The sequence below is a fragment of the Gallibacterium genomosp. 3 genome (genome assembly GCF_001678475.1).
GTDB classification, from domain to species: Bacteria; Pseudomonadota; Gammaproteobacteria; order Enterobacterales; family Pasteurellaceae; genus Gallibacterium; species Gallibacterium faecale.
The window spans coordinates 1-57,671 of the sequence record NZ_JTJR01000008.1; the positions used below are offsets into that span (position 1 = coordinate 1).

43 protein-coding genes and 1 tRNA gene (1 of these 44 running past the window's edge) are annotated in these 57,671 nt (G+C 36.9%); 31 read left to right on the plus strand and 13 right to left on the minus strand.

Going from position 1 to position 57,671, the window contains the following annotated elements:
* Positions 1-520 precede the first annotated feature (520 nt).
* The 9 genes from glgB to QV06_RS01675 all read left to right on the plus strand — a co-directional run bounded on the left by glgB (position 521) and on the right by QV06_RS01675 (position 18,094).
* Positions 521-5,059 (plus strand): 1,4-alpha-glucan branching protein GlgB, encoded by a 4,539-nt coding sequence (glgB, locus tag QV06_RS12135; protein WP_082985014.1) that lies wholly within the window; start codon positions 521-523, stop codon positions 5,057-5,059.
* Between the two features lie 10 nt (positions 5,060-5,069).
* On the plus strand, positions 5,070-7,049 hold the full coding sequence (glgX, locus tag QV06_RS01640) for a glycogen debranching protein GlgX (RefSeq protein WP_065236651.1): 1,980 nt from the start codon (positions 5,070-5,072) through the stop codon (positions 7,047-7,049).
* 27 nt (positions 7,050-7,076) lie between these two features.
* A complete protein-coding gene (glgC, locus tag QV06_RS01645; RefSeq protein WP_065236652.1) occupies positions 7,077-8,396 on the plus strand; it encodes a glucose-1-phosphate adenylyltransferase in 1,320 nt (439 codons plus the stop codon).
* 110 nt (positions 8,397-8,506) lie between these two features.
* The gene (gene glgA / locus QV06_RS01650; RefSeq protein WP_065236653.1) at positions 8,507-9,934 is read left to right on the plus strand and encodes a glycogen synthase GlgA; all 1,428 of its coding nucleotides are present in this window, start codon (positions 8,507-8,509) and stop codon (positions 9,932-9,934) included.
* A 236-nt stretch (positions 9,935-10,170) separates the two neighbouring features.
* Positions 10,171-12,678 (plus strand): glycogen/starch/alpha-glucan phosphorylase, encoded by a 2,508-nt coding sequence (locus tag QV06_RS01655; protein WP_065236654.1) that lies wholly within the window; start codon positions 10,171-10,173, stop codon positions 12,676-12,678.
* Between the two features lie 307 nt (positions 12,679-12,985).
* Positions 12,986-13,516, plus strand: coding sequence for a fimbrial protein (locus QV06_RS01660; protein ID WP_065236655.1), 531 nt, complete (start codon positions 12,986-12,988; stop codon positions 13,514-13,516).
* A 109-nt stretch (positions 13,517-13,625) separates the two neighbouring features.
* The gene (locus tag QV06_RS01665; protein WP_065236656.1) at positions 13,626-14,345 is read left to right on the plus strand and encodes a fimbria/pilus periplasmic chaperone; all 720 of its coding nucleotides are present in this window, start codon (positions 13,626-13,628) and stop codon (positions 14,343-14,345) included.
* Positions 14,346-14,450: 105 nt separating this feature from the next.
* On the plus strand, positions 14,451-16,964 hold the full coding sequence (locus QV06_RS01670) for a fimbria/pilus outer membrane usher protein (protein ID WP_065236657.1): 2,514 nt from the start codon (positions 14,451-14,453) through the stop codon (positions 16,962-16,964).
* Between the two features lie 5 nt (positions 16,965-16,969).
* Entirely contained in the window at positions 16,970-18,094 is a 1,125-nt protein-coding gene (locus tag QV06_RS01675; protein ID WP_082985015.1) for a fimbrial protein, read from the plus strand.
* 51 nt (positions 18,095-18,145) lie between these two features.
* Here the strand turns inward: QV06_RS01675 and QV06_RS01680 are convergent, their stop codons facing one another.
* Positions 18,146-19,510 (minus strand): L-cystine transporter, encoded by a 1,365-nt coding sequence (locus QV06_RS01680; RefSeq protein WP_065236659.1) that lies wholly within the window; start codon positions 19,508-19,510, stop codon positions 18,146-18,148.
* A gap of 150 nt (positions 19,511-19,660) precedes the next feature.
* Between QV06_RS01680 and QV06_RS01685 the strand changes: the two genes are divergently transcribed.
* The 5 genes from QV06_RS01685 (at position 19,661) to QV06_RS01705 (ending at position 24,940) form a co-directional block, all read left to right on the plus strand.
* On the plus strand, positions 19,661-20,332 hold the full coding sequence (locus QV06_RS01685; RefSeq protein ID WP_065236660.1) for a TIGR01621 family pseudouridine synthase: 672 nt from the start codon (positions 19,661-19,663) through the stop codon (positions 20,330-20,332).
* Between the two features lie 244 nt (positions 20,333-20,576).
* A complete protein-coding gene (gene pheS, locus QV06_RS01690; RefSeq protein WP_065236661.1) occupies positions 20,577-21,560 on the plus strand; it encodes a phenylalanine--tRNA ligase subunit alpha in 984 nt (327 codons plus the stop codon).
* A gap of 21 nt (positions 21,561-21,581) precedes the next feature.
* Positions 21,582-23,975, plus strand: a complete 2,394-nt coding sequence (gene pheT / locus QV06_RS01695; protein WP_065236662.1) for a phenylalanine--tRNA ligase subunit beta — start codon at positions 21,582-21,584, stop codon at positions 23,973-23,975.
* A 3-nt stretch (positions 23,976-23,978) separates the two neighbouring features.
* A complete protein-coding gene (locus tag QV06_RS01700) occupies positions 23,979-24,275 on the plus strand; it encodes an integration host factor subunit alpha (RefSeq protein WP_065234638.1) in 297 nt (98 codons plus the stop codon).
* 179 nt (positions 24,276-24,454) lie between these two features.
* Positions 24,455-24,940 carry a C40 family peptidase gene (locus QV06_RS01705; protein WP_245174223.1) on the plus strand — a complete coding sequence of 162 codons (486 nt, stop codon included), beginning with the start codon at positions 24,455-24,457 and terminating at the stop codon, positions 24,938-24,940.
* Between the two features lie 208 nt (positions 24,941-25,148).
* On the opposite strand, the gene ppnN is transcribed toward QV06_RS01705, so the two are convergent.
* From ppnN to QV06_RS01720, 3 genes are read right to left on the minus strand one after another with little or no spacing between them, the layout of a single operon-like run.
* Positions 25,149-26,519 carry a nucleotide 5'-monophosphate nucleosidase PpnN gene (gene ppnN / locus QV06_RS01710; RefSeq protein WP_065236664.1) on the minus strand — a complete coding sequence of 457 codons (1,371 nt, stop codon included), beginning with the start codon at positions 26,517-26,519 and terminating at the stop codon, positions 25,149-25,151.
* A 14-nt stretch (positions 26,520-26,533) separates the two neighbouring features.
* Positions 26,534-27,382 (minus strand): NADPH-dependent 7-cyano-7-deazaguanine reductase QueF, encoded by an 849-nt coding sequence (queF, locus tag QV06_RS01715; RefSeq protein WP_065236665.1) that lies wholly within the window; start codon positions 27,380-27,382, stop codon positions 26,534-26,536.
* 24 nt (positions 27,383-27,406) lie between these two features.
* The gene (locus QV06_RS01720) at positions 27,407-28,201 is read right to left on the minus strand and encodes a DUF2310 family Zn-ribbon-containing protein (protein ID WP_065236666.1); all 795 of its coding nucleotides are present in this window, start codon (positions 28,199-28,201) and stop codon (positions 27,407-27,409) included.
* Between the two features lie 87 nt (positions 28,202-28,288).
* Here QV06_RS01720 and QV06_RS01725 point away from each other — a divergent pair, with 87 nt between their 5' ends.
* The 5 genes from QV06_RS01725 (at position 28,289) to QV06_RS01745 (ending at position 33,636) form a co-directional block, all read left to right on the plus strand.
* On the plus strand, positions 28,289-28,609 hold the full coding sequence (locus tag QV06_RS01725) for a YqcC family protein (protein WP_082985016.1): 321 nt from the start codon (positions 28,289-28,291) through the stop codon (positions 28,607-28,609).
* Positions 28,602-29,333, plus strand: coding sequence for a tRNA pseudouridine(65) synthase TruC (gene truC / locus QV06_RS01730; protein WP_065236668.1), 732 nt, complete (start codon positions 28,602-28,604; stop codon positions 29,331-29,333). The genes QV06_RS01725 and truC overlap by 8 nt, the downstream gene beginning before the upstream one ends.
* A 171-nt stretch (positions 29,334-29,504) precedes the next feature.
* The gene (locus QV06_RS01735; protein WP_065235146.1) at positions 29,505-30,464 is read left to right on the plus strand and encodes a TAXI family TRAP transporter solute-binding subunit; all 960 of its coding nucleotides are present in this window, start codon (positions 29,505-29,507) and stop codon (positions 30,462-30,464) included.
* A gap of 88 nt (positions 30,465-30,552) precedes the next feature.
* Complete coding sequence (locus QV06_RS01740) at positions 30,553-33,204, plus strand: TRAP transporter permease (protein ID WP_065236669.1); 2,652 nt, start codon at positions 30,553-30,555, stop codon at positions 33,202-33,204.
* A 3-nt stretch (positions 33,205-33,207) separates the two neighbouring features.
* On the plus strand, positions 33,208-33,636 hold the full coding sequence (locus QV06_RS01745) for a universal stress protein (protein WP_065236670.1): 429 nt from the start codon (positions 33,208-33,210) through the stop codon (positions 33,634-33,636).
* Between the two features lie 56 nt (positions 33,637-33,692).
* Here the strand turns inward: QV06_RS01745 and folX are convergent, their stop codons facing one another.
* Positions 33,693-34,061, minus strand: coding sequence for a dihydroneopterin triphosphate 2'-epimerase (gene folX / locus QV06_RS01750; RefSeq protein WP_065235022.1), 369 nt, complete (start codon positions 34,059-34,061; stop codon positions 33,693-33,695).
* Positions 34,062-34,132: 71 nt separating this feature from the next.
* On the opposite strand from folX, the gene QV06_RS01755 reads away from it, so the two are divergent.
* Entirely contained in the window at positions 34,133-35,179 is a 1,047-nt protein-coding gene (locus QV06_RS01755; protein WP_065236671.1) for an AI-2E family transporter, read from the plus strand.
* 61 nt (positions 35,180-35,240) lie between these two features.
* Here the strand turns inward: QV06_RS01755 and QV06_RS01760 are convergent, their stop codons facing one another.
* The gene (locus QV06_RS01760; protein WP_065236672.1) at positions 35,241-36,149 is read right to left on the minus strand and encodes a lysine exporter LysO family protein; all 909 of its coding nucleotides are present in this window, start codon (positions 36,147-36,149) and stop codon (positions 35,241-35,243) included.
* 154 nt (positions 36,150-36,303) lie between these two features.
* On the opposite strand from QV06_RS01760, the gene QV06_RS01765 reads away from it, so the two are divergent.
* The 6 genes from QV06_RS01765 (at position 36,304) to gloB (ending at position 45,970) form a co-directional block, all read left to right on the plus strand.
* Positions 36,304-37,881 (plus strand): DUF2813 domain-containing protein, encoded by a 1,578-nt coding sequence (locus tag QV06_RS01765; protein WP_065236673.1) that lies wholly within the window; start codon positions 36,304-36,306, stop codon positions 37,879-37,881.
* Positions 37,882-37,988: 107 nt separating this feature from the next.
* Complete coding sequence (locus QV06_RS01770; RefSeq protein ID WP_065236674.1) at positions 37,989-39,296, plus strand: NCS2 family permease; 1,308 nt, start codon at positions 37,989-37,991, stop codon at positions 39,294-39,296.
* Between the two features lie 9 nt (positions 39,297-39,305).
* Positions 39,306-39,662: a DsrE/DsrF/TusD sulfur relay family protein gene (locus QV06_RS01775; protein ID WP_065236675.1), complete on the plus strand. Its 357-nt coding sequence runs from the start codon at positions 39,306-39,308 to the stop codon at positions 39,660-39,662.
* A gap of 62 nt (positions 39,663-39,724) precedes the next feature.
* Positions 39,725-43,324, plus strand: a complete 3,600-nt coding sequence (gene recB, locus QV06_RS01780; protein WP_065236676.1) for an exodeoxyribonuclease V subunit beta — start codon at positions 39,725-39,727, stop codon at positions 43,322-43,324.
* Positions 43,324-45,270, plus strand: a complete 1,947-nt coding sequence (recD, locus tag QV06_RS01785; RefSeq protein ID WP_065236677.1) for an exodeoxyribonuclease V subunit alpha — start codon at positions 43,324-43,326, stop codon at positions 45,268-45,270. Before recB ends, recD begins: the two co-directional genes overlap by 1 nt.
* 1 nt (position 45,271) lies before the next feature.
* Positions 45,272-45,970 (plus strand): hydroxyacylglutathione hydrolase, encoded by a 699-nt coding sequence (gene gloB, locus QV06_RS01790; RefSeq protein ID WP_065236678.1) that lies wholly within the window; start codon positions 45,272-45,274, stop codon positions 45,968-45,970.
* Between the two features lie 44 nt (positions 45,971-46,014).
* Here gloB and QV06_RS01795 read toward each other — a convergent pair whose 3' ends face one another.
* Positions 46,015-46,914 carry a hypothetical protein gene (locus QV06_RS01795; protein WP_065236679.1) on the minus strand — a complete coding sequence of 300 codons (900 nt, stop codon included), beginning with the start codon at positions 46,912-46,914 and terminating at the stop codon, positions 46,015-46,017.
* Positions 46,915-47,300: 386 nt separating this feature from the next.
* Positions 47,301-48,263 (minus strand): 50S ribosomal protein L3 N(5)-glutamine methyltransferase, encoded by a 963-nt coding sequence (gene prmB / locus QV06_RS01800; RefSeq protein ID WP_065236680.1) that lies wholly within the window; start codon positions 48,261-48,263, stop codon positions 47,301-47,303.
* Between the two features lie 107 nt (positions 48,264-48,370).
* Here prmB and smrB point away from each other — a divergent pair, with 107 nt between their 5' ends.
* From smrB to QV06_RS01820, 4 genes are all read left to right on the plus strand, one after another.
* Positions 48,371-48,898 carry an endonuclease SmrB gene (gene smrB, locus QV06_RS01805; protein ID WP_065236681.1) on the plus strand — a complete coding sequence of 176 codons (528 nt, stop codon included), beginning with the start codon at positions 48,371-48,373 and terminating at the stop codon, positions 48,896-48,898.
* A 1-nt stretch (position 48,899) separates the two neighbouring features.
* A complete protein-coding gene (locus QV06_RS01810; protein ID WP_065236682.1) occupies positions 48,900-49,523 on the plus strand; it encodes a DUF1007 family protein in 624 nt (207 codons plus the stop codon).
* Positions 49,514-50,518, plus strand: a complete 1,005-nt coding sequence (locus QV06_RS01815) for a nickel/cobalt transporter (RefSeq protein ID WP_065236683.1) — start codon at positions 49,514-49,516, stop codon at positions 50,516-50,518. Before QV06_RS01810 ends, QV06_RS01815 begins: the two co-directional genes overlap by 10 nt.
* Positions 50,519-50,671: 153 nt before the next feature.
* Positions 50,672-51,511, plus strand: coding sequence for an alpha/beta hydrolase family protein (locus QV06_RS01820; protein WP_065236684.1), 840 nt, complete (start codon positions 50,672-50,674; stop codon positions 51,509-51,511).
* A 17-nt stretch (positions 51,512-51,528) separates the two neighbouring features.
* Here the strand turns inward: QV06_RS01820 and QV06_RS01825 are convergent.
* The 3 genes from QV06_RS01825 to asnS form a co-directional block, all read right to left on the minus strand.
* Positions 51,529-51,605 (minus strand) — tRNA-Val (locus QV06_RS01825).
* A 182-nt stretch (positions 51,606-51,787) separates the two neighbouring features.
* Positions 51,788-52,393, minus strand: coding sequence for a glutathione S-transferase (locus tag QV06_RS01830; protein WP_065236685.1), 606 nt, complete (start codon positions 52,391-52,393; stop codon positions 51,788-51,790).
* Between the two features lie 105 nt (positions 52,394-52,498).
* Positions 52,499-53,902 (minus strand): asparagine--tRNA ligase, encoded by a 1,404-nt coding sequence (gene asnS, locus QV06_RS01835; RefSeq protein WP_065235039.1) that lies wholly within the window; start codon positions 53,900-53,902, stop codon positions 52,499-52,501.
* 259 nt (positions 53,903-54,161) lie between these two features.
* Here asnS and QV06_RS01840 point away from each other — a divergent pair, with 259 nt between their 5' ends.
* On the plus strand, positions 54,162-55,367 hold the full coding sequence (locus QV06_RS01840; protein WP_082985018.1) for an ROK family protein: 1,206 nt from the start codon (positions 54,162-54,164) through the stop codon (positions 55,365-55,367).
* A gap of 313 nt (positions 55,368-55,680) precedes the next feature.
* On the opposite strand, the gene QV06_RS01845 is transcribed toward QV06_RS01840, so the two are convergent.
* On the minus strand, positions 55,681-56,721 hold the full coding sequence (locus tag QV06_RS01845; protein ID WP_065236687.1) for a Gfo/Idh/MocA family oxidoreductase: 1,041 nt from the start codon (positions 56,719-56,721) through the stop codon (positions 55,681-55,683).
* Positions 56,722-56,742: 21 nt separating this feature from the next.
* Positions 56,743-57,671, minus strand: the 3' portion of a protein-coding gene (locus tag QV06_RS01850) for an MATE family efflux transporter (RefSeq protein WP_065236688.1). The gene runs 460 nt beyond the window's last position; the window shows 929 of its 1,389 coding nt (coding positions 461-1,389); its start codon lies off the right edge, out of view; it ends in the stop codon at positions 56,743-56,745.

Consider the following 57,671-nt stretch of genomic DNA (forward strand, 5'->3'; position numbering starts at 1 on the left):
AAAAATCTCTGTTTTTTGCCACCCGGAAAATCTTATTGGAGTGAGGATCAGCAAGTGTGTGAGGGTAGGCTTTCTTTTGCTTCGTTTTCTTTGCCTAAACAATGACAAAAAGCGATAGCATTTTGAACGTTGTTTGCAACGGCCCGTTAGGGTGAGCAAGCTTGCTTGCGAATAAAATGAAGTCGCCCTTTAGGGCGAAACCTAAATGCTAATTAAGCAAAAATATCTAAAAATATTAAATAGGCTTTGTCATCAAACTGAAATAATGAAATTATTCAGTGAAAGCAAAAAATTTTACTGCGTATTACAGCAAACCTTATTAAGAAATTAATGAGTTGTTACAAAAAATAAAAAATATTGTGGAGGAGATCATATCTTCACTATCTTGTGATAGGTTTTCTACTAAAAAAAGAGTATAAATAGAGTATTCGTTAAGTAGGAAAGAGATGTTCCGCAAACGATTGGCAAGGCTCTCCTACTTGTGGTTAACGAGATTGTTGTACTTATTGTGGAGAATCTCATGGATTCGATAGTGAACTCCCCTCAGCATGGACAGTTGTCCGAAAGATCTCAATTAGAGAGACAAGCAGAAGCACTAGGTATTGCCCCTTTTTATTATAGTTTAGAGGGGGAAAAAATTCAGGTTGATGATGTTGTATTACAAACATTAATCAACTGGCTTAGCCTTAATCCTCAAACTTCAACATCACTTTTCAATAATGTTTTTGTATTACAAGCAGAAAATGTTTCTCGGTTAATATGGCAACAGCTAAATTTCCAAGAAGATGAATATCCACAACAACTTCTCAATGAACAACAACAAATTATTGAAAATAGTTGGCGTATTGAAACAGAGCAGTATCTAGAATTTATGCCATTACCGATGGGCTATTATCAGTTAATTACCAATTATGCTAAATATCGGTTATTGGTCGCGCCAGCTAAAACTTATCAAGCACCTTGCTTGAGTGGTGAACAAAAAGTTAGTGGCTTAAATTTACAATTATATAGTTTACGTTCACAGCGGAATTGGGGAATTGGCGATCTTGGTGATTTACAACAAATTGCCACGGAGTATGCTCGAGATGGAATTGATTTTATTGGAATCAATCCGTTACATTCATTATTTCCAGCCCATCCAGAGTGGGCAAGTCCGTATAGCCCATCATCACGTCGTTGGTTAAATCCAATCTATTTAGCCGTAGATTTATTGCCGGAAATGGAAGAGTCTACAGCATTGGCATGGCGACAATCACCAGAAGTAGAAAAATTATTGCAGCAAGTGCGGGATACTGGTTGGGTGGATTATTCACAAGTCTGGCAATTAAAGCTTGATGGTTTACGTATAGCTTATCAAGTATTTAAGAAAGCAGGACGATTAGCCTATCGACGTAAAGCCTTTGCTAAATTTGTTGCTGAACAGGGTGAACCACTATATTTACATGGATTATTTGAAGTATTAGATCGCACTTTTGCTCATGATAACGAAGATGAAGAAGATTTAGCTGGTTGGTTAGCATGGGAACTTGAGTATCAAAATCCTAATAGTGAAGCTGTTCAGCAATTTGCTAAACAACATAGCAAACAAATTGAGTTTTATATGTGGCTGCAATGGTTGATGCGAGATCAATTAGAGGCGGTACAACATATTTGTGCACAAGTTGGCGTGAAATTAGGGCTTTATGGCGATTTAGCTGTTGGTGTGGCACGAGGTGGTTCAGATACGTGGTGTCACCGAGCAGTATTTTGTATGAAAGCCTCTGTGGGAGCTCCTCCTGATGAATTGGGACCGGCTGGACAAAATTGGCAGCTTCCACCGCTATATCCACAATATTTACGTGCAGAAGGGTATGAAACATTAATCAAATTGTGGCGTGCCAATATGCAAAATTATGGTGTATTGCGGATTGACCACGTGATGGCGTTATATCGTTTATGGTGGATTACGCAAGGTGCTAATGCAGCACAAGGTGCTTATGTTTATTATCCGATTGCAGAATTAATTGCGATTTTAGCGATTGAAAGTCAACGTTCTCAATGCGTAATTATTGGTGAGGATTTAGGCATTGTTCCGCCAGAAGTGAGAGAGTGGTTAGATCGTTATGGTATCTATTCTTATGCAGTCATGTATTTCAATAAGACCTATGATGGTTATTTATTACCGGAACATTATAAAAAGAATGCGATTGCGGTAGTGAGTACCCATGATGTTGCGCCATTACAAGGATTTTGGAAAGCAACTGATTTAGCAACAATGTATCAATTAGGGGTGTTACAAGAGGCTCAATACCAACGTGCTTTACAACAACGTACAGACGACAAATTGCGTTTTGTACAAACATTAAAACAAGCGAAATTATTAGCGTCATTACCACAAGATTTACAGCTTACAGAGGAATTAATCATTGCAATTCATCAATTAGGAGCAGTAAGTCGTAGTCAGTTATTTGTCATTCAACCAGAAAATTTATTAAGTATTGAATCTTCATTTAATATTCCGGGGATTGCCAGAGCTTATCCAAATTGGCGTTATCGCTTACCTGTTTCATTACTTGATCACGACGTGTGTCAGAAACTGCATCAATCTTATCGACAAATTATTTCAGCCCGTCAAAACCTTGATGTCAATGCAATCGCAGAGTGTTATCAAGACTATCTTAAACTTATTCTATTAGGGGAAAATATGATTACCGTCGATTATAAACAAATCGATCAGTTATTTAATGCCGTACATAGCGATCCGTTCTCTTTCTTAGGTGCACATTTAACAGAGCAAGGACTTGTTATTCGTGCTTTATTACCAAATGCAAAACAGGTTGCTATTTATAATCGGCAAAAGAATCACTGTTTAGCAGAAATGCAGTTAGTTGATGAACGTGGATTTTTTATTGCTTTATTACCTCGTGCTACAGCAGATTTACATTACTTGTTCAAAATTGATTATGAAAATAGTCCAGAAGCAATTTATCAAGAAGATCCTTATCGATTCCCATCTTGTTTATTTGAGTTAGATAATTGGCTATTGAAAGAGGGAACACATCAACGTCCTTATGAAGCATTGGGGGCACATTTAACTGAGAATAGCTATATCCCAGGAGTAAATTTTAGTGTTTGGGCACCAAATGCACGGCGGGTTTCTGTGGTTGGTGATTTCAACCAATGGGATGGACGTCGTCATGTGATGCGCTTCCATCGTGAAAGTGGCATTTGGGAAATTTTTATCCCACATATTAATGAGGGAAGTTTATATAAATTTGAAATTCTCGATGCAAATGGGGTAGTACGTTTGAAATCAGACCCCTATGCCTTTGGTACACAACTTCGCCCAGAAACTGCTTCTGTTGTCACAAAATTGCCACCAAAACAACCGTATAATCCAGAACATGCGAAAGCAAATGCGGTAGATGCGCCAATTAGCATTTATGAAGTGCATTTAGGATCATGGCGTCGTAATTTAGCTAACAATTACTGGTTGAGCTATGAAGAAGTGGCAGATGAATTAATTAGTTATGTAAAAGAGATGGGATTCACCCATATTGAATTATTGCCATTATCGGAGTTCCCATTTGATGGTTCTTGGGGATATCAACCTTTAGGACTGTATGCACCAACTCGTCGTTTTGGTGATGCAAAAGGATTATGTTATTTCCTCGAAAAAGCGCACCAAGCGGGTATTTATGTATTGTTAGATTGGGTAGTAGGGCATTTCCCAACAGATGAATATGGGTTGAGTAAATTTGATGGTACGGCATTGTATGAACACGCTGACCCTCGAGAAGGTTATCATCAAGATTGGAACACTTTAATTTATAACTTTGGACGGAATGAGGTACGTAATTATTTAACAGGTAATGCCTTATATTGGGTAGAACGCTACGGATTTGATGGTTTACGTGTCGATGCAGTGGCTTCAATGATTTATCGTGATTATAGCCGTTCAGATGGCGAATGGATTCCGAATCAATATGGTGGTCGAGAAAATTTAGAGGCAATTAATTTCTTACAACGTACTAATGCGTTACTACAAAATGAACAACGCGGAGTGTTGTCAGTCGCAGAAGAAAGTACTTCTTTCACTGGTGTTAGTCATGCAACGGAACAAGGCGGATTAGGATTCCAATTTAAATGGAATATGGGGTGGATGAATGATACGTTACGTTATATGAAACTCGATCCGATTTATCGTAAGTATCATCACAACTTACTTACCTTTGGCATGATGTACCAATATAGTGAGAATTTTGTTTTGCCGTTATCGCATGATGAAGTAGTACATGGAAAAGGTTCATTACTAACCAAAATGCCAGGAGATTGCTGGCAAAAATTTGCAAATTTACGCGCTTATTACGGTTATATGTGGGGCTTCCCGGGTAAAAAATTATTGTTTATGGGAAATGAATTTGCTCAAGGTAGAGAATGGAATTACCAAGAAAGTTTGGATTGGTTCTTATTAAATGAAGAACATGGCGGTTGGCATAATGGTGTACAAAGTTGGGTGAGGGATTTAAACCATATTTATCAACGTTATCCTGCATTATGGCAACAAGATCAACATCCAAATGGGTTTGAATGGTTAGTGGTGGATGATGCTGATCAATCTGTTTTGGTATTTGCTCGTTATGCGAAGAGTGGTGAAACCATTGTTGTGGTATGTAACTTTACTCCAGAGGTTCGTCATAATTATCGTTTTGGTGTGAATAAGGCAGGATTTTATCGTGAGATTTTAAACTCAGATGATCCAAGCTATAAAGGTAGTGGTGTGCATAATTCAGGTGGTATTTGGAGTGAAAAAATTGCGAGCCATAACAAGAAACATTCTTTAAGTGTACAAGTTCCACCACTTGGTGCAGTTTATTTTGTACTAGAAAATGAAATTCCTGATGAAGAGGACGATCTTGCCAGGAGTGAACCAGAAGTAGAAGCAAAAACAGTAAAAAAAGCAACTAAAAAAACAACAGCTGCAAGTGCGAAAAAGGTAAGTAAATCGCCAAAAGCGAAGACAACAACAGCAACTGCTAAAAAACGGACAACAACGAAAAAAGCGACCAAAAAAGAATAGGGATGTTTAGATGACGCTAACACGGGAAACATTTATTGGTTACGAATATCCGATGGGATATTGCATTACGGAATATCAAGGATATAAAGGTGTTAATTTTGTTCTTGCTGCACCTCATGCAACGGATGTTTGGCTCTGTTTATTTGATGAAGCTGGTCAAGAACAGCGTTATGCCATGTATCGTCATCATGATTGTTTTACCCTGTTTGTCACCGGCGTTGGTGTGGGACAAAAATATGGTTTTCGGGTTGATGGTGGTAAAGAACAACCTAATTGTTACAACGTGACGAAATTATTAATTGATCCTTATAGTCGTTTAGTAGTGGATCTACCCAATTTAAGCAGTGAACAGCAAGTTGCTCTGTTTTTATGGCATAACTTCCAAGATAATGGGTATTTAGCACCAAAAAGTGTGATTGTAGATGCTACATTTGATTGGGAAGGGGATAAGCCGTTACGTACACCTTGGTCGAAAACTATTCTCTATGAGCTTCATATAAAAGGATTTTCTCAATTAAACCCTCAGATTCCAGAAAAAGTAAGAGGGACATTTGCTGGATTGGCAGAAGAGGTAAATGTAGCTTATTTGCAAAGTTTAGGCGTAACAGCAGTGGAGTTATTGCCAATAACGTTGCATTTAGATGAACCTCGCTTACAACAAATGGGGAAAAAGAATTATTGGGGCTACAATGTTTTAGCACATTGTGCACCAGATCAAAGATTTTCTACCTTAAACGAGGTATTATTGGAATTGAAATCTTTGGTAAAGCGGTTACATCGTGCCGGCATTGAAGTGATTTTAGATGTTGTATTTAACCATACTGCGGAAAATGATTTAGCTGGGCCAACGCTTTGCCAAAGAGGGATTGATAACCAACTCTATTATTGGCATGACCAACATCAACATTATTTAAATTGGACAGGATGTGGTAACAGTTTAAATCTTTCTGAACCACGGGTATTACAATGGGTAATGGATTGTTTGCGTTATTGGGTGGAAGAGTTTCATATTGACGGTTTCCGTTTTGATCTAGCACCGTTATTGGGAAGGACACCAGAATTCAAGCAACATTCACCTCTTTTTGCAGCGATGGCACAAGATCCTGTTCTTGCGCCTTGCAAAATGATTGCAGAACCCTGGGATATTGGCGAAAGTGGTTATCAATTAAGTGGATTTCCTCACTTTTTTAGTGAGTGGAATGATCGTTTTCGCAGTGATATGCGTCAATTTTGGTTGAATGATAGCCAAGAATTGGGGGCTTTAGCGTTACGTTTTGCAGGTAGTGCTGATTTATTTCAATTCAAAGGCAGATCAGCACGCAGCTCAATTAATTTTATCACTGCACACGATGGATTTAATTTACAGGATTTAGTGAGTTATAACCAAAAGCATAATCATAATAATGGTGAAAATAACCGTGATGGTGACAATCATAATTTTTCGTTTAATCATGGTGAAGAAGGCGCGACCAATGATCCTGAAATTAAGCGACAACGCTTGATAAGTAAAAAAGCATTGTTAGCAACACAATTATTGGCTTTAGGAACACCAATGTTATTGGCGGGTGATGAAATCGGTCACAGCCAACAAGGCAATAATAATTGCTATTGCCAAGATAATGAATTGACCTGGCTGAATTGGCAAGATGCTGATCATTCATTGCAACAGTATGTAGCAGGGCTTATTACCTTACGCAAAGAGATGGCGTCAGTTGGGATTTATGATGACTGGTGGAATATGGAAAATGCACAATGGTTTCGTGCAGATGGTCACCCAATGCAGACGCAAGACTGGCATCAAGGACGCAGTCTAATGTTGTTATTACAGGGAAAGTATCTTGTACTTTTTAATGCTAATCGTGCAGCGCAATCTTTCCAATTACCTACGGGAAGATGGGTGAAACGGTTTGGCGAAGGGCTTGAGCTACAACAATCAATGGCGATTGTTGCACAACTCGGTATCGTAATCTTAACGCAGTCACTGCCTTAACAATATATAACATCACAGGAGAATATTATGAGCGCAGCAACCACAACTAAATCTATTCCAACTCGGGAAAGTATCGCAAATGATACGTTGGTACTTATCTTAGCAGGTGGTAGAGGTTCTCGTTTACATGAAATGACGGATCGTCGTGCTAAACCAGCAGTCTATTTTGGTGGTGCACATCGTATTATCGATTTTGCTTTATCAAACTGTTTAAATTCAGGATTATTAAAAATTGGGGTGATTACCCAATATGAAGCCCATTCATTATTACGTCATTTACAACATGGATGGTCTTTCTTGCCACGTGAACGTGGTCATTTTGTGGATATGCTCCCAGCGCGCCAACAATTAAATGATTCTACTTGGTATCGTGGTACTGCGGATGCGGTATGGCAAAACGTACCAATTATGAAAGAGCATTACCGTCCTAAATATGTATTGATTCTTGCTGGTGACCATATTTATAAAATGGACTATATGCGTATGATCGAAGATCATATTGAATTTGGTGGTAAAGCTACTGTGGGTTGTATTGAAGTGCCAAAAGAAGACGCGAAAGCTTTTGGTGTTATGGCAGTGAACGATAAACTCAAAGTGGAAGCATTTGTTGAAAAACCAGCCGATCCACCAACAATACCAGACAAACCAAATTCATCTTTAGCATCAATGGGAATTTATGTATTTGATGCAGATTATCTGTATGAAATTTTAGAAAGAGAAGCAAGTTGTGAAGATACCTCTCATGATTTTGGAAAAGATATTATTCCTGCGATGGTAGCGGAAGGATTACTCTATGCCCACCCATTTGAACGTTCAAGTAAAGGTAGAAATACACAAGGGCTTATCTATTGGCGTGATGTGGGAACATTAGAAAGCTATTGGTCAGCGAATATTGATCTTGTCAGCGAAAAACCACAATTAAATATGTTTGATAAAAATTGGCCAATCCGTACTGTGCCAAAACAAACATTACCAACAAAATTCTTCTATAAACATCCACATAAACAAACTATTGATAACTCATTAATTGGTGGTAGTGGTGTGATCATTGATGCTGAAATTAGTAATTCTGTACTCTTTGATCATGTGCGTGTTGAGGAAGGGTCAAAAATAGAATATGCGGTAATTCTGCCTCAAGTGAAAATTGGTAAAAACTGTGTATTACGCCGTTGTATTATTGATCGTAATTGCCGTATTCCAGATGGTATGCAAATTGGGGTGGATTTAGACGTTGATCGTCAACGCTTTAGAATTAGTAGCCAAGGTAATATTGTATTAGTTACTGAACCAATGTTAGAAAAATTATTGGCAAAACAACAAGTAGAAGAAGCGTCAGCAGCGGAATAGTTGCTCTTTTTCTACCATAATTATCATCAATAATGTCCACTTTTTCGAGAGGATTAAACACGGAAAAGTGGATATTTCATCACAAAGAAAGTTAAGGATCTTAATTAATAATGAAAGTACTTCATATCTGTTCGGAACTTTATCCACTCATCAAAACAGGCGGACTGGCAGATGTTATGGGGGCATTACCTTTTGCCCAAAAAGCAGAAGGAATGGATGTTCGCGTCGTGCTGCCTATGTATCCCGCAGTTGCTGAAAAATTGCAACATGAACATTCACTGCATCTTTTTACGTTTGCTGGTCATATCGAAATTCGTCATGCTGAATATCAAGGTATTGGCATTTACTTGATTAATGCACCTCATTTATTCAATCGTAACGGCAATCCTTACCATAACGAATATTATCAAGATTATGCAGACAACTATTTACGTTTTGCGATCCTTGGCTGGACAGGCGCAGCATTAGCTGCAGGCGCTGATACTTGGTGGGGGATAGCTGATGTATTACATATGCATGATTGGCAAGCTGGTCTGGCTGGTGCTTATGCAGTTGCTTGGAATCTTCCTGTCAAAAAAATCTTTACTATTCACAATTTAGCGTATGCTGGTTGCTTTGATGCGCGTCATATGGCGGAATTGCAGTTACCACATCATTTTTTCCACGTTGACGGCTTAGAGTTTTATGGTCAAATTTCTTATCTGAAAGCAGGGCTTTATTATGCAGATGAAATTACCGCAGTAAGCCCAACTTATGCCCGAGAAATTACCGATCCAAGTATGGCTTATGGATTTGATGGCTTACTCCAAACACGTGCAGCGCAACAACGTTTACACGGTATTTTAAATGGTGTTGATGATCAAGTTTGGAATCCTGCCACAGATACCAATATCGCCAAAACTTATAAAGTAGGTAAGATGCAAGGCAAGAAAAAAGATAAAGAGGATTTACAAGCAGAATTTGGTTTAGCACAGAATCCGGATGCACCACTATTAGTGATGGTTACTCGATTAGTGGAACAAAAAGGAGCAGATTTAGTCGTTGCCGCAGCAGAAGCTATGGTCAGAAAAGGAATTCAATTAGCAGTATTAGGATCAGGCGCTCCACATCTTGAAGAGAGCTTACGTTATCTTGCAGCAACTTATCCACAACAAATTGGTGTTAAAATTGCCTATAACGAAGCGTTATCACACCGTATGGTAGCAGGTGGTGATGTGATTTTAGTCCCTAGTCGTTTTGAACCTTGTGGTTTGACGCAATTATATGGTTTGAAATATGGAACTTTACCATTAGTGCGTTCAACTGGCGGTTTGGCAGATACTGTGGTTGATACTACGCCAGAAACCCAAAAAGAGAAAACGGCAACTGGTTTTGTCTTTTTACACGCAGATGTCAATGGCTTCTTGTATGCCGTAGATAAGATGTTAGAAGTTTGGGCAAAACCTCGTCAATGGAACCTAATTAGATCGACAGCAATGCAACAAGATTTTAGTTGGCAAAAAGCTGCAAAAAGTTATCTTGCCTTATATAGCAAATAATTTAACCATTATTGCGCATAATAGTGTGTATAAGTGATTTTATACACGCTATTTCTTTTATAAAAATAGTAATTAAAATCAGTAGGTTATAACTGGAGAAAAACTTCTAATTTATTTTAAATAATGAATATTTATACAATTTTCGTTTAAATAACATTCATTTTTCATTGAAAAAATCAACAAAATAACATAGGATACCCGCCGCAAAACTTGCCATTTTCCTATTGGAGATCACAATGCCATCAAATAAAATTAAATTTACCTATAATGCTCCAGCCAGAGATGTTGAATCCCTCAAAGCAACTATCGTTTCAAAATTGATTTACAATCTATGCTGCGAACCCTCAGAAGCAAAATTAACTAATTGGTTAAATGCAGCGCTTTATACAGTACGTGATTTAAGTGCACAATCTCGTTTACATACTCGCCGTGCGATCAAACATGAAAAATCACGTCGTGTCTATTATCTTTCTATGGAATTCTTAATGGGGCGTGCTTTCAGTAACGCACTGATTGCGGAAAATGTCTATGAAGCAATGAAACAAGCCTTTACTGAATTAGGCTTAGATTTTGATGCAATTCTAAACCAAGAAGAAGATCCGGGTTTAGGAAATGGTGGTTTAGGCCGCTTAGCAGCTTGTTTCTTAGATAGTTTAGCGACCCTTCGTATTCCTGCAACGGGTTATGGTATTCGCTATGACTACGGTATGTTTAAACAAGAAATTGAAAACGGTCGTCAAGTCGAAAAACCAGATGGCTGGTTAGCACAAAATATTGCATGGGAATATAACCGTCCAAGTAAAAAAATTCCAATTCGTTTTGGTGGACAAATTTATTACGAAAACAATAAATGTATCTGGAAACCGTCTGATGAAGTGGTGGCATTAGGTTATGACCAATTAATCCCTGGTTATGACAATGACATTGCTAACACACTTCGTTTATGGTCAGCTCAATCCAGTGATGCCTTTAGTCTTAATGATTTTAACCGTGGTGACTATTTTGCTGCGATGGAGAAACAAAATTTCTCAGAAAACGTTTCTCGTGTTCTATATCCAGATGACTCAACAACTGCAGGCCGTGAATTACGTTTACGTCAAGAGCATTTCTTAACATCTGCGTCAGTACAAGATATTTTACGTCGTCATCTCGATATTTTTGATAATTTAGATAATTTAGCCGATAAAGTGGCAATCCACTTAAATGATACTCACCCAGTATTAGCCATTCCTGAATTAATGCGTCTATTAATTGATGAACATGGCTACGAATGGATTCAAGCGTGGGAAATGTGCTGTAAGATCTTCTCTTATACCAACCATACTTTGATGAGCGAAGCATTAGAAACTTGGCCAATCGAGATGTTAGGTACAATCTTACCTCGCCATTTACAAATTATCTTAGAAATTAATGAATACTTCTTAAATGATCTTCGTGCGAAAGGTTATGGTGAGGATGTGATTCGCCGTGTGTCTATTATTGATGAAGATAATGGACGCCGTGTGCGGATGGCTTGGTTAGCGGTGATCGGTTCATATAAGATCAATGGCGTGGCGAAAATCCACTCTGACTTAATGGTGAAATCAATTTTTGCTGATTTTGCTAAAATTTATCCAGATCGTTTTACCAATGTTACTAATGGGGTAACGCCTCGTCGTTGGTTGGCGATTGCGAATCCGGGATTATCATCATTAATTGATAGTCGTATTGGTAAGGCATGGCGTAAGGATCTTGAAGAGTTAAGCAAATTGAATCAATTTGCCGATGATCAAAGTTTCTTACAAGATTTCCAACGCGTGAAATTTGAAAATAAACAGCGTTTAGCTGATTACATTAAGAGCCATCTTGGGATTGAGGTTAATCCACATGCCTTATTTGACGTACAAGTGAAACGTATTCACGAATATAAACGTCAATTATTGAATGTATTACACATCATTTATCGTTATAACCAAATTCTACAAAATCCAGATGCAGATTGGACACCAAGAGTATTTATTTTCGCCGGAAAAGCAGCAAGTGCTTATCATACAGCGAAGAAAATTATTAATTTAATCAACGATGTTGCTCAAGTTATCAATAATGATGGTCGAGTACGTGATTTAATTAAAGTGGTGTTTATTCCTAACTATGGTGTAAGTTTGGCACAAATTATTATTCCGGCAGCAGATCTTTCTGAACAAATTTCATTAGCAGGAACCGAAGCATCAGGAACCAGTAATATGAAATTTGCATTAAACGGTGCGTTGACAGTAGGAACATTAGATGGTGCTAATGTAGAAATCTTGAATATGGTAGGCCAAGAAAATGTATTCATTTTTGGTAATACTGTAGAACAAGTGGAAGCATTGCGAGCAAGAGGGTATTCACCGTTTGAATTCTTTGAAAAAGATCCACAACTACACGAAATTGTGCAGCAAATTACGACAGGACGTTTCTCGCCACAAGAACCAATGCGTTATCAAAATGAATTGAATCTGTTCAGCGATTATTATCAAGTGATGGCAGATTTCCGTTCTTATGTCGAAGTCCAAAAACAAGTGGATCAACATTATCGCAATCCACAAGCGTGGGCGAAATCAGCATTAATTAATACCGCTAATATGGGTTATTTCTCTTCAGACCGCTCAATTATTGATTATGCGGAAAATATCTGGAAAGTAGGACCACTATTAAGTTATGACAAAGAAGTTTATGAAGCAGAGAACTGTGTTTTTGAAGATGAACTTCCAGAAAAAATCTAATTAGTGTTATTTTAAAATGTATGGGAAAGCAGTTCAAATGAACTGCTTTTTTATCTAATATAATTAACTGACTATTAGGATAAAATTAATTAATATATCAAGAAAAAGATAAGTATTTATTATTGATTTTATTGATAAAGATTATACAAAATAACCAGAAAAAGGTATCTTTCGGTTATTTTTTATAATTGTGAGTAAAATGTAGTCATTTAGTTTTTGTCTACAGGCTTTATTCTTGCCCCCCCTAGAGTTTTGCTAATCTCTATCTCTCTCAATTAAATTTTATCAGGGTTAAGGAGTTTTAATTATGAAGAAATTAGCATTAGCAACATTAATGGGCGCAGTATTAGCGGTTTCTCAAGGGGCAAATGCGAAAGATGGCACAGTAAATTTTACTGGTGAAATAAAGGATAATACTTGTACTGTTCATACAAATAGTAAGAATCTTACTGTACAGCTTCCTTCAGTAAATAAATTAGCATTAGATGCAGCAAATAAGACAGCAGGTCTAACATTATTTTCTATTCAATTAGATAGTTGTGATAATGTATCAGCAAAAGCTTATTTTGAACCAACGCCAGGTAAAGTAGATTTTACCTCAGGGCGTGTTATTAATACTAATACAACAACTGGTGGTACTGTTGAAATTGAGCTTTTAGACTCAGATGGTACAACCGCATTAAGCCTTGCAGAAAATGCACCAAACCAAAATTCTCAATACCAAACAATCACAAGTGCAAATAATAAATTACGCTATTTTGCCCGCTATCACGCTAAAGGAACAGCAGTAGCTGGTGCTGTAGCAGGTAGCGTTGATTATACCATTGCTTACCAATAATTTATTCAAGATAGCAGATGAATAAAGGGCAGTTGAGCTGCCCTTATTTCTTTATCGCAATGTAAGGGGACTTTTCTCCCTTATAAAATCAAGCAAATAGGTCAGCAAAATGTGGAAGAAAAGTATCATATTATTAATGGGATTATGGGTATCTGTAAGCCAAGCAAGCATAGTGATTACAGGTACACGAGTGATATATCCATCATCACAAAAAAATGTCAATGTTCAACTAAGTAATAATGGCGAACACCCTTCTTTAGTACAAGCCTGGATAGATAATGGTGATGCCAATGCCTCCCCAGAGCAGATTAAAATACCATTCTTAATTACGCCACCGATTTCACGGGTGAATGTACAAAAAGGGCAAACCTTACGTATTACCTATACGGGCGAGCCTTTACCCCAAGATAGAGAATCGGTGTTTTATTTAAATGTGTTAGATGTGCCACCTAAGCCAAAAGCAAATCCAGACGGTAACCAAAATTATCTACAAATTGCTGTGCGTTCACGGATTAAGCTCTTTTTCCGCCCAGAACAATTAGGTATGTCAGTAAATGAGGCATATGACAAAGTGCAGTGGTCGGTGAAACAACAGCAAGGGAAAAGTGTGATAGAGGTGCATAACCCCACCCCTTACTTTATTACCTATAACCGAATTAGTGTGAAACAAGGTGGAAAAGTGGTTCATGCAAAAGAGAGCGATATGGTAGCCCCGTATGGAACAGCGAGTTATGTGTTATCAGGAAATATAGCAAATAAAGGTGAAGTGAATTGGGTTGTGGTAAATGACTATGGTGGGTTACAACAAGGAAGTCATTTACTGCATTAGATATTAAGAAATCATCACAAAAAGAAAATAAATAAGAGAAGAAAGTTATTTGGATAAAGTCAATTTATAGGGTAGTTTGTGAGTAATGATAAACAGAGATGGAATATGCAAAAGCATAATGTAAATAGATTTAAACTTTGCTTGGTATATTCAGCAGTATTAATGTCATTAATGGGAGCACCTTCTTTTGTGCAAGCAGAAGAGGAATATGTTGAATTTAATCCTATTTTCTTACGTGGCGTATCAAGTGATGAAGTAGATGTGAGTCGATTTAGTTATGGTAACCCAGTAGCAGCAGGTGAATATGTAGCAGATATTTATTTAAATGAACAACTTAAAGGGCGAATAGCATTACAGTTTGCCGAAGTACCAAATAAACATACAACCGCATTATGTATGACAGACAGCTTATTGTCTGTTTTGGATTTATCTACTTATGCTTTTACAGGGAAAGCTACACAGGATAATGCCCAATGTTCATTTTTGATTGATAACGTACCCGAAGTAAAAATCAACTTTGATTTATCAACATTACGTTTAGATGTTCATGTTCCACAGGCTTATATTAACCAGCGTCCACCAGGTTATATTTCACCTGCACAATGGCAAGATGGCGTACCTGTTGCATTTGTACGCTATGATGCGTCACATTATCAATATCGTTATGGTGGTATCAAATCAGAACAGACGTACCTTGGAGTAGAAGCGGGAATTAATCTATTTGGTTGGGCACTCCGCCATCGAGGTTCACAAAGTTGGCAAGACCAAGTTCGCTCACCTTATCAATCAATTTCTACTTATGCACAACATGATATTGCATTATTACGTGGGCAACTGACGATAGGGGATTTTTACACGAGTGGGCTCTTAATGGATAGTCTGCCTTTACGCGGGGTACAATTAGCGTCTGATGATAGAATGTTGGCAAGTTCTGTACGAGGCTATGCGCCGATTATTCGAGGTGTGGCAAACTCTAATGCAAAAGTAATTATTCGTCAAAATGGGCGTATTTTAAAAGAGGTAACTGTACCAGCAGGACCATTCTCAATAGAGGATTTATACCCAACAGGATATGGTGGGGATATTGATGTTGAAATTTTAGAAGCGAATGGTGAAAAGCGAACGTTTAGCATTCCTTACACCGCCACTGCACAATTAATTCGTCCAGGGTATAGTCGTTATCAAATTGCGGTAGGACGTTATCGTTATGGTGAAGACATTTATCCAAATAATATCGCTCAAGCAACATGGCAATATGGTTTAACCAATAACATTACGTTGAATATGGGCGCAACCGCAACCAAAAATTATCACGCTGAGTTAGTGGGATTGGCTTTTAATACGCCAATAGGCGCATTTGCAACGAATGCCACATTTTCAAATGCAGTCTTTACAAACTCAGGAAATAAACGCAAGGGATATAGCTTATATGCAAGCTATAACACACGCATTGAACCGACTAATACCAATGTGACCTTAGCGGCGTATCGTTATTTGTCGAGAGATTACTTTAGTTTGCAAGAGGTACTCACTGCGAATAATAGTCAATTTTTAGATGATATTGCGTTAGATTTGGGGGCTTATACACCTTATCGTCCAAAGAATCAATTTAATGTCGCAATTAACCAAGCATTAAAAAAACAATGGGGACACCTTTATTTAACGGGTTCAACAAGTACTTACTGGGATAGTCATCGTAAACAGTACGAATATCAGTTAGGGTATAGTAATTATTACAAACGGTTAAATTATAGTGTGTCGTTTTCACAAGCAAGAACCAATCAGGGCGAAAAGGATAACCGTTTTTATTTAAACCTATCTTTACCGTTAGGTAATGAATCCTATACTTACCTATCGCAGTCATTGAATGTATATCAACAAAATCAATATACCACAGCCACATCAATTTCAGGGACGTTGGGTAAGGAGCGAAATTATAGTTATAGTCTGTCATTTAACCGTAATCAAAATAATCTTAAGAACTATGCAGCAAGTGGTAACTATACTGGTAGCTGGGTGAATCTCAATGGAACTTGGGGGCGTGATAGTGACCGCAATCAGCAATATTCTGTGAGTGCGTCTGGTGCAGTAGTGGCACATCCAAAAGGCATCACATTAACTAATTATCTGGATGATACGTTTGCGATTATCCATGCAAAAGGGGCAAGCGGTGCAAAAATTAATGGCGCGATAGCCAATAAATTAGATTATTTTGGTAATGGGATTTTATCTTATTTAGAACCTTATAGCGTTAATTATGTTGGGATTGATACCACTGATATTCCAGACAGTGTTGAGTTATCCGCGACAGAGCAACAAGTAATTCCGAGAGCGAACAGTGCGATGCTTATTGATTTTGCGACTAAAACAGGGCAAGTCGTCTTTTTAGAGCTGACGGAAATGCCAGCACTACCGTCAATTGGTACAGAAGTATTAGACGAACAACAGAGATCTGTTGGGGTTGTAGCGCAAGGTGGACGGATTTATACGCGAGGATTATCGGATAAAGGACAATTAACGTTATCGTGGGCAGGCAAGCAGTGTCGGATTGATTATCAAATATCAAATAGAGAAAACAACCGACAAATTTTGATTATACCTGTAGTTTGTAAGGAATAAGAGGAATGATTTTATTTAGAATTATATTAATAATGGTTTTGATGGTAGGACTGGCAAAAGCGGATTCTGAGTACAGAATTCCTAGTAAACGAAATTCTATTAGCTTAACTATACCTGGGGGCATACATGAAGTAGCAAAAGCAAGAGATAATTGGAGTCCTTTACCAGCTATCAGGGGAAATGGTGTAAATCAAGATGGTTCTTTTTTTGGGCGACATGAGTCACCTGCTCAGAGACCTACAAGTATAATTGAAGCTAAAGTGATTTTAGAGCCGACAGGATATATCTATAATGGACTACCTATTTTCAAAATACCAGGTAATGATTATGTAGGTATTGTACTATATGTAGGTGATACAAGGGCGGAAAAAGGAGTTAACTTTACAAATAAAAATTGGCAAGAAGTATTTAAATTTGGTGGAAATAGTTCAGGATATCAAGGACTCAATCTCTTTTTTAGAAGTGTTATGTATGCATCTCCTCAAGAAAGAATACCTGGTCAGCAAATAGAGCCGGCATTAACTAGTCGATTACTTGTAGGTTATATTCGTTCTCGAGCTATTTATGCAAATGTGGGTAAAAATGGAATTAGAAATGGTGTAACAGCAGATATTCCTATTTATTTAGAGCCATATGGTATGAAATATACTATTAGTACTTGTACTATGACATCACCACAAAATATTACTGTTCAAATGCCAAAGATTAGTAAAAGCTCTCTAGATAATGCTCCTGTAAATAGAGGTCTTCCAGAGGTTTATGCAGGAATATTTGAGTTAAAATTAAATCAATGTGGTGCTTATACTCGTAATGAAAAATTCCTCAGAAATGATATTTCAAGGGTTCTTATCACATTTACAGATGCAACAGATCCTAGTAATACAGGAAGTTACCTAAAATTAACTCCAGATTCTATGGCAAGAGGCGTTGGAATTAGAATTTATCCTGTAGATGGACCATTTTGGCAATATCAAGGTTGGTGGGTAGGCTTAAATTCTCTGAAAGGATTAAATTATGATGCAAATAATCGTAATGTTTTACAACGTTTTATTGTTAAATACGCAAAAACAGGAGATATTACCCCAGGAACAGTGAATGCAACAGCAACTTTTACATTTTCATATCAATAAATTAATAAAGGCAGTTCAAATAAACTGCCTTTATTATTCATATTCAGATATTTAATTTTGTTCAGCAAAAGTAGGTTCATCAGCCTGTTTTAAAATTCGGCTAGAAATTGTGCCAGCTGTTATTGCGCCATTTACATTTAATGCAGTACGTCCCATATCAATTAAAGGTTCAATTGAAATTAATAAGCCGACTAAGGTTAAAGGTAATCCCATAGTAGAAAGTACAATAATCGCCGCAAATGTTGCACCACCACCAACACCAGCGATACCAAATGAAGAAATGGTAACGACTAGCACTAAAGTGGCTAAGAAATCAATTGAAGTCGGATCAATGCCCACTGTTGGCGCAATCATCACCGCTAACATCGCAGGATAAATTCCTGCGCAACCATTTTGACCAATCGTAGCGCCGAATGAAGCGGAGAAATTAGCAATCGCACTTGGCACACCTAATTTATTGATTTGAGTTTCAATATTTAATGGAATTGTGGCTGCGCTTGAACGAGAAGTAAAGGCAAATAATAGGGTAGGTGAGACTTTTTGGTAATAACGAATTGGATTAACTCTAAAGAAAGAAAGTAACAATCCATGAACGAAGAACATTAAAATGATCGCTAAGTAGGAAGCGACAACAAAGCCTGCTAAATTAAGAATGTCTGCTAAACTAGAACTTGCGACAACTTTCGTCATTAAAGCTAGGACACCATAAGGTGTTAAGCGAATCACAACTCGAACTAGTGCCATAATTAATTTGTTTAGTGTATCAACGCCTTGAGAAATGCGTTCTGATAAGGCTTCATCTTTTTTACGAATTGTGAGAATTGCTACACCTAAGAAAGCAGAAAAAATCACGACACTAATAATCGAAGTTGGGTTAGCACCGGTTAATTCAGCAAATGGATTTTTTGGAATAAATGAAAGGATCATACTTGGAATGGTTAATCCATCAAGTTGCGCCGCACGACCAAGTACTTTTTCATTCGCAGCAAGTTCACGTGCTCCTGATGTTAATCCTTCAGCGGAAAGATGGAAGAGATTGGTCATGGCTATCCCAATGATCGCTGCAATTGCTGTGGTAACTAATAGAATAGAGAGTACACTAAAGCTAATTTTACCAAGGGAACTCGCATCATGCAGACGTGAAATAGCAGAAAGAATTGAAACAAAAACTAAAGGCATAACAATCATTTGTAGCAAACGCACATAACCATTACCGACAATATTGAGCCAATTAATAGTTTCAGCGAGTACTGGGGAATCAATTTTATAGATAAGTTGTAGTACGCCACCAAAGATTACCCCTATAACCAATCCGACTAATACTGTACGAGATAGATTATCAGAACGTTTGAAATAAATGCCTACCAGCCATAATAGGCTAATGAAGATGATTAGATTAATAGTAGTGCTTAACATAAAGAATTATTACCCCATTGATATAAAATTTAAGAAAATAGATTTGAAATGAAAACCAATTATAGCAATACTTAATTTAGCGATTGTTATAACTTTTTATTATAAGTAATAGCATTTATAATAAAAATAAGTTTGTAAATGGGTATAAATATGTATTTTCCTATTGTGTATCAAAATGCTGATTTTGTGGTGATTAATAAGCCACCAGGGATTAGTGTGCATAAAGATGACAATGCGATTGGTTTAACCACTTTAGTAGCCAAACAGCTCAATGTTGAACAGGTTTGGCTCGTTCATCGTCTTGATAAAACAACATCTGGTTTGTTATTACTGGCGTTAAATAAAGAGGCGGCGGCAGAATTATCAACGCTTTTTGCCGAACATCAGGTTAAAAAAATCTATTTTGCATTAGTAGAAAATAAGCCAAAGAAAAAACAAGGGCTAATTCGTGGTGATATGGTACGTACTCGGCGAGGGATGTGGAAATTAACACCAGAACAGCAACATCCAGCAATTACTCGTTTTTATTCAGTAAGTTGTGAAAGTAAATTACGCCTATTTGTGTTGAAACCACAAACAGGAAAAACTCATCAATTACGGGTCGCAATGAAAAGTTTAGGAAGTCCTATTTTAGGCGATCCACTGTATGGGAATAAGCAATATACTGGACGTTGTCATTTACATTCTGCGGTGTTAGCGTTTTATTTCCATGATCAATTTTTTTGTTGTTCATGTTTACCAGAAGAGGGGGAATTTATGCGGGAATCGGTGAAATTACAAATGACACAAATTGTTGCGCAAGAAATTGCAGAAATTAGATAATAAAACGTGATTTTTTAAGTCTTTAGTATTATCATTATTCCACTTTTAACCAATTTCAAAACAGTTTAATGATGTCAATGTATATGTTTAGTTTCCGATTTTTTAGCTCTTAGTTTCTAAGAGGCGATTGGTTTAACTAAATTCTTGCCAAATTAAACTGACAAGCCTCCCCAATTATGGAGGCTTTTTTTATGACTATTTTTGAACATCTTATTAAATTAGCTAAAGTTTATAGAGGAAAGGTATGCAAAACCTAGAACAGATTACCCAAGAAGCCCTAGCGGCTATCGCTAAAGCGGAAGATGGTAAGGCACTTGAAGCAATTCGTGTTGAATACTTCGGTAAGAAAGGGCCTTATACTCTCTTAATGCAAGGATTAAGAGATGTGCCGGCAGATGAGCGTCCAGCAATGGGAGCAAAAATTAATGAAGCGAAACAAGCTGCACAAACTGCGTTAAACGCAAGAAAAGCTGAGTTAGAAGAAGCAGAGTTAAATGCTAAACTCGCAAAAGAACGTATTGATGTGAGTTTACCGGGACGTAAAACTGAAAATGGCGGCTTACATCCAGTTTCATTAACGATTGAACGTGTGGTGAAATTCTTCTCTGAGTTAGGTTTTGCGGTAGAAACAGGTCCGGAAATTGAGACTGATCACTATAATTTTGATGCGTTAAATATTCCAGCACATCACCCAGCTCGTGCAGATCACGATACTTTCTGGTTTGATGCAGAACGTTTATTACGTACCCAAACGTCAGGTGTGCAAATTCGCACTATGGAAAAACAACGTCCACCAATCCGTATTATTGCACCAGGTCGTGTATATCGTAACGATTACGACCAAACTCATACCCCAATGTTCCATCAAATTGAGCTGTTATTTGTAGATAAAAAAGCAAATTTCACAGAGCTAAAAGGATTATTACACGATTTCTTACGTAACTTTTTTGAAGAAGATCTACAAGTCCGTTTCCGTCCATCTTACTTCCCATTTACCGAGCCTTCGGCTGAAGTGGATGTGATGCGTAAAAATGGTAAATGGCTAGAAGTGCTAGGTTGCGGAATGGTACATCCAAATGTATTACGCAATGTAGGCATTGATCCGAATGAGTATTCTGGATTTGCAGTAGGTATGGGAGTCGAGCGTTTAACTATGTTACGTTACAATGTCACTGACTTACGTTCTTTCTTTGAAAATGATCTACGTTTCTTAAAACAATTTAATTAATTTGCAGGGGAGATAACTTAAATGAAATTCAATGAATCTTGGCTGAGAGAATGGGTTAATCCTGCGATTACAACAGAACAATTATGCGATCAAATTACGATGCTTGGGCTAGAAGTTGATGGCGTAGAACCCGTTGCAGGTGAATTTAGCAATGTCGTTGTGGGTGAAGTGGTTGAATGTGCACAACATCCAGACGCAGATAGATTACGAGTTACCAAAGTTGATGTAGGAACAGGTGAGTTATTAGATATTGTTTGTGGTGCTCCAAACTGCCGTAAAGGCTTAAAAGTGGCTTGTGCCAAAGTTGGTGCAGTTTTACCGGGCGATTTTAAAATTAAAAAAGCCAAATTACGTGGTCAGCCATCAGAAGGAATGCTTTGTTCTTACGCTGAACTTGCGATTTCTACGGACGGTGACGGCATTATCGAATTACCAGCAGATGCACCAATAGGAATGGATTTACGTGAATACTTTAATTTAAACGATCAAGCGATTGAAATTAGCTTAACGCCAAATCGTGCTGATTGCTTAAGTATTCGCGGTATCGCACGTGAAGTTGCAGTAGTTAATCAGGTGGAACTGAATCCATTACAATTTACACCAGTTAATGCCACAATTAACGATAAAGTTGCGATTGATCTACAAGCACCAGAAGCTTGCCCACGTTATCTATTACGTATGGTAAAAAATGTTAATGTTAATGTGAAAGCAAGAACCCCAATTTGGATGCAAGAAAAATTACGCCGTTGTGGTATCCGTTCTATTGATCCAGTAGTAGATATTACCAACTATATATTATTGGAATTAGGTCAGCCAATGCACGCATTTGATGCGGATAAAGTGACACAACCAATCCAAGTTAGAATGGCGAAAGCGGGTGAAACTTTGGTGTTGTTAGATGGTTCCACAGCAGAATTAAAAGAGAATACACTGTTAATTGCTGATCAAAAAGGTCCATTAGCAATGGCAGGGATTTTTGGTGGTGAAGCCAGTGGTGTGAATGAAAATACAACCAATGTTATTTTAGAATCTGCATTCTTTGCACCATTAGCAATTACAGGTCGTGCAAGACAATATGGATTACATACTGATGCTTCACACCGTTATGAACGTGGCGTAGATTTTGAATTACAACGCTATGCAATGGAACGTGCCACAGCGTTATTACTCGAAATTTGTGGCGGTGAAGCTGGAGAAATTTGCGAAGTTGCAAGCGAAGAATTTTTACCAAAATTAAAACCAGTTACTTTACGTCGTGAAAAATTAGATAGTCTATTAGGACACGTTATTCCAACAGAAACTGTTACTGATATTTTCCAACGCTTAGGTTTCCAAGTCAGTTTCGCGGATAATGTTTGGTCAGTAATTCCAACAAGTTGGCGTTTTGATATTGAGATTGAAGAAGATTTGATCGAAGAAGTGGCACGTATTTATGGCTATAACACCATTCCAAATAATGCGCCATTAGCACATTTAATGATGCGTGAACATAAAGAGTCTGATGTGTCATTAAGTCGAATCAAAACGGCTTTTGTTGAACATGATTACCAAGAGGCAATTACATATAGCTTTGTTGATCCTAAAGTACAATCTTTATTACATCCTCAACAAGAAGCGTTAGTATTGCCAAATCCAATTTCAGTAGAAATGTCAGCAATGCGTGTTTCTTTGCTTAGTGGATTACTTGGTGCAGTGGCTTATAACCAAAATCGCCAACAATCACGTATTCGTTTATTTGAAGCAGGATTGCGTTTTGTACCAGATAGCAGTGCAGAAATTGGTGTGCGTCAGGAGTTTGTGATTGGTGGGGTAATTACAGGAACTTGTCATCCAGAACATTGGGCAACTAAATCAGAAAGTATTGATTTTTTTGATTTAAAAGGGGATTTAGAAAGTATTTTTGATCTGACTAATGCTGGAAAAAATATTAAATTTATTGCAAAATCTTATCCTGCATTACATCCGGGGCAATCAGCAGCAATTATGCTTGATGGCGAGGAAATTGGTTTTATCGGAACAATTCATCCTCGTGTTGCACAACGTCTTGATTTAAACGGTAAAGTGGTTGTGTTTGAAGTATTATGGAATAAGATTGCACATAAAGATGTAATTCAAGCCAAAGAAATTTCCCGTTTCCCAGCAAATCGTCGTGATTTAGCAATTATTGTCGCGGAAGATATTGCAGCAGATAGTGTATTAGCTGTGTGTCGTGAAGCTGCAGGTGCTCAATTAACGCAAATTAATTTATTTGACGTTTACCAAGGCCCAGGTGTTGCAGAAGGAACGAAGAGCTTGGCAATTAGCTTAGTGTTGCAAGATAAAGAAAAAACATTAAGTGATGAGGATATTTCAGCAGTGGTGAATGCCGTGTTGTCTGCATTGAAAGAGAAGTTAAATGCTTATTTGAGAGATTAATCTATGACGTTAACAAAAGTAGAACTCGCTGAAAATTTAATTGCAAAATTTGACTTAAATAAAAATGATGCCAAAGCATTAGTTGAGTCATTTTTTGAAGAAATTCGTGCTGCATTAGAATCAGGAGAAGATGTAAAGCTCTCTGGTTTTGGCAATTTTGAACTGCGTGATAAAACCCCTCGTCCAGGGCGTAATCCAAAAACTGGGGAATATGTACCCATTACTGCACGCAGAGTTGTGGTATTTAAGGCAGGGCAAAAATTACGGGCGAGAGTAGAGAAATCGAAGCCAAAAAGCTAATTCGTGAAAAGTATTCCTACTTATGTAGGAATACTTTTTTTATACTCGTTTAAGCTCAAGATAAGACAACAAGCCGAAGACAGTATCAATAATATGGCGAGGCGATGTAACTTAGTATTACTTTGAAATTAAACGACTATATTTTCAACATGGTTTTAACCAACGTATGGAGAAGTAACGTGTTAGTCAGAATAACCTCCTCATTAAAACTAGGATTAGTTGCAGCATTCATATTCGGTTTAGCCGCGTGTTCAAGTCATCAACGCAATTATCATAGCCGTATGCCTGATCCTATCTATACCATGGCGCAGCTCAGTGAGCAACAACATGAATGGTATCGAACACCTTATCGAATTGGTGGCAATACTCGTAGTGGTGTTGATTGTTCAGGGTTTGTGATGCGGACTTTTGCTGATCGTTTTTCTATTCAGCTGCCGAGAACGACTACGGCACAATCACAAGTAGGGATAAGAGTGCCACTTGAAGATATCCAAACAGGTGATTTAGTTTTTTTTAAAACAGGCAGAGGCCCGAATGGATACCATGTCGGTATTTATGTGAAAAATAATCAATTCTTACATGCCTCCACATCGGGCGGGGTAATTTATTCCTCGTTAAATAATCCATATTGGAGCAAGGCTTTCTGGCAAGTTCGCCGTTTATAATCAATGAGAGGATAGTGTATGAATGTCATACACTATTTTAGCCTGCATTCGATATTTTTTAGATATTTTTGTTTTTTAGTATTTAGGTTTCGCCCTAAAGGGTGACTTCCTTTTCTTTACTCGTATTATGAAAGTATAATCTGACCACTTTTCCAAGCTTCCCCTCTTCAATCTGTGAGCTGAAGAGGGGTAGAGGAAATGAAAAAAATTACCTCACAATCTCATAACAAGGTAGATACTCTTCTGCACTTGGTAATTTCATCCGATGTTGAGCAACAAAGGATTTTAATAAAATTTCCATCTGTTCTAACACCATTGGATCACCATGTAATTTAAATATACCGTGTTTTTCCACTTCATCAATCGTATCAGGTTTAATATTTCCAGCAACGATACCAGAAAATGCACGGCGTAGATTAGACACAAGATCCATTAATGGTTGGTCAAGATGTAAATCTAAGGCAGCCATTGCTTGATGTGTTGGTTCAAATGGTGCTTGTAATACAGGGTCAATTTTTACTGCCCAGTTAAAGCTATAAGAATCGCCTCGTTGATAACGTTGTTGTTTAATTATATCCATTGCTTGTTTCGCTTTGCGAGCGACTAACACAGGATTATCAATAATAATTTCATATTGTTGGCGAGCTTTTTCACCTAAAACTTTTTCAACAAAACGATCAATCGCATTGAAATAGTCTGCACAAGCTGCTGGTCCAGTTAAGATTAATGGAATTTCTTGTGCTTGATTTTCAGGATGCAATTTAATTCCTAATAAGAATAGGAATTCCTCGAAAGTTCCCGGTCCACCAGGGAATATTAGGAAAACGTGGCCAAGTCGTGTAAAGGCCTCTAAACGTTTTTCAATATCTGGCATAATAATTAATTCATTCACGATCGGGTTTGGCGGTTCAGAAGCGATAATGGACGGTTCTGTAATGCCAATAAAACGACTGCTTTTAAAACGCTGGTTTGCATGACCGATCGCTGCTCCTTTCATTGGCGCTTCCATTACACCTGGGCCACAGCCAGTTACTACATTTAATTCACGGTAACCAAGCTCTAAACCAACAGCACGACAATATTGATATTCGACTTCGTTAATAGAGTGCCCACCCCAACATACGACTAAATTAGGGTCTTCACCTAATGGTAAAGCTTTAGCATTTCTTAAAATCGAAAAGACTTGATTGGTAATGCGTTCGCTTGGTTCTGCGTGCGGGAAGTATGCACCACGGAAACGTTCTTGATTAAGCTGAGCGAAAATAATATCGCGTAATACGGCGAATAAATGGTATTGAATATTGCGAATAATCTTATCATCAACAAAAGCACTTGCAGGTGGATTGTGTAATTCTAAAGCGATTCCACGTTCACGAGCACAAAGATTAATCGCAAAATCAGGGTATTGCCCAAGTAATTCTCGGCTATTGTCGGTGACAGCACCTGAATTTAAAACAGCTAATGAACAGTTACGATATAAAGGGTAAAGATCGCCTTCAGCGCCTTGTTTTAAGCGAGCGACTTCAAGATGAGAAAGCTGATCCATACTTCCTCGAGGATTAATATAATAAATACTCATCACTTCCTCCTAAATTATTGGCGAGCTAGACGTAAATTTTCTGGCAATAATTCGAAATTTGAACGAAACGGATTAATATCTAGGCCACCACGGCGAGTATAACGAGCGTAAACCGTTAATTTTTCTGGACGAGCATAACGCATTAAATCACAGAAAATACGCTCAACACATTGTTCATGAAATTCATTATGTTGACGGAAAGAAATTAAATAACGTAATAGCTTTTCACGATTAATCGGATGCCCAACATAATGAATCTGTACACTTCCCCAGTCTGGCTGTTGGGTAATTAAACAATTTGATTTTAATAGATGGCTGACCAGTGTTTCTTCGACCACAGAATCACTTGTTTTAACACAGTCTGCTAATAAATCGGGATTAAACTGATAGTTATCAATAGTAATATCTTGTTGATCAAGATTAACTCCCGAGAAGCAAGCAATAGGCTGTTGGGAATAGTGATCTAAGGTATGAATCACAACTTTAACTTCTCCCTTTGCACACTGACGCAAATCTTTTTCAATCGTTGCACGAACAGTTTCCATATCTGGAAAACGAGTTTGATTAAAGCTATTTAAATAGAGCTTGAAACTCTTTGATTCAATTAAGTTTTCACTACGAAAATCGAGATAAACGTCTGCGATTGCAACTTGTGGCACGCCTTTGCTGTTGAGCCACGAAAGTTCATATAGCGTCCAAATATCTGCACCTTGATCGAAAGGTTGTTGTTCAATAATGTTTAATTGTTGTCGATTTAAACGGCGTGGAACAGGCTGTAATAAGTCCGGTTGATATTGATCGGCATAACCTGTTTTTTTGCCTAAGGTTAAGTGAGATAAACTTTCATCCTGATAATAAGTCATAATTTATCCTATAATTATTATGTGTTATGGTTGTAATTCCCAAGCAATATTTGACACTAAGCGACAATCATCGCATTTAAAATTAAAAATTGCGATTGGCTGTTCTAATCGCCAACTTTTCCCACAACAAGGACAACAACGATTTAATTCTTGTTGTAGATTTTCACCATTTACGCGATAAAGATAATAATAAACAGGCTGTTGTAAATATTGTTCAAGCTGTTGGCGTAATGTATAGCCTTGTGTCGTCAATATACTATCAAAATCACTAATTTGTCGTACGCTGTCATCAACTAAGATATCGCCATTCATCTGTAATTGATCGCAAGCCTGCCAGTTTTCTTCCCATTTAATACAGTTAATGCCTAACTGGGTATTATCATGACATAGATGATATAAAGGGACAGGTGCGAGAGTATCTAATCTACACACAGGTGAGCTACTTTTTAGGTAGTTTGTATAGAGCACCAATGCGGTTTCTGTTGAAACTGTGGTACAGGTTTCATCAGAATTCAGATCAATGGCAAACACTTCATAGCAATCTAATGAAATCCCAATATTACTTAAATTATTTAACGATTGTGTGACAAAATCGCTATTGTGGCATTGATCTAATGACGTTGTTTCTGGACAATTAACATTAATCTCAAATACCAATAAACCTTCTGCAGAAAAACGATAGGTAACGGGAATTTCTCGTCCAATAATTTGCCCATTGTAACGCCAAGCATCAATCAACTGGTTGCAATAATGTAAGCCTTGATTAATATCATAACGCTGTTGTTTTTCTGTCAGAAACGTGACTTTGGTTAAATACATTAAATTTTCCTGTAAATGCAGCAAAGAGCATATACTATGCTTTTTTGACAAGAATCTAAATATCTAATCATAAAAATGCGAGGAGTTATGCAAAAAACAGCCTTATTAGTGGATTATCTCAATGAATTACAGCAAATCATGCAACAACATCAATTATGGCAACAGCAGCCACCTGCCGAATCAGCTTTTGCCAGCCAGCAACCTTTTGCCGTGGATACCATGGAAGCAACCGAGTGGTTACAATGGATTTTTATTCCAAGAATGTTGGCTTTAATTGAAGCAGATGCACCATTACCAACGGTAATTGCTATTACCCCTTACTTAGAAGAAGCCTTAAAAGAACATCCTCATCTACCAAGATTATTGGTTCCAATCCAAAAAATTGAGGTGTTATTAACCAATGGATAAGCCACAACCATTAGAAATTTTGTATCAAGACGAGCATTTAATTGCAGTGAATAAACCAGCAGGAATGTTAGTACACCGCAGTTGGCTAGATAAACACGAAACAGAATTTGTTATGCAAAGGTTACGTGATCAAATCGGTCAATATGTTTTTCCGATTCATCGTTTAGATCGTCCTACTTCAGGGGTATTACTGTTTGCATTAAATAGTGAAATAGCAACGCAAATGTGCCTACAATTTGAAAACAAATTGGTAGAGAAGCGCTATTTAGCGGTTGTACGAGGTTATTTACGAGGAAAAGACCGTATTGATTATCCGTTAAAGCCGAAACTTGATAAAATTGCAGATAAATTTGCGCGTACAGATAAAGAAGCACAACAAGCGATCTCTGATTATCGTAGTCTGGCAACAATGGAATTGCCTCTGCAAGTTGGACGTTATCCAACAGCGCGTTATAGTTTAGTTCAACTAACTCCTCATACAGGGCGTAAACACCAATTAAGACGCCATTTAAAGCATATTTTCCACCCCATTATTGGCGATACACAATATGGGGATTTGCACCAAAATCGGGCTTTTGCTGATTATTTTGCGGTAAACCGCTTATTATTACATTCTGAAAGTTTGACACTATTTCATCCAATTACTAAACAAAAGTTAGAAATTATCGCACCATTAGATCAAAACTTCCTGAAAATAAAGAATATTTTTTATGCAAAACTCTAACCCTTTTGCTAAAAAAACGTGATTTTTTTGTGACAATTCTTCAACTTTTTAGAAAAAGTTACGCTTCATTATTGCAAATTGTTTGGTTGTCTTGTATATCTAATCATTGCGTCAGGTGTGTAACTTGATTCTGCAAACATAATATCTCACCTTTATTCAAGAGGAACTACAATGAAAAATTTATTCAAATTAGGTATGGTAACCAGCTTGATGCTTACCTCTGCATCAGTTATGGCGGAAGATAAATTTGTTACTATCGGTACTGGTGGTCAAACAGGTGTTTACTATGTCGTTGGCCAATCAATTTGCCAATTAGTGAATCGTGATACAGCAAAAACAGGTTTAAAATGTAATGCACCATCAACTGGAGCATCTGTGGCAAACTTAAACGGTATTGCTAATAAACAATTAGATATGGGGATTGCTCAATCTGACTGGCAATATCACGCTTACCACGGTACAAGCTCTTTTGAAGGTAAGAAAAATGAAAAATTGAGAGCGGTATTCTCAATTCACCCAGAACCATTCACTGTAATGGCTCGTGATGACTCAGGTATCAAATCATTTGATGACTTAAAAGGTAAACGTGTAAATGTGGGTGACCCAGGTTCAGGTACACGTGCAACTATGAATGTAATCTTAAAAGCGAAAGGTTGGGATGATTCAGTATTTAAAGTGGCTTCTGAATTAAAACCTGCTGAAATGGCATCAGTAATGTGTGATAACAACTTAGATGCAATTACTTATAACGTAGGTCACCCAAATGGTGCGTTAAAAGAAGCAGCAGCATCTTGTGATGCACACTTAGTTCCAGTCACTGGTCCTGCGATTGATAAATTAGTTGCAGATAACCCTTACTATGCGAAAGCAGTTATCCCAGGTGGACTTTATAAAGGTTCAGATCAACCAGTAGATACTTTCGGGGTATATGCAACATTAGTATCATCAACAGATGTTTCACCAGATGTTGTTTATCAAGTTGTGAAAGCAGTGTTTGATAACTTTGATCGTTTCAAACGTTTACACCCAGCATTTGCAAACTTGAAAGAATCTGAAATGATTAAAAATGCGTTATCCGCACCATTACATGAAGGTGCAGTTCGTTACTATAAAGAACGTGGCTGGATGTAATGTATCATTTATAAAAATGACAATATTTAAGGCAGGTCTTCCTGCCTTTTTTCGGTTTTTTGGATTTTGATTTTAGGAGAGAGAAGAAATGACCTCAGTAACAAAACAAAATACTGTTGATCTTGAAGATCTTCAGGATATGGTCGCCTCAAATGATAGCGGTGGTCGAAATCCTTATGGCTTCTCCAAATATGTGATTATTTGGACAGCTATTGCTTGGTCGTTATTTCAAATTTATTATGCATCACCGTTGCCATTCTGGTTACAAGAAATCATCAAAAGTCTAGGTTTAGGCGTTAATGTGGTGATCGATGATACAAAAGCACGTTCTATCCACTTAGCTTTTGCGATTTTCTTGGCTTATCTATCGTACCCAGCATTTAAACGTTCGCCAAAACAACATATTCCTGTTATTGATTGGATCTTTGCTGTGGTTGGTGCTGTATTATGTCTTTACCCAATTATTTTTTATAGCGAATTAGTTACTCGTTTTGGAGCGCCAAATTTACAAGATATTATTGTAGGTATCATTGGTATTTTGCTGTTGTTAGAAGGGACAAGACGCAGTTTAGGTTTACCGTTAGTGGTTATCGCAATTGTCTTCTTACTCTATAACTATTTTGGTCAATTCTTCCCAAGCAGTTGGTTAGTAAGCCATAGAACAGGAACCTTATCCCATATTATCAACCAACAATGGGTAACGACTGAAGGTGTATTCGGTGTAGCACTAGGGGTATCAACAAAATATGTATTCTTGTTTGTGTTATTTGGGGCATTATTGGATAAAGCAGGTGCGGGGAATTATTTCATCAAAACTGCTTTTGCTTATTTAGGACATTTACGTGGTGGTCCGGCGAAAGCGGCGGTTGTGGCTTCTGGATTGACAGGTTTAATTTCCGGTTCATCTATCGCTAACGTGGTTACAACAGGTACCTTTACCATTCCAATGATGAAGCGAGTTGGTTTCTCTGCGGAAAAAGCAGGGGCAGTTGAAGTGGCCTCGTCAGTAAATGGACAAATTATGCCACCAGTAATGGGAGCTGCTGCTTTCTTGATGATTGAGTATATCAATATGCCATATAACGAATTGATTACTCATGCGTTTTTACCAGCAGTTATTTCTTATATTGCGTTGGTTTATATCGTGCACTTAGAGGCTTGCAAATTAAATCTACAAGGTTTACCACGTCAAGATGTTGCGAAACCTTGGGTTGTGACAGTGTTACGTACTTTATCAACTTTTATCATCATCTGTTTGCTTTATTTTGCCGTTGAGTTTGGTTTAGGTTGGTTAAAAGTGGTAACACCTGACTTTGCCTTTGTCATTGTTTGTGTGTTATTAGCGATTATCTATCTACTCTTGCTTTATCGTGTATCAACATTCCCAGATTTAGAAATTGATGATCCGAATCAAGAAGTTGTGGTATTACCAAAAGCAAAACCAACAGTTAATGCAGGGCTTCATTTCTTATTGCCTGTCGTTATCTTGATTTGGTGTTTGATGGTAGAACGTTTATCACCGGGGTTATCTGCATTCTGGGGAACAATGGCTTTAACCATCATTCTGTTAACGCAACGTCCACTATTAGCGTATTTCCGTAAGCAAGGTGGTTATGCAGAGAACTTTAAACAAGGCTTACAAGAATTAATTAACGGTTTAGAAACGGGTGCTCGCAATATGATCGGTATCGGTATTGCGACAGCAACCGCAGGGATTATCGTTGGTGTTGTGGCATTGACTGGTTTCGGTGTACAGCTTTCAGGCATTATCGAAATTTTATCAATGGGCAACATTTTATTAATGTTGATCCTCGTAGCAGGCTTTAGTTTGATTTTAGGGATGGGATTACCAACCACAGCTAACTATATCGTAGTTTCTTCCTTGATGGCTGGTGTAATTGTTGAGGTTGGTCGCCAAAATGGATTAATTGTACCGTTAATTGCAGTGCATTTATTCGTATTCTATTTTGGAATTATGGCGGACGTAACTCCACCAGTAGGCTTAGCCTCTTTTGCTGCTGCCGCAGTATCAGGTGGTAATCCGATTAAGACCGGTATGGTGGCATTCTTCTATAGTATGCGTACGGCATTATTGCCATTCCTATTTATCTTCAATACAGATTTGCTATTACTTCATGTTGATTTCTTCCATGCAGTATTAGTGTTCTTTGTGGCGACGATAGCGATGTTTGCCTTTACTGCAGCGACAATGGGCTGGTTTATTACTAAAAATAAATGGTGGGAAACTTTAGTCTTATTATTAGTGGCATTTATGCTATTTAGACCAGGATTCTTTATGGAATATGTGTCACCAAGCCAACGCCATATTCAACCAGATCATTTAGTTGAACAAGTTGCACATTCGCCAGTAGGTGGACCATTAATGTTAAAAGTTTCTGGGATTAACCCTTATGGTAAACCAATAGAGTTTTATGCAGAGCTTAAAGTGCCAGCAGGGCAAACTGGGGAAGAACGTTTACAAAAAATGGGCTTAACCTTATTAGCAACAAATGAACAAATTGAGGTTGGAGGTGAACAGATTAATAAGATTATTATTGATAATGTTGAGATTGATTCTCCAGCAGCAAAAGCAAACTTAAATTGGGATCAAGTGATCTTAGATGTTGCAGTTCCAGTGAAAGGTGCTTTAAACAAAGAGTGGATGTTCATTCCAGCATTATTAATTTTATTAGCATTAGTATGGCATCAACGTCGCCGAGTCAAAAAAGAGGGGAAATAAAAGATGACGTTATTTAATAAAATTTTAATTGCTGTAGATTTAAGTTATTTAGAGGGAGCTAAAAAGGCGGTGAAAACCGCCTTAGCGATGGTAGAGGGAAATCCTGATGCAGTATTGCGTGTGGTCAGCATTATTCCCCCACTAGGAAATAGCTTTGTATCTTCTTTATTGCCACGTAATTTTGATAAAGATGTATTAGCCGAAGCACATAAACGTCTTCATGCTTTTACTGAAGAAAATTTCCCAAAAGAGTGCAAGGTGCAGCATATTGTAGCGCATGGCACTGTATATGAGGAAATTAACACGTTGGCACAAGAAAAAAATGTGGATTTGATTATTATGATGGCAACTAAACCGGGTAAACCGGGTTTAAGCTCTAATACGGTCAAAGTAGCACGTTTTAGTGAAAAACCAATTTTAATCTTACGTTAATTGGAAAGATAAAAAGGGCTTAACAGAAAATGTTAAGCCCTTTTTTTATAGAAAAATCAATCCCTCTCATACCGCAATCGCAATGACACCGAATCCGCATAACGCAATGCAAAAGGTTTCGCAATTTCCACTTCTGCCCATTCAACTGCTTCCGGTTCTGCCACAATTTCTAACACTTCACGCACCATCCTTTCTAATAGTGCAAATTCGTGTGTTTCCACATATTGAATCACTTTCTTAGTAATAGTGCGATAATTCAACGCATCATCAACATTATCGCTAAGGCTAGCTTTTTCACAGTTATAGCCAAGTTGAATTTGTAATACCACATCTTGTTTATTATTAATTTCTTCTTCTTTAATTCCAATGAACGTACGTAAACGTAAATCGCTAATAGTAATTATCGCTGAATTAATAATTGGCATAACAACTCCTTATCAGATAGTTTTTTTGCTATTATAACGTAGATTAAAAATGAGATTGAATAGGAAATCGTATGGAAAACAATATTGGCAAGCAAAATATAATTACAGTGTTAATTACATTAGCTTGCCTTGTGATTATTTTAGCGGGAATTAAAGCTGCGGTTGAGATTGTTGTGCCATTTTTATTAGCATTATTCCTTGCCATTATTTGTACACCGCTGATTAATTTTTTAGTGAAATTAAAAGTGCCTTTATGGCTTGCGGTGATTACGTTATTAGGCTTAATTGTCATTACCTTAACTTCATTTGCAGGATTAGTCGGTAATGCAGTTAATGAATTTTCTGCATCTATTCCAGAGTATAAACAGCTATTAGCACAACGGATTGCCAGTTTAGCGCCGATTATGGAGCGTTTTGATTTGTATCGTTTTATTCCAACTAATTTAGTACAAGAACACTTAGATCCAAGCATTATAATGGGCCTTATCCGCCGTTTATTAGCAGGAATTTCTGGAGTGATTACAAATGGTTTTGTTTTATTACTTATCGTGGTGTTTATGCTGTTTGAAGCACCAAGTATGAAACAAAAATTAGCGATCTTTTTTGCCAATAATCGAGAAGAGCGGAAAGAGTTAGAAAATATCCAACGGGTGTTAAATAGTGTGATTAGCTATTTAGCGATAAAAACCTTTGTCAGCTTAGTAACTGGAATTTTAGTCTGGGCAGCGTTAGTGATTTTAGATGTGCAATATGCCGTATTATGGGGAACAATTGCTTTTTTATTAAATTATATTCCTAATATCGGTTCGGTCTTGGCTGCTATTCCAGTGATCATTCAAGCACTAATTTTAAATGGGTATAGTGATGGGCTATTTGTGGCGATTGCATTTTTAGCAATCAATATGGTGATGGGAAATATAGTTGAACCTCGAATGATGGGGCGCACCTTAGGGCTATCAACTTTAGTCGTATTTATCTCATTAATTTTCTGGGGTTGGTTATTGGGATCAGTCGGTATGTTGTTATCTGTACCTTTAACGATGGCAGTAAAAATTGCTCTAGAATCAAGTGAGAAAACCAAAAAATACTCTTATTTATTAAGTGAAGGGAAAGAGTAGATGACTTATTAGCATTACCCCTGCCGTTATCTATAAATGGCTGGGGTAATTTTTTGCAATGTTACAACGGAATACTAATAAAAAACACCAATAACACAGGCACTAATAAATTAATAATAAAGCCAAAACTTAACGCAAGGGGAACTGTTTCAATTCCACCAGAGCGTTGAATAATTGGTAAAGTGCAGTCTAAAGCAGTCGCACCAGCTAAACCAACAGCGGTTGCACGATAATGACGCATAAAGAGGGGAATTAAAAATAAACTAGCCACTTCTCGTGATAGATCATTAAAAAAGGCAATACTGCCCCAGATTGGTCCCCAAGCATCATTTAGCAATACGCTAGAAAGAGAATACCACCCCATACCAGAAGATACGGCTAATCCTTGTGTGATTGGCAGATTTAACGCTAAGGCAGCAATGATACCGCCAGCTAAAGAACTTACAGTAAAAACAACCGAAATACCAATTCCATGTTTATTAAAAAAGACTTGGCGTAGATTGATGCCACTATTACGTAACTGAATTCCAACTAAGAAAATTAATACAATCAATACATAAGTGCTTGAACCATGCGGGATCAGGAAATAAGCCTTACTCAATAAGCCAAAAATAGACCCTACTACCACCATACTACACATCTTTGCAGAATCGAGGATCATCTTTAAACGTGAAGGCATATTTTTCGCTGATTTTAAGGTCGGTGCATGATAATAACGATCATATAGCCCTAAACCAGCAATATTTAATCCATGAATAATTAAGCTAAATACCGTCGCTTTAAACGCAATATTTGGTAAGGTTTGGGCAAGATTGTCTAATTGCCCTAAAGAACATCCCATCACAAATAAAATCAGATATAAAAGCACCATAATGCTTTTATTGGTCCAGTGAATAAATGTGACGTTGTTACTTTTTATTAAATATCCGAGAAATAAAGGTACTAATACAATCGCTAAACTTTCTAACATATAAAGTAAAACTAGGGTAAAAAATGACTGAAAGGCGACAATGTATCGGTTATTAATAGTAAATGTCAAATAAAAAAGTCGATAGAGCTAACTAAAATCAATGGGTGTGCTAAGATGTGACAGAAATAATATTAAGCATAAAGGATAGCATTTTATGTATTTAAAGCAGATCGAAGTGGTCGGTTTTCGTGGTATTCATCGCTTATCTTTTCAATTACGTTCCAATATGGTGTTAATTGGAGAAAATGCGTGGGGAAAATCGAGTCTATTAGACCTATTAAGTTTAATCTTTAATAAAGAAGCAGAACCTTATCAATTTGTTGCCGATGATTTTTTTTATACTCTCAATGATGATACTGTAAAAAAAATTTCCTCAATTAATCTGTTGTTTACATTTAGTGAATCAATACCAGAAGAATTACAATTACCACCACAACAATTTTTACGTCCAGTTGCCGTGCCTCATGAAGATGGTTTTTCTCGTATTTATTTACGGGTATTTGGTGAACAACTTGCTTCAGGAGAAATTCAAACGATTTATTCGTTTATTGATGAACAGGGGAATGTGATTCCTTTAGAGCCAGCGCAACAAGCAAAATTGGTTAGCCGTTTAATTCAACGTCATACCGTTTACCGTTTCCGTGATGCTCGGTTAGCAAAACAGCCTTTTGATTTACAACCGATTAATTTTAGTAAAAATCTGACGCCTGAAATTATGGCATCTTTTGCCGCAGTAATGACCTTATTACGTTATTACTTCATTTTAGAACGCAAGCCACAACTGGCGATTGGCGATACCAGCGTATTATGGCAACAAGCGAAAAAATTAGCGGAACAATTACGCGTAGGTGATGAAAAATTAAGACGCTATTTCTTTGTTTATTTGGCCAAACACTTTTTACCTGATGATAAAACATTATTTTCTCAAGTAAGCAATCCGATTCTGTTGTTTGAAGATCCAGAATCTCGCTTACATCCACGACTAATGGCAATTATGTGGGAGCTATTAAGCTATATTCCATTACAACGTTTAGTTACAACCAATTCGGTTGAATTGTTATCAAATGTGCCATTACATTCAATTTGCCGTTTAGTGCGTGGCGAAGAGCGAATCCAAGCCTATCAATTAGAACGACACGACTTAGGCAAAGTCGACTTACGCCGCTTAACTTTCCATATCCACTATAACCGCAGTTTGGCACTGTTTTCCCGCGCTTGGATTTTTGTAGAAGGGGAAACTGAAGTTTGGATTCTAAATGAATTGGCTAAAGTGTTAGAGATTAATTTAGAAAATGAAGGGATTCGTATTGTTGAATTTGCACAATGCGGTATTAAGCCATTGATTAAATATGCAAATTTAATGGGTATAGCGTGGCATTTATTAACCGATGGTGATGAAGCAGGTCGCAAATATGTCAGTATTGCTGAAGAATTACTTAGAGAAAATGAACACGCCGCAGACAAGATTACGCCATTGCCAAAACGAGATATTGAACACTATTTTTATGACAATGGCTTTGAAGAGGTATTTAAACATCTAGCGCGCTTACCAGAAAAATACAACTATTCAAAATCACAAATTATTCAACGGGCGATTCAAAATACCTCTAAGCCAGATTTAGCGTTAGCGATTGTAAAAGCAGTAAAACAGAGTGATAACCAATTAATTCCTGTATTATTTCGCCGTTTGTTTTCCAAAATGCTATTGATTGCCAAAGAACAAGGCGCATAAAAATAAAAAATTTTACCCAATTTTTAGAGCAGTTTTGCTAGAATTAAAAGGAAAAGCCTGTGATTGCTTTTCCTTTTATCTTTTCTTTATTTTACAGGTGTTTTTTTATGCAAAATCAAAGCCTTTTAGCGAAATTTTTTCACTTGGAACAACATAACACCAACGTGAAAACAGAAATTATCGCTGGGATCACAACTTTCCTCACTATGGTCTATATCGTATTCGTCAACCCATCTATTTTAGGTGTGGCTGGAATGGATACAAAAGTCGTCTTTGTTACTACCTGCTTAATCGCCGCATTTGGTAGTATTTTTATGGGGTTATTCGCCAATTTACCAGTTGCCTTAGCGCCAGCAATGGGGCTCAATGCGTTCTTTGCTTATGTTGTAGTCAGTAAAATCGGCTTATCTTGGCAAGTCGGTATGGGAACGATTTTCTGGGGTGCTGTTGGTTTATTAGCTTTAACGCTATTCCAAATTCGTTACTGGTTAATTTCTTCAATTCCACTTAGCTTACGGGTAGGGATTACTGCGGGAATCGGTCTTTTCATCGCATTAATGGGTTTCCACAATGCGGGTATTATTGTACCGAACCAAGCAACTTTAATGTCGTTAGGTGATCTTCATTCGCCAACCGTATTATTAGGAATTTTAGGCTTCTTTATTATTGTTATCTTAGCTTCTAAAAATATCCATGCGTCAGTCTTAATTTCGATTGTGGTAACAACAGTATTATCACTATTACTTGGTAAAACCCAATTTCAAGGGGTCTTTTCTATGCCACCAAGTATCACTTCTGTCGTTGGACAAGTTGATTTAAGCGGTGCATTACGTGGTGATTTACTGGGGATTATTTTCTCCTTTATGTTGGTAAATCTATTCGATTCTTCAGGTACATTATTGGGCGTAACCGATAAAGCAGGAATTAGTAATGCACAAGGGACTTTCCCAAAAATGAAGCAAGCCTTGTATGTGGATAGTATCAGTTCGGTGACCGGGGCTTATCTAGGGACTTCATCAGTAACTGCCTATATTGAAAGTAGTGCAGGGGTTTCTTTTGGTGGTCGTACAGGCTTAACTGCCATTGTGGTTGGTATTTTATTCTTATTGGTGATCTTTATTTCGCCATTAGCCTCAATTGTACCGCCTTATGCGACAGCAGGCGCATTAATTTATGTTGGTATTCTGATGTCATCAATTTTAATTAAAGTGCGTTGGGATGATCTCACAGAAGCAACACCAGCATTTATTACTGCTGCGATGATGCCGTTTACTTATTCTATCACTGAAGGGATTGCACTTGGTTTTATTAGCTACTGCATTATGAAGCTCTTTACTGGTAAAGCAAAAGATGTCAGTGTTCCAGTGTGGTTAATTGCGGTATTATTCTTACTCAAAATTATCTTTATAGATTAAGGATTTATCATGCAAAAACTACTTTATATCTTAAATGATTCGCCATATAGCGGAGAAAAAACCTTTAACGCTTTACGTTTTGCGTTAGCGTTAAAAGAAGAACACGCTAAAGAAGTAGAAATGAAAATTTTCTGCTTTTCTGATGCGGTATTGTCTGGATTAAAAGGACAAAATCCGAAAGAAGGGGAGAATGTTCAAGAACTATTGAGTATTTTGACTGGATTAGGGGTAGAAGTAAAACTTTGTACCACTTGTACTAATGCGCGAGCCGTATCTCAACACCCTTTAATTGATGGTGTTACTCTAGGTACATTAGCCGATGTGGCTGAATGGACACTCTGGGCAGACAAAGTCCTCACTTTCTAATTAAGCAAATCGAACGCCGATTCAACCAAATCGGCGTTTTTCTCTCTAAAAAGACAAAGCTAATGAATACACAATTAAATCCAATTACCTTACCACTGGCACAAAATAATGTGATTGAAGCATCTGCGGGAACGGGCAAAACCTACACCATGGTGACGTTATATCTACGCTTATTACTACAAGCTGGGGAAAATAATTTTCCTACTGCATTAGATATTGAACAGATCTTAGTCGTTACCTTTACTAAAGATGCAACAAAAGAGTTGCGTCAGCGGATTAATCAACGTATTCAGGCTTGGTTAAAACAATTACAACAGTATCAACAACATCAAGATCCAGATAAATTAGAGGACCCAGAATTACAAAAATTATTACCTTATATCGAAGCGAATTTAGAATTAGCAATTCAACGTTTACATTTTGCTGCACAATATATTGATTGCGCTGCGATTTTTACTATTCACGGTTTCTGCCAACGGATGTTACAACAATATGCGTTTGACTCGGGGCTTTCTTTTAACGTTGAGGTGAATAACAGCGATAAAAAATTACTACAACAGTTAAATTACCAATTATGGCGTGAACAGTTTTACTCACTTTCTGAAGCAGAAGCGCAACTAATCAGCGATATTTTTAAATCACCCGATGAGCTATTAAATTCAATAAGTAGTTTATTAGCGGGGAATATGCCACGCATTAACGCAACCTTACCATTTACCGATTTATCAGCAGGTATTGCCTATTATCAACAACAAATTGCTTTTTTAGATCAGCTTGAAGCACAACAATTCTCTGATTTCACTCAATGGTTTGCTGAATATGGTGAGAATTTACAAAAAAATAGTGTGAAGGCAGTGCAGACGTATTTGGATACAGATTTTTCCACGTTAAATATCAAAGCTCGTCTAGAACGCTTAGAAAAATTAACTAAATTGAAATTTTATGCCAAAAAGGAACAAGAACACCCATTGTTGATCCGCGAATTGCAGCGTTTTTTCAACGGATTTTCATTAAAAGCTTATCAAGAAAGTATGAATTATCTGTATGTAAAACTGCTACGTGACCACTTTTTTGCTTATCAAAATCAGCATAACAATATTGATTTTAACGATTTATTACGTTTATTACGTGATGCGTTACTAAAACCACAAGGGAAAAAATTAATTCAATTTATCCGCCAGCAATATCCATTTGCGATGATTGATGAGTTTCAGGATACCGACCCAATTCAGCTTACGATTTTTGAGAAAATTTATTTATCTGCAACGCCAGATCAGCAACCAACAGGATTTACGGTAATCGGTGATCCAAAACAGGCAATTTACCGTTTCCGAGGAGCAGATATTTTTACTTATTTATCGGTAATGGCTCAAGATCAAGCCAACAGGATAGAAAACATCTATACCTTACAGCACAATTACCGTTCCTCTAAAGGTTTAATTACCAGTTTGAATTCATTATTTGCCCAAGCAAAAAATCCTTTTTTTCTGCCTGAAATTCAATTTCCTTTAATTGAAGCCCATCAGCAAGGCAGTTTAACGATTAAGCAAACTAAGCAAAAAGCATGGCAAATTTTGCAATTAGATTATGAAACCAAAAAGAAAGAAGCGTATCAGCTTGCGGTGGCGGAATTATTTGCTTGCCATATTCAACAATTATTAAAAGCAGCCGAGCAGCAGCAAGCGCTGTTTATTGAAGATACCGAACCACAAAATTCACGGGTAGTCGAAGCCAAAGATATTGCTATTTTAGTGAGAGATCGTTTTGAAAGTCAGATTATTCGCACCGCCTTAGCGAAAAAGGGGATCGCCTCTGTCTATTTATCAGAAAAAGAGAGTGTGTTTAATAGCCCCGTTGCTCAAGAGTTGTTATTGATTTTACAAGCGTGCGTTACTCCGTTTAAACAACGTGCGGTGCTTTCTGCACTCGGAACAACATTATGGGGATTAACCGCGCCACAAATTTACCAATTAAAAGAAGATGAAATTGCATGGGCAAACTTAATTGAACGTTTGCTGCAATATCATCAAATTTGGCAAAACCAAGGAATTTTGCCGATGTTATACCGCTTATTTCAAACAGAAATGCTGCCACAGCGTTTGCAGCAATTTGCTTTAGGTGAACGCTATTTAGTGGATCTATTACATTTAAGCGAACTATTGCAGCAAGCGATGAATCAGCAACAGAATGAAGAAGCGTTACTCAACTGGTATCAACAACAATTAACTGGGCAGACGGACAATGATGAAAATCGCTTACGTTTGGAGCGTGAACAAAATGTAGTAAAAATTATCACAATCCATAAATCAAAGGGATTAGAATTCCCGATTGTTGGGTTGCCTTTTATTTTGACGAAAAAAACAAATCGGCGTAATGATAGTGCTTTTTATCATAATGCGGAAAAACAGCTAATTTGGGATATTCGCAATGAGCATTCGCAACAAATTATGTTGGAAAATAATGCAGAAGAGATGCGTTTATTGTATGTGGCATTAACGCGTGCCAAATACCAGCTGATTGTTGGCGTACCGCAGCAAATTGCTTACAAAGAAAAAGACGAACCGAGTGGATTAAATGCTCTCGATTATTTATTGATCCAAGGCGAAAATAACGCCTTTACCTCAAGTATGCAATACAGCGACTTATTTGATCGTGCTTTATCGCCAGAACATTGGCAATTAAGTCGTGCAGATGATTTACCAACAGAAGATGACTGGCGACCAAGTTTGTCTTATCCTCAAACATTAACTGTTCGCCAATTTAAGCAAAATGTAGAAAAAAATTGGCGAGTAACGAGCTTCACTGGATTACAAGCAAAATTACAAGCGATTTATGCTGATCATTTCAGTGATATGATACAAGACCATTTAGATCGAGATATGGTGGTGGATTTAGCGGATAATCCCGTTATTGATCTAGCGCAGCAAATCAATCTCTATTATCCAGCTGGTTTTTCGCCGTTTGATTTTCCAAAAGGGGCGAGTGTTGGTTCTTGTCTGCATAGTTATTTAGAAAAAGCAGATTTTAGCCAGCCAATTACACCTGAATCATTAACGCCAATTTGCCAATATTTAAATTTAACCGCAGAATGGATTACGCCATTGCAAACGTGGCTAACTCACATTTTTTCTCAATCATTACCGCAATTAGGTGCATTACAACAGATTAACCGCAAAGATAGGCTTACCGAATTACAGTTTTATCTAAAACTAGGTAATCTATTTAATAACCAACAATTTAATCAATTATTGCATCAATATCATCCACTATACGACCAACATTACCCAATACGTGTCGATGAAATTAGAGGCTTTATTCGAGGATTTATTGATGTGGTGATTCGCCAAGATAACAAATATTATATTATTGATTATAAAAGTAATTTTTTAGGAGCAGATTTAAGCTGTTATCAACTGGAACAGCTTAAAAAAGTTATCTCTGCACAACGTTATGATTTACAGTATTTGATTTATACATTAGCAGTACACCGTTACCTGAAATTACACGATCCTGCCTACCAATATGAAACCCATTTTGGTGGCGTGTTTTATCTGTTTTTACGCGGGATGGCATTACCAGATAACCCTCAACAAACTGGGGTTTTCTTTACTAAACCATCAACTGCCTTAATTGAAAAACTTGACCAATTATGGGGTGAATAATGCTGACGCTTTTACAACAGTTACGTGATCAAGCGGTGATTGAAAATATTGATTACTATTTTGCCAAATTAATTACCCAACAAGGACAACATTTAAGCAAACAGACGAATGATTTAGCCTGTTTTCTGGCTGCACAATTAAGTTTTTTGCATCAAAAAGGGCATAGCTGTTTATGGTTGGACGAACGCTTATTGACCAATCCATTTGAATTACAATCTGCACCTGAATTTTCCGCCGTCATGCAGGAATTACACTACTTATTACCTGAAACAGTAGCGCAGTGGCCAACATTACTACGCCAGCATCCTGCTTTTTCTCTATTTTCCATAACCGCAGAAAATGTTGCTCCAATCGTATTACGCCAATTTAATTCACATTTTGCACTCTATCTCCATCGCATTTGGCAAGATGAATATTATATTGCACAACGTTTAAGCCAAATTAAAACCTTTAGCTATACCCCAGCACTATTGCAAGAGATTAAAACTATCTTAGCCACGCTTTTTGCCGAGAATCAATCAGCACCTGATTGGCAAAAAATTGCTGTTGCAACGGCTTTTTCCCGTTCAATTACCTTTATTTCTGGTGGACCGGGTACAGGAAAAACCACCACAGTGGCGAAACTGTTGTTAGGGTTACAATGGTTACAACAATTACAAGGATTACCGCCATTATCAATCCGTTTAGCTGCGCCAACGGGGAAAGCGGCAACCCGGCTGACAGAATCTCTACATCAAGCGGTAAAACAGATTGCATTGCCAGTTACCCTTACCGCAAATTTACCGCAAGAGGCAGCGACCATTCACCGTTTATTAGGTATGCGCCCAAATACGCAACCGACTTATCATCAGCAGCGTCCATTAAATATTGATGTATTGGTCATTGATGAAGCTTCGATGATTAATTTATCGTTGATGGCGACATTATTACGAGGTGTGCATCCTGCAACCAGATTGATTTTTCTAGGGGATAAAGACCAGTTAGCATCTGTGGAAGCTGGGTCGATTATGGCGGAATTAGGGCAGTTCTTACAGTTTGATTATAGTCCGCAGCAGAGTGACTATTTAGCTCAAGTATGTGCAGAGCAATTACCACAAGCTGTCCAGAATAACTTTATTCGCGATAGTTTGTGCCATTTGCAGCACAGCTACCGATTTAAAGCGGATACGGGAATTGGTCAATTAGCAAGATTAGTGAATCAACGTCAAGCAGAGCAGAGTTGGCAGCTTTTTTCCTATTATCCAGATATTCAAGCATTGCCTTTAACAACGGATTGTCCGCCGAATATGGCTAACACAGCCAACCAAGAGATAATTCGCTTTGCGGTTAATCTGTATCAAGACTATTTTAATTTTGTACGCCAGCAGACAACATGGCATTTAGCCGAGATCGAAACGGCATTTACGCTATTTAAACGTTGTCGTCTATTAAGCGCATTGCGGACAGGATTATTTGGCGTAGAGCAGCTTAATCAGCAAATTGCAGACGCATTGCGTCAACAAAAACAGATCGATTTTCGCCTTAGTCACGAATGGTATTTAGGTAAACCGGTCATTGTTTTGCAGAACGATCATAATATTCGCTTGTTTAATGGGGATATTGGTTTAGTGCTACCGGATAGTTCGGGCAATTTAAAAGTGTGGTTTGAAACGGAACAAGGCTTTCGTGATGTATTATCGACTCGGGTGCCAAGTGTTGAGCCAGCGTATGTGATGACTGTACATAAATCGCAAGGTTCGGAATTTGAACATACTGTATTAGTGCTGCCACAGGAGTATAATTCGTTGTTAAGCAAAGAACTTATTTATACAGCCATTACCCGAGCAAAACGTTATTTTAGTGTATTTTGTAATGAACATATTTGGCTAATGGCAGTACGTAATCAAACAATCCGTAACAGTGGATTAGCTGAACAAATTAAGCAATATTTTAATCAGGAGGAATAATATGTTGGTCGCTATTCCGGCATTAAGTGATAATTATATTTGGTGTTATAGCCGAGATAACTTACACGCACTATTAGTCGATCCCGCAGAAGCAGAGGCAGCTGAAAATTTTTTAGCCAAAAGTCAGTTAAAATTAGAAGCGATTTTAGTTACCCACAATCATACTGATCATACTGGCGGTGTAGCACAATTACGTGAAAAATATCTGCACGTTCCTGTCTATGCACCCGCAGAAGTAGGCACTCCATTGGCAACTCATATTGTCGATTCAGGTATTCATCACACGCCATATTATAGTTTATATGTCTTTGCTACTGGCGGGCATACCGCAGGACATATCAGCTTTGTGGTCGATAATCATCTATTTTGTGGGGATACTCTGTTTTCACTAGGTTGCGGACGAGTATTTACTCGTGATTATGCACAAATGTTTGCTTCGCTAGAAAAAATCAAACAGCTTCCAGATGATACGGTTGTTTGCCCGGCGCATGAATATACATTGAGTAATCTACGTTTTGCACAAAGTGTTACTACTTCACCAGCTTTAGCGGAATATGCTAAAAAAGTGGAAAAATTACGTCAGCAACAGCTGCCTACTGTACCAACAACTTTAGGCTTAGAAAAACAATTAAATCCTTTTTTACAATGTTCCGATGTGACAAGTTTCATTGCATTACGGGAAGCGAAAGATAATTTTTAAAGAAATAAAGATTCCTTTAGATTCTTGTGTCAGAATATGATCTCCTAATCAAAATCATCATTATTTAATGGAGTATTGCCACAATTACTTACAGGAATAGTATAAGGTGTAGAAGCAACTCCAAGAGCATTAGTAGTAAAAGTATACTCAAAACTAAATTCAGTATCATTAGAAAGAGATATTGCCATAATATGTCCAAGATTAAGATAAAAATTACCTAAGCCTGATTCACGTTTGACAAATCCACTATTTATTACGGAGTTATCTAATAACTCTACTGGCATTACTTTATATGTATCTTTATTATCGAAAAAGAATAACGTACTATTACGAAATCCAACTGTAAGAAAAACACCCTCTGCATAAGGAATTTCTTTATCTAAATCTAATTTCTCATTCAGAAAAGTCTCAAATAAAACTTTTTTATCTTGATTAACTAATTTCCCATCATAATTATAATAACTAGTTTTTCTGAATGCTTCTTTAAAACGCTCGATAAAGGCTAAATCACTGCTGTTTTTTAATGAACCGAAATAGTAAAAACCACAATGTATCTTTTCACAGATTTCCCAATGTTTTTCATTATGTTGTTTAATTGCTTTGCGAAGATTATTGAGATAACTTTTCTTTGCTAATAGATAAAATTGCTGCTGACCCAGTTTTTGATATAAGTTTTCGCCTGTTTTCCAACAAATTCCTGAATGCATTCTCACTTTTAAATTTTCAAGGTATTGATAAAGAGAATAGGCAGATAGACTAAAGATGGCAAATATAATCAAGATATGTAAAAAAATTCTACTTAATCGCCATTTTTTACCACCAATAATTTCTAAATATACAATCAGAACAATAATAAAACTGATAATAATGACCCATAGAACATTTTCAAAATCAATATAGAAAACATCAAAATTAAATATATTGCTAATATCACTAAAGTTCATTTTTTTCTCTTCTATTATGTATTTTATTACTCATACAGTTATTAGGCTTACCCATATGACTTTTTTCTAGAAAGCTATAACAAGATAAATTTATCGTAAGGAAATTTTTATCATTCTCTGAACTAAAATGTTGATTAATATATTCTTTTATTCTCTTTTTTATCCAATAACACATTTCTTACTTTATACAGGGGATACATACTTAATTAATAACTATACTTAATGACAACGACAAAAATCAATATGAACTTGAATAGATTAGAGAGAGGTATTTTTAAATAATTACGGGCGTATTAATAAAAAATATTGACACTATAAAAATAAACCTACGATGAGAAAATCGTAGGTTTAGCAATAATTAAAAAAGTTACAATCATTTGATTTATTTAAAGATACTGTGCAAACTGGCTTTGTATATTAACTAACTGCTGTTTAGTCAGCATAAACACGCCATCACCACCACGTTTAAATTTCAACCATTCAAATGGCACAGTCGGGAATTGTTCGATTAAATGCACCATACTATTGCCTACTTCACAAATTAATACGCCGTTATCATTTAAGTAATCAGCAGCATGCGCAATAATCCGTTTAACTAAAATTAAACCATCTTCTCCGGCTTCTAACCCTAAAATTGGTTCGTGCGAAAATTCGACTGGCATATCGGCAATATCTTCCGCATCAACATACGGTGGATTGCTAACAATCAGGTCATAGCCATCATTCGGTAAATTATTAAAGAGATCGGATTGTAATGGGAAAACTTGGTGCTCTAAATGGTGGTGAGCAATATTGATTTCAGCGACATTCAGTGCATCTAGTGAAATATCTACGGCATCAATTTCGGCATTTGGGAATTTATCTGCACAAGCAATCGCAATACAGCTACTACCAGTGCACATATCTAAAATGCGTTTTGGTTCACTGCGTAATACCCCAGTAAAGCCATCTTCAATTAATTCGCCAATTGGTGAGCGCGGTACCAACACACGTTCATCGACATAAAATTGTAATCCACAAAACCAAGCAGAATGGGTTAAATACGCCACTGGTTTGCGAGTTTCGATACGTTCAACGACTAAAGAGAGTAGCTTTTGTTTTTCAATTTCAGTTAAGCGAGATTGATATAATTCGCTCGGAAGATCGAGTGGTAAATGTAGGGTGGACAAAACAAGTTGTAAGGTTTCATCCCAAGCATTATCAAAGCCATGCCCATAAAAAATATCCGAAGCATTAAAATAACTATACGTCCAACGTAAAAAATCTTGAATGGTTTGTAGATTTGATAGCGGTGAGTTGAGTTGGATTTCTTCAATAATTTCTTGATTAAAAAGTACTTGTTCAGTCATAAAATTCACTGTGATTAATAGGAGAAAAGAACCGTATTTATACCATATTTTCCGAAACAGGTGGTAGTGTGATAGAATAGCGAGCGGTTAAATTTGGTGAGGAAACTATGGATTCACAAGATCAATCTTTATTTCAAGAATTCGTTAAAGATATTAAGCCATTAAAACAAGACACTGTCACATTTTCTATTAAACATAAACGTAACCTACAATTACAGCAACAACAAAAAAAAGAAATCCGTGAAAAAGAGGATACGTTATTCTATTTTTCTGATGAATATGAACCTTTATTAGATGAAACGGGCAGTCGCTATCTGCGAGCAGGTGAAGATCATTATCAATTAAAGCGATTACGCCGTGGTGATTTTGTCCCTGATCTATTTTTAGATTTACATGGGCTAACCAGAGAAGAAGCAAAGCAGGAGTTAGCGGCGTTATTGTTAGCTTGTGAAAAAGAGCATCTGGCTTGTGCTTGTGTGATGACGGGATATGGGAGTTTCACTTTAAAAAATCAGATCCCACGCTGGTTAGTACAACATCCAAAAGTCATTGCCTTTCATCAAGCGCCCAAAGAGTGGGGCGGTGATGCTGCCTTATTAGTATTGATCGATGTTGGTGAAGAAGTATTATTCTAATATGCGTTATTGGCTTTGTTGCTTGCTGTTTTTGCTATTAAATTCGGTTGCCGTTGCACACCCGCACGCTTTTATTGATATGCAAAACCAATTCTTAATTGAACAAAATCGGTTGGTTGGTATTCGTATGCAGTGGTTAATGGATGAAATTTCCTCATCTGAGGTAATTTATGAAATTGAAAGCAGTACAAATAAGGAAAAAACGGTCAAGCAATTAACTGCAGAAATTATGCAAAATATTGTTAATCAACATTATTTTGCTTATTTTTATGATCAAAATCGACAACCAATCCCTTATACCAAGCAACCGCAAAATAGTGAGCTACACGTGGTAAACAAACATCAATTACAGATTAAATTTGATGTGATGCTAAGCAAACCACGCGACCTAACTCAACAACAAGCTACGCTGTTGATTTATGATCCTACTTATTACATTGCAATGTTATACCCGAATAAAAACAGTATGACCTTTAATCAAGCGACACAATGTCAATTACAGATTGTTGAGCCTGAACCAAATAAGGCAATGCAAAATTACGCAGCCAGTTTAGACAAAAATGCTGAAGAGGATACTTCACTCGGTGTTCTTTTCGCACAAAAGGTAACCTTATCATGCCCTTAATTCGCCGTTTTACATTACTGTTATTTGTCTGTTTTGGTGTTATTTTTATTGGGTTAATCTTATTTTATCCGTCTGTATTTCACGCTATTTTCAATTTACAACGTTGGTTTCATCACGCGATCAGCGACACCTTACAACATCTTAATCAATCTTCATCTCATACACCGCTATTCTTAATTTTATTATGTTTTGGCTATGGTGTTTTTCATGCCGTTGGTCCGGGACATGGAAAATTTATTTTGACTAGTTATCTCACGACAAACGCTACTTATGTTAAGCAGAGTATGGGATTAGCGATGTTATCTTCTTTGGTTCAAGGCTTAGTTGCGATTATTCTCACTACCGTAGTTATTGCGATTTTTAATTTACCGACCTATTTTTATAAACTCTCGCAACAGTGGTTAGAAAGATTTAGCTTTATTTTAATGATTGGATTAGGTGTTTGGTGGTTGTGGCGAGCGTATCGCCAATATCGCCATCAAGCTGTTTCTCATCAACATCAAATAAAAATTAAAAGATGTTATCCTACAAAGGCACCACAGCTTGTAGTACAGCCACTACAATCGAATTTATTTTCTCTCTCAGGAAGCTGTGATTGTGGGCATCAACATCTACCATCAACACACCAATTAGCACAAGCCAAAGATTGGCAATCTCAACTAATGATTATTTTAAGTATTGGTGCAAGACCTTGTTCTGGGGCAATTTTAGTGCTGTTTTTATCTTACCTATTAAAACTATACCCTTATGGTATTCTTGCTGTGATCGCGATGTCGATTGGTACAGGCTTAACATTAAGCGGATTCGCATTATTGGTGTTATTCGCTCGTCAGAAAGCGGTGCAATTAAGCGCTTGGTATTTGCAACCTCGCTATAATCAACAACTTGCTTATTGGGTTAAAGCTATATTAAGTGTGTTATTAATCTATATGGGCGTTGCGTTGCTTTATGGTTCAACATTACCAGTGAGCGGTGGTAGGGCATTGTTTGGTTAGTTTTAACATTATTAATAATTTTTTTAAATAATTTCTATACAATTAATTAAATTTTTTGATATTTTATAATACGCAGCCAATTTAATTAGATATGGTTGTTTTTATATTAAATATCAGCACAACAAATTAAACTTAATTAGTAAGGAAATTATTATGAAAAGCTTCAAATTTTTATTCGCTATATTTTTAGTCGGATGTCCTCTATTTTCTGCTGCTGACCAAGGCAAAGTAACAGGAACAGCATTTCTGCATACTCAAGTATCGATAGATAAAGGGATTGAGAATGCTGAAATTGCTCTACCTGCGAGTATTACTAATGGAAAAGTATTTCAGGGCAAATTAAAAGATGCACCTGCAACACAGGGAAAAGCCCCAGTAGTCGTTTTTTTACATGGTTCATCAGGGCTAAATCCTAAATTAGGCTATGATATTTGGCAAAAATGGTTAGCAGAGAATGGTATTGCAAGTTTTATGTTTGACAGTATGCAATTAGAAAATAGAGTAAGTTATACATCACCAATTGATAAGAATATCTATGAAAAAATCCATCAATTACGTAGTAGTGAAATTAAAATTTCTCTAGATGCATTAGCAAAACAGCCTTGGTCGGATATTTCTCACTTATTTTTAGCTGGTACTAGCGAAGGAGCTGTGCCAGTTGCACGTTATGATGGAGATGCTTTTATTGGAAAATTAATTTATTCTTGGTCTTGTGAAGATAACTATTTCGTTAAATCTCATCAAACAAGTTTAAAAGCTGTTCCGACTATCAATATTATGAGTTCAAAAGATAAGTATTTTTCTACAGCTAATAGTTATATTGGTAATGAAGCTGCAATAGGAAATTGTTCTCAAACTTTTGCTAAAGCGGAAAAACCAGAAAACTTCCAAGTCATTTTAATTCCTAATGCGCCACATACATTAATTAATCTTCCTGCAGCTCGTTCAGCTACATTAGGCTTTATTGATGGTGTGTTGAAAAGTGCTAAATAAAATGAAGAAGTAAGGAATGGTGCGACCGGGTGGACTCGAACCACTGACCCCCACCATGTCAAGGTGGTGCTCTAACCAACTGAGCTACGGTCGCATTGTGAAAAACCTCGCTATTATAATGTGCTAATCAAGAATTGCAAAACTTTTTTAAAGTAACTGGTTTTAACCGACTAAAAAGAACACAAATTGTTGGTGAAAAATACAAAATATTTCTAATTAAAGGTAAGTAGCCTCGCTACCTACCTTTACTTTATATTCTATGGCATTTCACTCATTTTATTTCAACCAAGCCTGAAAACTCGGCAAATTAAGTAAACGTTGTTGATAATAACGAGATATTTCAGAGAGATAATTTTCTAAACCATAAGTCGCAATACGACTTGCTACTGGCAAGAAAAAAGCATCTACTGCGGTAAAAGTTTTACCCGCTAAATAAGGACCTTTAAATTGAGTTAAACCCTCTTGCCAAAGTTGATCGATCCGTTTTAAATCAACGACCACGTCTTCTGGGACTTCGGTCAAAGGGGAGGTAACTAATGGATTAAAACCACAAACTTGACGTAGTTTCATAAAACCAGAATGCATTTCAGCACAAGCACTTCTTGACCAAGCTCGAGCCGTTTTATCTGCGGCCCAGACTTGAGGATAATCTTCCGCAATATATTCAACGATTGCCAAACTATCCCAAATAATTTGATTATTAGCGTGTAATACGGGGATTTTTGCAGTAGGTGAGAATTTCACGAATGTTTGCCGCTGTTTTTGTCGATCTTCAAAAAAATTGACTTGAATCTCTTCAAATGGAATCGCTAATTCTTTGAGCAAAATCCATGGACGCAATGACCAAGAAGAGAGTGGTTTACTGATATAAAGTGAATACATATGTTCCTCCTTTATGAATACAGAATCAGTTACATTGCGATAAAAAATAAGCCAAATGATTTATCTCATTTGGCTTACTCTCAGTAATTATTCTGTTAATTGAAATTAGAATGAAGCGTTTCTTGGTGAACGAGGGAATGGAATGACATCACGGATATTTTGTACACCAGTCACATAAACAATTAAGCGTTCAAAACCAAGACCGAAGCCTGAGTGAGGTACAGTACCATAACGGCGTAAATCACGATACCACCAATAGTCTTCTTTTTTCAAGCCCATTTCATCCATACGTTTATCAAGCACATCTAAACGTTCTTCACGTTGTGAACCACCGATAATTTCACCGATTCCCGGCGCTAACACATCCATTGCGGCAACAGTCTTTCCATCGTCATTTAAACGCATATAGAAAGCTTTGATGTCTTTAGGATAGTTTTTCACAACCACTGGTGATTTAAAATGTTCTTCTGCTAAATAACGCTCATGTTCAGATGAAAGATCGATACCCCATTCAACTGGGAATTCAAAATCTTTACCACATTGTTTCAGAATTTCAATCGCATCAGTGTAATCTACTTGAGCAAAGTCAGAATTGATGAAATTTTGTAAACGGGTAATTACGCTGCTATCAATATGTTTTGCAAAGAATTCCATATCATCCATACGTTCATCTAAAACTGCTTTAAACACATATTTCAACATATCTTCTGCTAATTTAGCGTTATCCGCTAATGTCGCAAAAGCAACTTCTGGTTCAACCATCCAGAATTCCGCTAAGTGGCGAGTTGTATTAGAGTTTTCAGCACGGAATGTTGGACCAAAAGTATAAATTTTACTTAATGCACAAGCGTAGGTTTCGCCATTTAATTGACCTGATACAGTTAAGAACGACTCTTTACCGAAGAAATCTTGACTAAAATCGATATCGCCTTGTTCAGTTTTTGGCAAATTGGTGAGATCTAATGTAGAAACGCGGAACATTTCACCCGCACCTTCTGTATCAGAAGCGGTAATTAATGGGGTAGCGACCCAATAGAAACCTTGTTCATTAAAGAAACGATGAATCGCTTGGGCAAGACAGTGACGTACCCGTGCTACTGCACCGATAAGGTTAGTACGTGGACGTAAATGTGCAACTTCACGTAAATACTCAATAGAGTGGCGTTTTGCTGCCATTGGATAGGTATCTGGATCTTCTACCCAGCCACAAACCTCAATATTTTCTGCTAATAATTCAACGGCTTGGCCAGATGCTGGTGATTCTACAACTTTACCTGTCACAATGACTGAGCAACCAGCAGTTAAACGTAAAATTTCTGACTGATAATTTTCAATAGTTTGTTCAATAACAACTTGGATAGGGGAGAAGCATGAACCATCATAAACAGATAAAAATGAAACGCCTGCTTTTGAGTCACGTCTAGTACGTACCCAACCGCGTACTGTTGTGGACGAACCAATCGCCACATCGCCTTTTAAAATTTCGGCGACTGATTTAGCTTGTGTCATAGTAACCTCAATGAATTTCTTGTTTTTAAATAAGCACGTCATTCTACAATACTTTGCTAACTGGATAAATGCAGAAATATAAAACTAGTAGAATTTATCAACAAATTTTTAAAATTAAAAAAAATTTAAAAATAAAGTGTGAGATTTTTCTCAAATTTGATCCAAATCACTTGAGAGTGGTGCGAAAAATTCGTATAAAAAACAAAATTATTATCTTATGGAGTCGAGCAGTTTTTGAACAGCTGTAAATGTACGTATTATGACAAAGCAGTTAATGAATTCACCACAAAAATTACAACATTTAGGGTCTATTTATCGTTTAATTGAACAATTTGATTTAATTTCACGGATTGATTTATCAAAAATTTCAGGGCTAGCCCCAGCCAGTATTACTAACTTCACACGTGATTTAATCGATTTAAAATTAGTGATAGAACGCACTACGCAAACACCTATTGTAAGAGGGCGTCCTGCAGTTGGATTGGCGATTTCTCCTTTTTATTGGCAATCGTTATGTGTTGTATTAAATGAAAGAGAAATTACTATTTTCTTGTGTGAGTTAAATGGTAAAACTGTTGCTAGCAAAACTTTCCCGTTACAAGCCAAACAGTATCAAAATTTAGCAAACTTACTCGCAGAAAATTTACGTGATTTCCACGCAGAGTTTCGTTCTCAAGTGATGCAAATTTTTGCTATTTCAGTGGTTGTAGAAGGGCAGTTAAACCGCCAACAAACAGGCATTCAGCGCTTAGGGCAGTTTGAAATTGATGTTGAGTTACAAACTATATTAAGTGATGAATTTAATTTACCAATTATTTTATCTGAATACTTTGCGGCTTGGGTATTTGCTGAATCAAGCTTAGGAGCAGCAATTAGTAGCGAGAACGTTATCTACTTACAAGTAGATGATGTGATTAATATGAGTGTTTCTATTAAAGGGAAAATGATTCAAGGCAATAAACAGCAACGAATGAATATAGATCGAGTTTGTTTACCAATGTTAAGTCCGTTATCTACTATTATTAGCGAACATTTATTGCCTGAAGATGCACAACAGTTACAACATCATGTAACTTATTCCGCTATTTATCGTTTAGTAAATCATCTTTTACCGAACGATTTAGAAGATAATGCACAAAAAATTGAATACCTTTGTGAATTGGCTAATCAAGGGAATCAATCTGCGATTGATATTTTACAATATGTAGCAGATGGAATTTCTTATGTTTTAATGAATCTAGTGAATATTTTTTCATCCGATAAAATTATGATCAATTCGAGTTATTTAGGTGCAAATACAATTTTTGTTGAACATCTAAAACAAAAGTTAAATGAAAATTTACTACTCGATCAACATAAGGTCGATATTATCACAGGGCATTATGCACAGAATAACGCGGTTGTAGCGAGTGCGATGGTGAAAAAATACCTTTACAATGGCGATTTAATTGGTTCTTTAATGTAATTCTATCCTAGTAATTAAAATAGATAGAATTTGTTGTGATTACCTCGAGAATATCGAGGTAATTTTTTATCTTCAATTTGATTAAGTTGACAAAAGCGATGCTTAAAGCGCATAAAAAGAAAAAAACCTGTTCCATAAAGGAACAGGGGGAGGTTTCAATGAATAAAATAAAAAAAACATTTGCTTACGCATTTGCAGTCACTAGCGGTTACTAAGACCGGCAAAAAAATAAAAAGTTCAAAAAAATCTAAAAAATTTTTAAAAATAATAGAAAAAATATTTTTTATATTAAAATCAAATAGTTATTTTTGTATCAAAGCATAATTTTTCTACCGCTTTCCGCGCTAAGATAAACTTTCTCAATTAAGTCTAATACTTTTGCTGCTTGTTCTGCGGTTACTTGTAATGGTTCATCAGCCGTTAATGCTGCATAAATATTGTCATAATAGGCTTGATAATTGCCAGATACCGTTTCTAACGTTGTACGAATATGCACGCCATTTACTTCTGTATTGAGTGTTCCCCAAAATGCTTTATCTTCTTTATTCCAATCTCCTTTAGGAACAACACCCGCCATCAATAAGGCTTCTTGGTTATCTATTTCATATTTTACATATGATCCGAGTGTGCCATGCATTGCAATACTTGGTCCTTTTTCCCGTACATATTTACTTGATGACATTACTACTTTTTTATCTTGATAGTAGAAATAGATTTGGAAATTATCTTCTCCTAATGAACCTTGATGTTGGCAACGTAAATCAGCATATAACGCCTGAGGCAGCCCAAATAGATGAACCACATGATCGATTAAATGGACGCCTAAATCATAAACTAAACCGACACCTCGTTCGCCAGTTTCTTTCCATGCTTTGCTATTTTTTGCTTGAGTATAGCGATCATAGTGAATTTCATAATCTACAATATCGCCTAACAAGCCACTCTTTAATAGTTGTTTTACGGTCAAAATCCCATTATCCCAACGGCGGTTTTGATAAACAGAAAGCTTAACTTGATGTTGTTTCGCTAATTCGGCAAGCTCTTTTGCTTCCGCAGCAGTAACACTTAATGGTTTTTCTACAATAATATGTTTGCCGGCTAAAATCGCTTTTTTCGTGAAATCATAATGGGTCAAATTTGGCGTGGTAATGATAACTAAATCAATATCATCCGCTAATAATTCTTCAAATTGACGTACAGTGGTAATTTGCGGATATTTAGTTGCTACTTTATTTCCTGTCCGTTCAAAAATTTTTACTACTTGAAAACGCGGATCATTCAATAAAAAAGGGAGGTGGAATACATTGGCAGACATACCAAATCCAGCAATTCCAACACGTATCACTTGTTGCATAGATAGAATCTCCTTATCACACTATTTAATTTTTTCTAATCGAGTAAATAAAATCTCTTCAGGTAAACGTTGAATATGACGTAAACGGAAGAAGAGTAGGCAAGCCACCGTCGTTAAACAAACAACAAAACCAATCCAAAAGCCAGCAGCTGTCATATGAGGAACAATCCAATCAGTTAAACCAAGAACATAGCCAACAGGCATACCTACTACCCAATAACCAAATAGAGAGATCCACAACACTGATTTAGTATCTTTATAACCACGCAAAGCGCCACCGATAATGGTTTGTGTTGTATCTGAAAATTGATAAACAGTAGCAAAAATTAATAATGAGGATGCCATAATAATGACGTTTTGGTTACTGACAAAAATACTGGCAATATTTTGCCGGAATAATAAGGTAATGGTGGCAGTAAATAAAGTGACAGTAAGCCCTAAACTTAGTGCACAAAACGTAAATTGCTTAGCTTGTAATGCATTACCTGCACCTAAACTTTGCCCAACAAGAATAGTCGTTGCCATTGAAATTGACATTGGCAACATATAAATGAAAGAGCTGGTATTTAAGGCAATTTGATGGCTTGCAATAATTTCTGCACCAAATGGCGAAATTAGCAGCGAAATAATACAAAAGAGCAGTACTTCACAACAAATTGATACTGCAATAGGGAAACCAAGACGCACTAATTTATTTAGTGTTTTTGGGTTTGGTTTTTCAATAATTTGTTCAAAAATGTTGAGATCACGTTGGCTTGGTACGTTATAGCAATAAATAATAATAAGCAGGAATGCCACCCAGTTTAAAATCATTGTTGCAATTCCACATCCTACGGCACCAAAAGCAGGAACGCCAAACGAACCATAGATAAAAATATAGTTTAACGGGATATTTAACAATAAGCAGGTAAACGCAATCACCATAGCTGGTTTGGTTTTAGCAATACCAT

What these genes read in the sequence shown, in the direction of transcription:
- glgB (WP_082985014.1), top strand. Translation starts at nt 521, where the DNA reads ATGGATTCGATAGTGAACTCCCCTCAGCATGGACAGTTGTCCGAAAGA.
- glgX (WP_065236651.1), top strand. Translation starts at nt 5,070, where the DNA reads ATGACGCTAACACGGGAAACATTTATTGGTTACGAATATCCGATGGGA.
- glgC (WP_065236652.1), top strand. Translation starts at nt 7,077, where the DNA reads ATGAGCGCAGCAACCACAACTAAATCTATTCCAACTCGGGAAAGTATC.
- glgA (WP_065236653.1), top strand. Translation starts at nt 8,507, where the DNA reads ATGAAAGTACTTCATATCTGTTCGGAACTTTATCCACTCATCAAAACA.
- QV06_RS01655 (WP_065236654.1), top strand. Translation starts at nt 10,171, where the DNA reads ATGCCATCAAATAAAATTAAATTTACCTATAATGCTCCAGCCAGAGAT.
- QV06_RS01660 (WP_065236655.1), top strand. Translation starts at nt 12,986, where the DNA reads ATGAAGAAATTAGCATTAGCAACATTAATGGGCGCAGTATTAGCGGTT.
- QV06_RS01665 (WP_065236656.1), top strand. Translation starts at nt 13,626, where the DNA reads ATGTGGAAGAAAAGTATCATATTATTAATGGGATTATGGGTATCTGTA.
- QV06_RS01670 (WP_065236657.1), top strand. Translation starts at nt 14,451, where the DNA reads ATGCAAAAGCATAATGTAAATAGATTTAAACTTTGCTTGGTATATTCA.
- QV06_RS01675 (WP_082985015.1), top strand. Translation starts at nt 16,970, where the DNA reads ATGATTTTATTTAGAATTATATTAATAATGGTTTTGATGGTAGGACTG.
- QV06_RS01680 (WP_065236659.1), bottom strand. Translation starts at nt 19,510, where the DNA reads ATGTTAAGCACTACTATTAATCTAATCATCTTCATTAGCCTATTATGG.
- QV06_RS01685 (WP_065236660.1), top strand. Translation starts at nt 19,661, where the DNA reads ATGTATTTTCCTATTGTGTATCAAAATGCTGATTTTGTGGTGATTAAT.
- pheS (WP_065236661.1), top strand. Translation starts at nt 20,577, where the DNA reads ATGCAAAACCTAGAACAGATTACCCAAGAAGCCCTAGCGGCTATCGCT.
- pheT (WP_065236662.1), top strand. Translation starts at nt 21,582, where the DNA reads ATGAAATTCAATGAATCTTGGCTGAGAGAATGGGTTAATCCTGCGATT.
- QV06_RS01700 (WP_065234638.1), top strand. Translation starts at nt 23,979, where the DNA reads ATGACGTTAACAAAAGTAGAACTCGCTGAAAATTTAATTGCAAAATTT.
- ppnN (WP_065236664.1), bottom strand. Translation starts at nt 26,519, where the DNA reads ATGAGTATTTATTATATTAATCCTCGAGGAAGTATGGATCAGCTTTCT.
- queF (WP_065236665.1), bottom strand. Translation starts at nt 27,382, where the DNA reads ATGACTTATTATCAGGATGAAAGTTTATCTCACTTAACCTTAGGCAAA.
- QV06_RS01720 (WP_065236666.1), bottom strand. Translation starts at nt 28,201, where the DNA reads ATGTATTTAACCAAAGTCACGTTTCTGACAGAAAAACAACAGCGTTAT.
- QV06_RS01725 (WP_082985016.1), top strand. Translation starts at nt 28,289, where the DNA reads ATGCAAAAAACAGCCTTATTAGTGGATTATCTCAATGAATTACAGCAA.
- truC (WP_065236668.1), top strand. Translation starts at nt 28,602, where the DNA reads ATGGATAAGCCACAACCATTAGAAATTTTGTATCAAGACGAGCATTTA.
- QV06_RS01735 (WP_065235146.1), top strand. Translation starts at nt 29,505, where the DNA reads ATGAAAAATTTATTCAAATTAGGTATGGTAACCAGCTTGATGCTTACC.
- QV06_RS01740 (WP_065236669.1), top strand. Translation starts at nt 30,553, where the DNA reads ATGACCTCAGTAACAAAACAAAATACTGTTGATCTTGAAGATCTTCAG.
- QV06_RS01745 (WP_065236670.1), top strand. Translation starts at nt 33,208, where the DNA reads ATGACGTTATTTAATAAAATTTTAATTGCTGTAGATTTAAGTTATTTA.
- folX (WP_065235022.1), bottom strand. Translation starts at nt 34,061, where the DNA reads ATGCCAATTATTAATTCAGCGATAATTACTATTAGCGATTTACGTTTA.
- QV06_RS01755 (WP_065236671.1), top strand. Translation starts at nt 34,133, where the DNA reads ATGGAAAACAATATTGGCAAGCAAAATATAATTACAGTGTTAATTACA.
- QV06_RS01760 (WP_065236672.1), bottom strand. Translation starts at nt 36,149, where the DNA reads ATGTTAGAAAGTTTAGCGATTGTATTAGTACCTTTATTTCTCGGATAT.
- QV06_RS01765 (WP_065236673.1), top strand. Translation starts at nt 36,304, where the DNA reads ATGTATTTAAAGCAGATCGAAGTGGTCGGTTTTCGTGGTATTCATCGC.
- QV06_RS01770 (WP_065236674.1), top strand. Translation starts at nt 37,989, where the DNA reads ATGCAAAATCAAAGCCTTTTAGCGAAATTTTTTCACTTGGAACAACAT.
- QV06_RS01775 (WP_065236675.1), top strand. Translation starts at nt 39,306, where the DNA reads ATGCAAAAACTACTTTATATCTTAAATGATTCGCCATATAGCGGAGAA.
- recB (WP_065236676.1), top strand. Translation starts at nt 39,725, where the DNA reads ATGAATACACAATTAAATCCAATTACCTTACCACTGGCACAAAATAAT.
- recD (WP_065236677.1), top strand. Translation starts at nt 43,324, where the DNA reads ATGCTGACGCTTTTACAACAGTTACGTGATCAAGCGGTGATTGAAAAT.
- gloB (WP_065236678.1), top strand. Translation starts at nt 45,272, where the DNA reads ATGTTGGTCGCTATTCCGGCATTAAGTGATAATTATATTTGGTGTTAT.
- QV06_RS01795 (WP_065236679.1), bottom strand. Translation starts at nt 46,914, where the DNA reads ATGAACTTTAGTGATATTAGCAATATATTTAATTTTGATGTTTTCTAT.
- prmB (WP_065236680.1), bottom strand. Translation starts at nt 48,263, where the DNA reads ATGACTGAACAAGTACTTTTTAATCAAGAAATTATTGAAGAAATCCAA.
- smrB (WP_065236681.1), top strand. Translation starts at nt 48,371, where the DNA reads ATGGATTCACAAGATCAATCTTTATTTCAAGAATTCGTTAAAGATATT.
- QV06_RS01810 (WP_065236682.1), top strand. Translation starts at nt 48,900, where the DNA reads ATGCGTTATTGGCTTTGTTGCTTGCTGTTTTTGCTATTAAATTCGGTT.
- QV06_RS01815 (WP_065236683.1), top strand. Translation starts at nt 49,514, where the DNA reads ATGCCCTTAATTCGCCGTTTTACATTACTGTTATTTGTCTGTTTTGGT.
- QV06_RS01820 (WP_065236684.1), top strand. Translation starts at nt 50,672, where the DNA reads ATGAAAAGCTTCAAATTTTTATTCGCTATATTTTTAGTCGGATGTCCT.
- QV06_RS01830 (WP_065236685.1), bottom strand. Translation starts at nt 52,393, where the DNA reads ATGTATTCACTTTATATCAGTAAACCACTCTCTTCTTGGTCATTGCGT.
- asnS (WP_065235039.1), bottom strand. Translation starts at nt 53,902, where the DNA reads ATGACACAAGCTAAATCAGTCGCCGAAATTTTAAAAGGCGATGTGGCG.
- QV06_RS01840 (WP_082985018.1), top strand. Translation starts at nt 54,162, where the DNA reads ATGACAAAGCAGTTAATGAATTCACCACAAAAATTACAACATTTAGGG.
- QV06_RS01845 (WP_065236687.1), bottom strand. Translation starts at nt 56,721, where the DNA reads ATGCAACAAGTGATACGTGTTGGAATTGCTGGATTTGGTATGTCTGCC.